Annotated in this window: 56 protein-coding genes and 1 riboswitch (2 of these 57 running past the window's edge); of the genes, 22 read left to right on the top strand and 34 right to left on the bottom strand. The window is 68.6% G+C overall.

From position 1 onward, the window contains the following. Both AB4879_RS24735 and AB4879_RS24730 read right to left on the bottom strand, forming a co-directional pair. On the bottom strand, positions 1–578 hold the 5' portion of the coding sequence (locus AB4879_RS24735) for a sulfate/molybdate ABC transporter ATP-binding protein (protein WP_370509685.1). Its footprint begins 502 nt before the window's first position; 578 of the gene's 1080 nt are visible here — the first part of the coding sequence; it begins with the start codon at positions 576–578; the stop codon falls past the left edge of the window. After that, positions 571–1350, bottom strand: a complete 780-nt coding sequence (locus AB4879_RS24730) for an ABC transporter permease (RefSeq protein ID WP_370509899.1) — start codon at positions 1348–1350, stop codon at positions 571–573. The genes AB4879_RS24735 and AB4879_RS24730 overlap by 8 nt, the downstream gene beginning before the upstream one ends. Positions 1351–1502: 152 nt before the next feature. Between AB4879_RS24730 and AB4879_RS24725 the strand changes: the two genes are divergently transcribed. The 5 genes from AB4879_RS24725 (at position 1503) to AB4879_RS24705 (ending at position 6551) form a co-directional block, all read left to right on the top strand. Then, the gene (locus AB4879_RS24725; protein WP_370509684.1) at positions 1503–2174 is read left to right on the top strand and encodes an SDR family oxidoreductase; all 672 of its coding nucleotides are present in this window, start codon (positions 1503–1505) and stop codon (positions 2172–2174) included. Between the two features lie 42 nt (positions 2175–2216). Continuing rightward, the gene (locus AB4879_RS24720; RefSeq protein WP_102806321.1) at positions 2217–3146 is read left to right on the top strand and encodes an LLM class F420-dependent oxidoreductase; all 930 of its coding nucleotides are present in this window, start codon (positions 2217–2219) and stop codon (positions 3144–3146) included. 109 nt (positions 3147–3255) lie between these two features. Beyond that, on the top strand, positions 3256–4626 hold the full coding sequence (locus tag AB4879_RS24715) for an NAD(P)/FAD-dependent oxidoreductase (RefSeq protein ID WP_083119089.1): 1371 nt from the start codon (positions 3256–3258) through the stop codon (positions 4624–4626). 109 nt (positions 4627–4735) lie between these two features. Next, positions 4736–5125: a heme-binding protein gene (locus AB4879_RS24710; protein ID WP_102806322.1), complete on the top strand. Its 390-nt coding sequence runs from the start codon at positions 4736–4738 to the stop codon at positions 5123–5125. 112 nt (positions 5126–5237) lie between these two features. Next, positions 5238–6551, top strand: a complete 1314-nt coding sequence (locus tag AB4879_RS24705; protein WP_102806492.1) for a sensor histidine kinase KdpD — start codon at positions 5238–5240, stop codon at positions 6549–6551. Here AB4879_RS24705 and AB4879_RS24700 read toward each other — a convergent pair. The 8 genes from AB4879_RS24700 to AB4879_RS24665 all read right to left on the bottom strand — a co-directional run bounded on the left by AB4879_RS24700 (position 6542) and on the right by AB4879_RS24665 (position 12251). Continuing rightward, entirely contained in the window at positions 6542–7174 is a 633-nt protein-coding gene (locus AB4879_RS24700) for an urease accessory protein UreD (RefSeq protein WP_370509683.1), read from the bottom strand. The genes AB4879_RS24705 and AB4879_RS24700 overlap by 10 nt on opposite strands. 6 nt (positions 7175–7180) lie before the next feature. Next, a complete protein-coding gene (gene ureG / locus AB4879_RS24695) occupies positions 7181–7861 on the bottom strand; it encodes an urease accessory protein UreG (RefSeq protein WP_370509682.1) in 681 nt (226 codons plus the stop codon). Positions 7862–7871: 10 nt separating this feature from the next. After that, the gene (locus AB4879_RS24690) at positions 7872–8507 is read right to left on the bottom strand and encodes an urease accessory protein UreF (RefSeq protein WP_370509681.1); all 636 of its coding nucleotides are present in this window, start codon (positions 8505–8507) and stop codon (positions 7872–7874) included. Between the two features lie 27 nt (positions 8508–8534). Then, the gene (locus AB4879_RS24685; RefSeq protein WP_370509680.1) at positions 8535–10268 is read right to left on the bottom strand and encodes an urease subunit alpha; all 1734 of its coding nucleotides are present in this window, start codon (positions 10266–10268) and stop codon (positions 8535–8537) included. Further along, complete coding sequence (locus AB4879_RS24680; RefSeq protein ID WP_102806327.1) at positions 10265–10576, bottom strand: urease subunit beta; 312 nt, start codon at positions 10574–10576, stop codon at positions 10265–10267. Before AB4879_RS24680 ends, AB4879_RS24685 begins: the two co-directional genes overlap by 4 nt. 17 nt (positions 10577–10593) lie before the next feature. After that, positions 10594–10896, bottom strand: coding sequence for an urease subunit gamma (locus AB4879_RS24675; protein WP_370509679.1), 303 nt, complete (start codon positions 10894–10896; stop codon positions 10594–10596). 51 nt (positions 10897–10947) lie between these two features. Then, the gene (locus tag AB4879_RS24670) at positions 10948–11367 is read right to left on the bottom strand and encodes a PaaI family thioesterase (protein WP_102806329.1); all 420 of its coding nucleotides are present in this window, start codon (positions 11365–11367) and stop codon (positions 10948–10950) included. A 167-nt stretch (positions 11368–11534) separates the two neighbouring features. Then, positions 11535–12251: an iron reductase gene (locus AB4879_RS24665; protein ID WP_370509678.1), complete on the bottom strand. Its 717-nt coding sequence runs from the start codon at positions 12249–12251 to the stop codon at positions 11535–11537. Between the two features lie 239 nt (positions 12252–12490). Here AB4879_RS24665 and AB4879_RS24660 point away from each other — a divergent pair, with 239 nt between their 5' ends. The 6 genes from AB4879_RS24660 (at position 12491) to AB4879_RS24635 (ending at position 19427) form a co-directional block, all read left to right on the top strand. Beyond that, positions 12491–12907 carry a BlaI/MecI/CopY family transcriptional regulator gene (locus AB4879_RS24660; protein ID WP_370509677.1) on the top strand — a complete coding sequence of 139 codons (417 nt, stop codon included), beginning with the start codon at positions 12491–12493 and terminating at the stop codon, positions 12905–12907. A gap of 14 nt (positions 12908–12921) precedes the next feature. Then, the gene (locus AB4879_RS24655; RefSeq protein ID WP_102806332.1) at positions 12922–13848 is read left to right on the top strand and encodes a M56 family metallopeptidase; all 927 of its coding nucleotides are present in this window, start codon (positions 12922–12924) and stop codon (positions 13846–13848) included. A 44-nt stretch (positions 13849–13892) separates the two neighbouring features. Beyond that, positions 13893–15347, top strand: coding sequence for an NADP-dependent phosphogluconate dehydrogenase (gene gndA / locus AB4879_RS24650; protein WP_370509676.1), 1455 nt, complete (start codon positions 13893–13895; stop codon positions 15345–15347). A 39-nt stretch (positions 15348–15386) separates the two neighbouring features. Next, positions 15387–16823, top strand: coding sequence for a GuaB1 family IMP dehydrogenase-related protein (locus AB4879_RS24645; protein WP_102806334.1), 1437 nt, complete (start codon positions 15387–15389; stop codon positions 16821–16823). A gap of 190 nt (positions 16824–17013) precedes the next feature. Beyond that, positions 17014–18375: a hemolysin family protein gene (locus AB4879_RS24640; RefSeq protein WP_102806493.1), complete on the top strand. Its 1362-nt coding sequence runs from the start codon at positions 17014–17016 to the stop codon at positions 18373–18375. Continuing rightward, positions 18375–19427, top strand: a complete 1053-nt coding sequence (locus AB4879_RS24635) for a hemolysin family protein (protein WP_102806335.1) — start codon at positions 18375–18377, stop codon at positions 19425–19427. The genes AB4879_RS24640 and AB4879_RS24635 overlap by 1 nt, the downstream gene beginning before the upstream one ends. Positions 19428–19457: 30 nt before the next feature. Here the strand turns inward: AB4879_RS24635 and AB4879_RS24630 are convergent, their stop codons facing one another. Then, a complete protein-coding gene (locus tag AB4879_RS24630) occupies positions 19458–20249 on the bottom strand; it encodes a potassium channel family protein (RefSeq protein ID WP_370509675.1) in 792 nt (263 codons plus the stop codon). Positions 20250–20398: 149 nt separating this feature from the next. Here AB4879_RS24630 and AB4879_RS24625 point away from each other — a divergent pair, with 149 nt between their 5' ends. Genes AB4879_RS24625 through AB4879_RS24615 form a run of 3 tightly spaced genes read left to right on the top strand, consistent with a single transcriptional unit; the run spans position 20399 to position 25471 of the window. Next, positions 20399–21313: a 3-methyladenine DNA glycosylase gene (locus tag AB4879_RS24625; RefSeq protein WP_370509674.1), complete on the top strand. Its 915-nt coding sequence runs from the start codon at positions 20399–20401 to the stop codon at positions 21311–21313. Positions 21314–21332: 19 nt separating this feature from the next. Continuing rightward, a complete protein-coding gene (locus tag AB4879_RS24620; RefSeq protein ID WP_370509673.1) occupies positions 21333–23516 on the top strand; it encodes a malate synthase G in 2184 nt (727 codons plus the stop codon). A 53-nt stretch (positions 23517–23569) separates the two neighbouring features. Next, positions 23570–25471, top strand: a complete 1902-nt coding sequence (locus AB4879_RS24615; RefSeq protein WP_370509672.1) for a substrate-binding domain-containing protein — start codon at positions 23570–23572, stop codon at positions 25469–25471. A gap of 4 nt (positions 25472–25475) precedes the next feature. Here AB4879_RS24615 and AB4879_RS24610 read toward each other — a convergent pair whose 3' ends face one another. From AB4879_RS24610 to secA2, 12 genes are all read right to left on the bottom strand, one after another. Continuing rightward, the gene (locus tag AB4879_RS24610; RefSeq protein WP_370509671.1) at positions 25476–26339 is read right to left on the bottom strand and encodes an alpha/beta fold hydrolase; all 864 of its coding nucleotides are present in this window, start codon (positions 26337–26339) and stop codon (positions 25476–25478) included. 128 nt (positions 26340–26467) lie between these two features. Continuing rightward, positions 26468–29323 carry an aminomethyl-transferring glycine dehydrogenase gene (gene gcvP / locus AB4879_RS24605; protein WP_370509670.1) on the bottom strand — a complete coding sequence of 952 codons (2856 nt, stop codon included), beginning with the start codon at positions 29321–29323 and terminating at the stop codon, positions 26468–26470. Positions 29324–29492: 169 nt separating this feature from the next. Continuing rightward, positions 29493–29590: riboswitch (glycine riboswitch) on the bottom strand. A 21-nt stretch (positions 29591–29611) separates the two neighbouring features. Further along, entirely contained in the window at positions 29612–30256 is a 645-nt protein-coding gene (locus AB4879_RS24600; protein WP_102806342.1) for a MerR family transcriptional regulator, read from the bottom strand. Between the two features lie 235 nt (positions 30257–30491). Beyond that, a complete protein-coding gene (locus AB4879_RS24595; RefSeq protein WP_036344970.1) occupies positions 30492–30986 on the bottom strand; it encodes a bifunctional nuclease family protein in 495 nt (164 codons plus the stop codon). A gap of 46 nt (positions 30987–31032) precedes the next feature. Beyond that, on the bottom strand, positions 31033–31776 hold the full coding sequence (locus AB4879_RS24590) for a MerR family transcriptional regulator (protein ID WP_370509669.1): 744 nt from the start codon (positions 31774–31776) through the stop codon (positions 31033–31035). Further along, complete coding sequence (gene garA, locus AB4879_RS24585; RefSeq protein ID WP_233209206.1) at positions 31776–32243, bottom strand: glycogen accumulation regulator GarA; 468 nt, start codon at positions 32241–32243, stop codon at positions 31776–31778. The genes AB4879_RS24590 and garA overlap by 1 nt, the downstream gene beginning before the upstream one ends. A 156-nt stretch (positions 32244–32399) precedes the next feature. Further along, positions 32400–32795, bottom strand: a complete 396-nt coding sequence (gene gcvH, locus AB4879_RS24580) for a glycine cleavage system protein GcvH (RefSeq protein ID WP_102806344.1) — start codon at positions 32793–32795, stop codon at positions 32400–32402. A 35-nt stretch (positions 32796–32830) separates the two neighbouring features. Beyond that, positions 32831–33592: a DUF881 domain-containing protein gene (locus AB4879_RS24575; protein WP_370509668.1), complete on the bottom strand. Its 762-nt coding sequence runs from the start codon at positions 33590–33592 to the stop codon at positions 32831–32833. Between the two features lies 1 nt (position 33593). Continuing rightward, positions 33594–33926 carry a small basic family protein gene (locus AB4879_RS24570; RefSeq protein ID WP_083119044.1) on the bottom strand — a complete coding sequence of 111 codons (333 nt, stop codon included), beginning with the start codon at positions 33924–33926 and terminating at the stop codon, positions 33594–33596. 15 nt (positions 33927–33941) lie between these two features. Next, the gene (locus tag AB4879_RS24565) at positions 33942–34856 is read right to left on the bottom strand and encodes a DUF881 domain-containing protein (RefSeq protein WP_102806346.1); all 915 of its coding nucleotides are present in this window, start codon (positions 34854–34856) and stop codon (positions 33942–33944) included. After that, complete coding sequence (locus tag AB4879_RS24560) at positions 34843–35439, bottom strand: CDP-alcohol phosphatidyltransferase family protein (RefSeq protein ID WP_102806347.1); 597 nt, start codon at positions 35437–35439, stop codon at positions 34843–34845. The genes AB4879_RS24565 and AB4879_RS24560 overlap by 14 nt, the downstream gene beginning before the upstream one ends. A gap of 16 nt (positions 35440–35455) precedes the next feature. Further along, a complete protein-coding gene (gene secA2, locus AB4879_RS24555; protein ID WP_370509898.1) occupies positions 35456–37738 on the bottom strand; it encodes an accessory Sec system translocase SecA2 in 2283 nt (760 codons plus the stop codon). Between the two features lie 359 nt (positions 37739–38097). Between secA2 and AB4879_RS24550 the strand changes: the two genes are divergently transcribed. Then, on the top strand, positions 38098–40005 hold the full coding sequence (locus tag AB4879_RS24550) for an ABC transporter ATP-binding protein/permease (protein WP_370509667.1): 1908 nt from the start codon (positions 38098–38100) through the stop codon (positions 40003–40005). On the opposite strand, the gene AB4879_RS24545 is transcribed toward AB4879_RS24550, so the two are convergent. Genes AB4879_RS24545 through AB4879_RS24535 form a run of 3 tightly spaced genes read right to left on the bottom strand, consistent with a single transcriptional unit; the run spans position 40002 to position 42706 of the window. Beyond that, a complete protein-coding gene (locus AB4879_RS24545; RefSeq protein WP_102806350.1) occupies positions 40002–41480 on the bottom strand; it encodes an FAD-binding protein in 1479 nt (492 codons plus the stop codon). The two genes, AB4879_RS24550 and AB4879_RS24545, sit on opposite strands and share 4 nt — an antisense overlap. After that, positions 41477–41968, bottom strand: a complete 492-nt coding sequence (locus tag AB4879_RS24540; protein ID WP_370509666.1) for a VOC family protein — start codon at positions 41966–41968, stop codon at positions 41477–41479. Before AB4879_RS24540 ends, AB4879_RS24545 begins: the two co-directional genes overlap by 4 nt. Before the next feature lie 45 nt (positions 41969–42013). After that, positions 42014–42706 carry a TetR/AcrR family transcriptional regulator gene (locus AB4879_RS24535; RefSeq protein ID WP_370509665.1) on the bottom strand — a complete coding sequence of 231 codons (693 nt, stop codon included), beginning with the start codon at positions 42704–42706 and terminating at the stop codon, positions 42014–42016. Positions 42707–42816: 110 nt separating this feature from the next. Here AB4879_RS24535 and AB4879_RS24530 point away from each other — a divergent pair, with 110 nt between their 5' ends. Beyond that, positions 42817–43257, top strand: coding sequence for a nitroreductase/quinone reductase family protein (locus AB4879_RS24530; protein ID WP_370509664.1), 441 nt, complete (start codon positions 42817–42819; stop codon positions 43255–43257). Here AB4879_RS24530 and AB4879_RS24525 read toward each other — a convergent pair. From AB4879_RS24525 to AB4879_RS24500, 6 genes are all read right to left on the bottom strand, one after another. Then, positions 43254–43946, bottom strand: a complete 693-nt coding sequence (locus tag AB4879_RS24525) for a hypothetical protein (protein WP_102806354.1) — start codon at positions 43944–43946, stop codon at positions 43254–43256. The genes AB4879_RS24530 and AB4879_RS24525 overlap by 4 nt on opposite strands. A gap of 152 nt (positions 43947–44098) precedes the next feature. After that, positions 44099–45514, bottom strand: a complete 1416-nt coding sequence (locus AB4879_RS24520; protein ID WP_370509663.1) for an NAD(P)/FAD-dependent oxidoreductase — start codon at positions 45512–45514, stop codon at positions 44099–44101. 28 nt (positions 45515–45542) lie between these two features. Then, entirely contained in the window at positions 45543–46667 is a 1125-nt protein-coding gene (locus tag AB4879_RS24515) for a cation:proton antiporter (RefSeq protein ID WP_370509662.1), read from the bottom strand. 5 nt (positions 46668–46672) lie between these two features. Then, complete coding sequence (locus AB4879_RS24510) at positions 46673–47155, bottom strand: cation:proton antiporter regulatory subunit (protein ID WP_370509661.1); 483 nt, start codon at positions 47153–47155, stop codon at positions 46673–46675. 34 nt (positions 47156–47189) lie between these two features. Beyond that, positions 47190–48071, bottom strand: a complete 882-nt coding sequence (locus AB4879_RS24505) for a sterol desaturase family protein (RefSeq protein WP_370509897.1) — start codon at positions 48069–48071, stop codon at positions 47190–47192. Positions 48072–48178: 107 nt separating this feature from the next. Beyond that, complete coding sequence (locus AB4879_RS24500) at positions 48179–49732, bottom strand: carboxylesterase/lipase family protein (protein WP_370509660.1); 1554 nt, start codon at positions 49730–49732, stop codon at positions 48179–48181. Between the two features lie 161 nt (positions 49733–49893). Between AB4879_RS24500 and AB4879_RS24495 the strand changes: the two genes are divergently transcribed. Together AB4879_RS24495 and AB4879_RS24490 are read left to right on the top strand one after the other, a co-directional pair. After that, the gene (locus AB4879_RS24495; protein WP_102806359.1) at positions 49894–50238 is read left to right on the top strand and encodes a multidrug efflux SMR transporter; all 345 of its coding nucleotides are present in this window, start codon (positions 49894–49896) and stop codon (positions 50236–50238) included. Then, on the top strand, positions 50238–50561 hold the full coding sequence (locus tag AB4879_RS24490) for a multidrug efflux SMR transporter (protein ID WP_102806495.1): 324 nt from the start codon (positions 50238–50240) through the stop codon (positions 50559–50561). The genes AB4879_RS24495 and AB4879_RS24490 overlap by 1 nt, the downstream gene beginning before the upstream one ends. Here the strand turns inward: AB4879_RS24490 and AB4879_RS24485 are convergent. Further along, a complete protein-coding gene (locus tag AB4879_RS24485; RefSeq protein ID WP_370509659.1) occupies positions 50530–51723 on the bottom strand; it encodes an MFS transporter in 1194 nt (397 codons plus the stop codon). The two genes, AB4879_RS24490 and AB4879_RS24485, sit on opposite strands and share 32 nt — an antisense overlap. A gap of 30 nt (positions 51724–51753) precedes the next feature. Between AB4879_RS24485 and malQ the strand changes: the two genes are divergently transcribed. Genes malQ through AB4879_RS24465 form a run of 4 tightly spaced genes read left to right on the top strand, consistent with a single transcriptional unit; the run spans position 51754 to position 55738 of the window. After that, positions 51754–53895: a 4-alpha-glucanotransferase gene (gene malQ / locus AB4879_RS24480; protein ID WP_370509658.1), complete on the top strand. Its 2142-nt coding sequence runs from the start codon at positions 51754–51756 to the stop codon at positions 53893–53895. A gap of 2 nt (positions 53896–53897) precedes the next feature. Further along, entirely contained in the window at positions 53898–54395 is a 498-nt protein-coding gene (locus tag AB4879_RS24475; protein WP_370509657.1) for an NUDIX domain-containing protein, read from the top strand. A gap of 9 nt (positions 54396–54404) precedes the next feature. Then, positions 54405–55286: an LLM class F420-dependent oxidoreductase gene (locus tag AB4879_RS24470; protein WP_370509656.1), complete on the top strand. Its 882-nt coding sequence runs from the start codon at positions 54405–54407 to the stop codon at positions 55284–55286. Beyond that, complete coding sequence (locus tag AB4879_RS24465) at positions 55283–55738, top strand: nuclear transport factor 2 family protein (RefSeq protein WP_370509655.1); 456 nt, start codon at positions 55283–55285, stop codon at positions 55736–55738. Before AB4879_RS24470 ends, AB4879_RS24465 begins: the two co-directional genes overlap by 4 nt. Before the next feature lie 75 nt (positions 55739–55813). Here AB4879_RS24465 and AB4879_RS24460 read toward each other — a convergent pair whose 3' ends face one another. After that, positions 55814–56482, bottom strand: partial view of an isopenicillin N synthase family dioxygenase gene (locus AB4879_RS24460; RefSeq protein ID WP_370509654.1) — the 3' portion only. Its footprint extends 369 nt past the window's final position; only the last 669 of its 1038 coding nucleotides appear in the window; its start codon lies off the right edge, out of view; the stop codon is at positions 55814–55816.

Below are 56482 nucleotides of genomic sequence, written 5' to 3'. Positions count from 1 at the left end.
TCGTGGGTGATCAGCACCGTCGCCCGGCCGGCCGAGGACACCCGCCGCAACACCGCCCGCACCGACGCGGCCACCGCGACATCGAGTCCGGCCAGCGGCTCGTCGAGCAGCAGCACCTCCGGTTCGGCGGCCAGCGCCCGGGCGATCGCCACCCGCTGCGCCTGGCCGCCGGAGAGCTGATCCGGCTTGCGGTCGGCGAGGTCGGTCAGTCCCACCTCGGCCAGCCACTGCGCGGCGGCCTGCCACGCCACCGCCCGGCCCGCCCCGCGACTGCGCGGGGCGAACGCCACGTTGGCCTGCACATTCAGATGCGGAAACAACAGCGGATCCTGCAGCAGCAGGCCCACACGACGGTCATGGGTGGGCACCGATATCCCCGCAGCGGTGTCGGTCAGGGTGCGGCCGCCGACGCGGACCAGGCCCGAATCCGGCTGCAACAGGCCGGCGATCACGTGCAGCGTGGTGGACTTACCGGCACCGTTGGGCCCCAGGATGGCCAGCACATCCCCGGCGGCGACCTCGAATGCCACCTCATACGAGCGGTCGGCCACCGCGGCCGCGAACTGCAACTCAGCCATTGCCGGTCCAGCCGGACAGCCGTCGCGCCCCGAGACCCAGCACCACGACTGCCGCGACGACGACCAGCAGCAGCGACAACGCGACCGCGGCGTCGGCGTCGCTCTCGCGCTGCAGATAGATCTCCAGCGGCAGTGTCCTGGTGACCCCCTGCCGGGACCCCGCGAAGGTCAGGGTGGCCCCGAACTCGCCGAGCGAACGGGCGAAGGCCAGCACGGCACCGGAGACCAGGCCGGGCGTCAGCAGCGGAAGCGTCACCCGCCACCACACAGTCGCCGGCCTCGCCCCAAGCGTCGCCGCCACGATGTCGTAGTCGGAGCCCGCGGTGCGAGCCGCACCCTCCAGCGCGATCACCAGGAAAGGCAGCGAGACGAAGGTCTGCGCCAGCACCACCGCGGTGGTGGTGAACGCGATCCGGATGCCCGCCGCCTCCAGGTAGCTGCCCAGCAGACCGAGCCTGCCGAAGGCGTACAGCAACGCGATACCGCCGACCACCGGCGGCAACACCAGTGGCAGCAGGATCAGCGGTCGCAGCGTCCGGACGATTCGGCCATCGTTGCGGGCCAGCACCAGCGCCATCGGCACACCCACGATCAGGCACATCGCCGTGCTGGCCGCCGCGGTGCGCAGGCTCAGCAGCAGCGCGGCCCGTGACGGCGCACTGCTGATCAGGGACCAGAAGTTCGTCCAGTCGACCTTGACCGCCATCGCCACCAGGGGCAGCACCACGAAGGCTGCACCGAGTGCTGCCGGCACATAGACCCACCGCGGCAGCGCCGGCTGCGTCCGGTGTGCCCGGCTGCGCTTCACCCGACACACCCTAGGGCGAAACGCGATGTCGTGTCCGGATCGTGTCGGCGCGGCATTGGCCTCTTTAGCTACCGTCCAGTAACATTTCGCTGTAATCCAACAAGGAGGTTGACGGGATGGACGTGCTGGTCACCGGAGGTGACACCGAACTGGGTCGGACGATTGCGGAGGGTTTTCGCGACGCCGGCCACAAGGTCGTCATCAGCGGGGCACGCCGCGATGATCTCGAGGTGGCCGCCAAGGAACTCGACGTCGACGCGATCGTGTGCGACGCCACCGACGCGCAGACCCTCGGTGGACTGCGCAGCGAGTTCCCGCACCATCTGGACACCATCGTTCACGTGCCCGCGCCCGCCTGGGTCGGCGCCGACCCCCGCACCTTCAGCCTGAGCGACACCGCGAAGGCCTGGCGCACCGCGCTGGACGCCACCGTCCTGTCCGCCGTGCTGCTGGTGCAGAACATCGGTGACCATCTGCGCTCGGGCGGATCCATCGTCACGGTGGTGCCGGACAATCCTCGCGACGGCGGCGCCGACGCCGCGGTCAAGGCCGCACTGTCGAATTGGACTGCAGGACAAGCGGATTACTTCGGCACCCGCGGGATCACCGTCAACACGGTGGCGTGCGGGCGCAGCGCCGAGCCGTCCTACGACGGGCTGTCGAGCACCCCGCCGTCGGTGGCGGCCGAGATCGCCCGCCTCGCACTGTTCCTGACCACGCCCGCGGCCCGGCACATCACCGGCCAGACCGTGCACGTGGGCCGGGGCGCGCTCGCCAACTTCGGCTGACGGTTCCCCTGTAGTTCGCCGTCGCGGGCTAACGTCGAATCCGTGACGATTCGACTCGGGATTCAGATCCCCAATTTCTCCTACGGCACCGGTGTCGCCGAGTTGTTCCCGACCGTGATCGCGCAGGCGCAGGAAGCCGAAGCGGCCGGCGCCGACGCCGTCTTCGTGATGGATCACCTCTATCAGCTGCCCAGCCTCGGTGCGCCCGAGGAGCCGATGCTGGAGGCCTACACCACGCTCGGCGCGCTGGCCAACGCCACGCAGCGGGTGCAGCTCGGCACATTGGTCACCGGCAACACCTACCGCAACCCGACGCTGCTGGCCAAGGCCATCACCACCCTGGACGTGATCAGCCAGGGCCGGGCCATCCTGGGCATCGGCACCGGCTGGTTCGAACTCGAACACGACTCACTGGGGTACGAGTTCGGCACCTTCACCGACCGGTTCAACAAGCTGCACGAGGCATTGGACATCATCCTGCCGATGCTCAAGGGCGAGCGGGTGACCGTGGACGGCACGTACTACCGAACCCAGGAGGCGTTCGCCAACCCGCGGTTCCGCGACCACATCCCGCTGATGATCGGCGGCACCGGCGAAAAGAAGACAATTCCGTTGGCCGCCAAGCACTTCGACCACCTCAACCTGGTCTGCGGCTTCGACGAGCTCGCCCGCAAGATCCAGGTGAAGAACGAGCAATGCGAGCAGATCGGCCGCGACCCGAGCGAGCTCGAGACCAGCATGCTCGTCTTCGGTCTGATCGACGAGAACATCACCGAAGACTTCATCCCCGCCGACGTCAAGCAGCGCGCGGTCTGGGGACCCCCCGAGCAGATCGCCGACCAGATCAAGACCAAGGTGCTCGACGCCGGCGTCGACGGCGTCATCCTCAGTCCGGTCACCCACCTGGACGGTTATCACCCCGGCCGGATCACCGCCGTCGCGGAGGCGGTGCGCCCGCTGCTCGGCGGGTAGCCCCCGGCAGGTGGTCCACATCACCCGATTGGCCCGGGTATGGGTGAGAAACCCGTTGCCCGGGCGACTACCGTAGTAGGTGTCCTGTGCAAGTCGTTGAGGAGCAGAAATGACCCACCCCGGTGCCACCCCATCGGATAAGCACAAGGTCGTCATCATCGGTTCTGGGTTCGGCGGCCTGAACGCCGCCAAGCAGCTCAAACGAGCCGACGTCGACATCAAGCTGATCGCCAAGACCACCCACCACCTGTTCCAGCCGCTGCTGTACCAGGTGGCGACGGGCATCATCTCGGAAGGCGAGATCGCCCCGCCGACCCGCGTGGTGCTGCGCGACCAGCAGAACTGTCAGGTCCTGCTCGGCGAGGTCACCAACGTCGACCTGGCCAACAAGACCGTCGACTCGATCCTGCTGGGTCACACCTACCGCACCCCGTACGACACGTTGATCGTCGCCGCCGGCGCGGGTCAGTCCTACTTCGGCAATGACCACTTCGCCGAGTGGGCCCCCGGCATGAAGACCATCGACGACGCGCTGGAACTGCGCGGCCGCATCCTGGGTGCCTTCGAACAGGCCGAACGCTCGAGCGACCCGGTGCGCCGGGAGAAGCTGCTGACCTTCGTCGTCGTCGGCGCCGGCCCCACCGGTGTGGAGATGGCCGGGCAGATCGCCGAGCTCGCCGACCACACCCTCAAGGGTGCGTTCCGCCACATCGACTCCACCCGGGCCCGGGTGATCCTGCTCGACGCCGCCCCGGCCGTGCTGCCGCCGATGGGCGAAAAGCTCGGCAAGAAGGCCGCTGACCGGCTGGAGAAGCTGGGCGTGGAGATACAGCTCGGCGCGATGGTCACCGACGTCGACCGCAACGGCATCACCGTCAAGCGCGGCGACGGCAGCCTCGACCGCATCGAATGCGCCACCAAGGTGTGGTCGGCCGGCGTGTCGGCCAGCCCGCTGGGCAAGATCATCGCCGACCAGTCCGGCGCCGAGATCGACCGGGCCGGCCGCGTCAAGGTGCTGCCCGACCTCACCGTTCCGGGCAACCCGAATGTGTTCGTGGTCGGCGACATGGCCTTCGTCGAGGGCGTTCCCGGTATGGCGCAGGGCGCCATCCAGGGCGCCAAGTACGCCGCCAAGCTGATCAAGGCCGAACTGAAGGGCGCCGACCCGGCGGCCCGCGAGCCGTTCCAGTACTTCGACAAGGGCTCGATGGCCACGGTCTCGCGGTACTCGGCCGTGGCCAAGGTGGGCAAGATCGAGTTCGGCGGCTTCATCGCCTGGCTGGCCTGGTTGTTCCTGCACCTGATCTATCTCGTCGGGTTCAAGGCACGGCTCACCACGTCGTTGTCGTGGATCAGCACGTTCATCGGCAGCCACCGCGGACAGCTGACGATCACCGAGCAGCAGGCCTACGCCCGGACCAGGATCGAGCAACTCGAAGAGATCGCGGCCACCGTCGAGGACGAGAAAGCCGCCAGCTGACCGCGCCTGCGCTACTGGGAGTTGCCCGTGAGCGCAGGCGAAATGAACGTGTTCAGCCACCGGCTGCCTTAGCATGATCGGCGAGACAGTCTGACTACAAGGGGGCTCGATGACATCCAATCGTTCCGTGCGTCGCGCGGCTGCGGCAGCGATCGGCGCCGGCGCGGTGTTGCTCAGCGTGGCCGGCCCGGCTTCGGTGATCTTGGCAGGCCCGGCCGCGGCGGACCCGCCGCCCAACTGCACCACCGCGGACATGACCGGAATCATGGCGGGCGTGTCGGCGGCGATGTCGAACTATCTGTTCACGCACCCGGACGTCAACGGGTTCTTCACCGGCCTGCAGGGGCTGCCGAAGGATCAGGTCAAGGTTCAGACGCAGCAGTATCTCGACGCCAACCCGCAGATCCGCGCCGAGCTGGATGGCATCCGCCAGCCGTCGACCGATTTCCGCAACCGCTGCGGACTCATTCAGCGCCCGCTGGCACCCGGCGTGATCTAGCCGCGCCCCGGCGCGGTCCCACGTTCGTCGCACGCTGCGCCCTAAGGTGGTCGGCGTGGTCGTGAAGCCCGACGAGATCGTCTACCGCGTGCTGCAGCGGCTACCCACCCGGATGCTGTCGCTGCGCACGATCGTGATCGTCGCGGCGCTGTCCGTCGTGATCCTGGTGCTGACGCTGGGCACGTGGGTGTGGCTGGGGGTCACCAACGACCAGTACAGCCAGCTGGACCGCCGGCTCGACTCGGTCAGCAGCCTCGGCGACGTCAGCTCGCTGCTGACGACGTCGAAGCCCGACGCCAGCGGCACTCCCACTCCGGACGGAAACCTGGTGCGCACCATCCGGGTCGGTGCCATGGCGATGTCGGTACCGCCCGACGTGGTGCTTCCGGAGCTGGGCAACGGTTACGCCAACACCACGATCGACGGCGTCGAGTACCGGGTGCGGACGTTCGCCGTCGGCGGCGCCACGATCGCGCTGGGCGCTCCGGTGGCCGAAACCCAGCGGCGGATCGCCGAACTGCATCTGCGGGTGCTGTTGATCTGTGCGGGCGTCATCGCAGGCACCGTGGTGGTGGGCTGGCTGATCTCGCTCATCATGATCAACCCGTTCCGGGTGCTCGCCCAGCAGGCCCGCGCGATCAACTCGCAGTCCAACCCCGACGAGGTCCAGGTGCGCGGCGTCAAGGAAGCCGTGGAGATCGCCGAGGCGGTCGAAGGCATGCTGGCCCGCATCGGCAACGAGCAGGATCGCACCAGGGCCGCACTGGAATCGGCCAGGGACTTCGCGGCCGTCGCCTCCCACGAGCTCCGCACCCCGCTGACCGCGATGCGCACCAACCTCGAAGTGCTGTCCACCCTGGACCTCGCACCCGAGCAGCGCAACGAGGTGATCGGTGACGTCATCCGCACGCAGAGCCGCATCGAGGCCACACTGACCGCGCTGGAGCGGCTCGCCCAGGGCGAGCTGACCACGGCCGCGGACTTCGTGCCGTTCGACGTCACCGAGCTGCTCGACCGCGCTGCGCACGACGCCGAACGCATCTACCGCGATCTGGCGGTGTCATTGGTGCCCTCCCCCGCGGTGCTGATGGTCGGACTGCCGGTGGGGCTGCGCCTGGTGATCGACAACGCCATCGCGAACGCGGTCAAGCACGGCGGGGCCACCGAGGTTCAGCTGTCGGTGTCCAGCTCGGCCGACGGCGTCCAGATCACCGTCGACGACGACGGCAGCGGGGTGCCCGAAGACGAACGGGCCGCGGTGTTCGAGCGGTTCTCCCGCGGCTCGACAGCCTCCCGTTCCGGATCGGGACTCGGGTTGGCGCTGGTGGCCCAGCAGGCGGAATTGCACGGCGGCACAGCATCATTGACCACCAGTCCGCTGGGCGGCGCCCGCCTGGTCCTGACCCTGGCCGGCCGTCACGAGTAGAGCCGCTGCCCCTGCCAGGTCGACAAGCTGCCGCCGGCCGCCAGCGCAAGGGTGATCCCTGCGGCGTCGGCGGCGGGCTCGGGGTAACGCAACTCGCTCACACACGCCAGCGGAGTGCCCAGCGCATCGTCGGCCACCGACGACGGCCCGAGTTCGACCCGATGTCTCAGCAGCGGCACGCCCGCCACGTCTGCGCGCATGGCGCCGCTCCAGAATCCCTCGCGCTCACCGGTTCTGCCGATCTGTACGCGTTCCCGGATCCGCAGGCGGCCCGCGTCACCCACACCGACCGTGAGCTCGCTGACGTGCCGCGCGTTGGCGGCCACGATCGTCGGCTCGGGGTCGAGGTCGAGCTCACCGCAGACCTCGATCTGCCAGCACGCGTATGAGTCGGTGGTGTCGGCACCGGGCAGCGCCACGGTCGCGGCGGCACTGCGCAGCCGCAGCCGGGCACCGGGTTCGACGACGATCCTGATCGCGATGACGTCCCCGCCCAGCGGCGTCGCCGCCGCGGACACCAGGTGCACGGTGTCGGGTTCGGTGTGCCGGGCGGCCAGGGCCCCACGGCATTCGATGCGGGGTAGCCGGCCCGGCTGCGCCACCACCACGACGTCAGAACGCATTTCGGCTCACGTGAGTTGGTTGACCCGCAGCTGCTCGCGCACCCACGCCAGCACCGGGGTTGCCGCCGGATCTGCGGTCAGCGAGATCAACTCCGTCGGGCGGCCCTCGCGGACCTTGGCGGCGTCGCGGCGCATCACCTCCAGGTCGGCGCCCACCAGTGGAGCCAGGTCGGTCTTGTTGACCACCAACAGATCCGAGAACGTCACCCCCGGGCCGCCCTTGCGCGGCACCTTGTCTCCGCCGGCCACGTCGACGACGAAGATCTGGACGTCCACCAGTCCGGAGGAGAACGTCGCGGTCAGGTTGTCGCCGCCGGATTCCACCAGGATCAGATCCAGGTCGTCGTGTCCGGCGATCAGGTCGTCGATGGCGTCGAGGTTGGCGGTGATGTCGTCGCGGATCGCGGTGTGCGGGCAGCCACCGGTCTGCACGGCGGCGATCCGGTCGTCGGGCAGCACCGCGTGGCGCCGCAGGAAGTCGGCGTCCTCGGTGGTGTAGATGTCGTTGGTCAGCACCGCGAGCGACAGGTCGTCGCGCAGCTGGCGGCACAGCGCGGCCACCAGCGCGGTCTTGCCCGACCCGACCGGGCCGCCGATGCCGATCCGCAGCGGCTCCCCCGGTTGCCGGGTCCGCTTGGGCCGATCCGGGTGGGTGTGCGGCTGACCGTCGATGAAATGTGGAGGCATACAGCTTCTTTCAGGAGACGAACAGCGGTCGTTCGCGTTGGGCGTGCCGCTGCGCGAGCTCGTCGAGCAGCGGATCGGACAGGTCGGCCAGGCCTGCGGCGGCCAGCGCGGCGGTGTCTTCGCACAGCGGCGCGAGGCCGAACGTCAGCGCGGCGACATCGGCGGGGTCGAGCGCCAGCAGCCGCTGCGCGGCGGTGGCCGTGCCGGTCATCGTGGTGTACACCAGCGACAGTGCGCTCTGGTGCGGGTCGAGCCCGCTGACCGCCCCGACCCGGCCTGCGGTCACCGCCAGATGCGGGCGGGTGCCCAGCTCTTCCCAGTCGGGGGCGGGCCAGACCCGGCGCGCCAACCGCAGCAGTCCGCGGCCCTGCGCGCGGGAGGCCTGCCGGGCCGCGGGTGACGGTGTGCGCGCATCGGTTTCGGCGTCGGCATCGGCCACGGTGAGATCTTCGCGGTGCACGGCGGCCGCGACCGACGCCGTCACCAGTCCGCTGGTGCGGATCCGGCGGCGCAGATAGGCGTCCAGCGTCTCGAGGTCCACGACCACCCGGCTGGTGACCGCTTCTTCCACTCCGCCGGAGTGCACGTGGCCGCCGGTCGGCAGCCGCGAGTCGGCGAGTATGAGCAGGGTGGACAGTGTTGCCATCAGACCAGTGCCATCAGACCAGTGCCATCAGAACAGGAAGTAGCGCTGCGCCATCGGCAGTTCGGTGGCGGGCTGTTCGGCCCACACCTCGCCGTCGATGCGGACGGTGAACGTGTCGGGATCGACCTCGATGCGGGGCTGCGCATCGTTGAGCAGCATCTGCGCCTTGCCGATGGCACGCACATTGCCGACCGGCACCAGCTTTCGGTTGACCGCGATCCGGTCGGCCAGCCCGTCCTCGATGGCTTGGGGGGCGACGAAATGCACCGAGGTCGCGGCCGCGGCGGCCGGGGCGGCGCCGAACATCGGGCGCGGCAGCACCGGTTGCGGAGTCGGGATGGAGGCGTTGGCGTCGCCCATCGCCGCCCAGGCGATCATGCCGCCCTTGAGCACCGCGTGTGGGCGCACCCCGAAGAACGCGGGCTCCCACAGCACCAGGTCAGCGAGCTTGCCGACCTCCACCGAACCGACCTCGTGATCGATGCCGGTGGCCAGCGCCGGGCAGATCGTGTACTTCGCGACATAGCGGCGCACCCGATTGTTGTCGGCGCCATGTTGTCCCGCCGCATCGCCTTCCAAGGCTCCGCGGCGGCGTTTCATCACATGGGCGGTCTGCCAGGTGCGCAGCACCACCTCGCCGACGCGGCCCATCGCCTGGGAATCGCTGCCGATCATCGAAATCGCCCCGAGGTCGTGCAGCAGGTCCTCGGCGGCGATCGTCGACGGCCGGATGCGGCTCTCGGCGAACGCGAGATCCTCGGGGACACTGGGGTTCAGGTGGTGACACACCATCAGCATGTCGAGGTGTTCGTCGAGGGTGTTGACGGTGTGCGGCCGGGTCGGGTTCGTCGAACTCGGCAGCACGTTCGGATAGGCCGCGACGGTGATGATGTCCGGCGCGTGGCCGCCGCCGGCGCCCTCGGTGTGATACGCGTGGATGTTGCGGCCCTTGATCGCGGCCAGGGTGTCCTCGACGAAGCCCGCCTCGTTGAGGGTGTCGGTGTGGATGTTCACCTGCACCCCGGCGGCGTCGGCCACCGTCAGGCAGGCATCGATAGCGGCGGGCGTGGTGCCCCAGTCTTCGTGCAGCTTGAAACCCGCTGCACCCGAACGCAACTGCTCCCACATCGCCTCGTGGCTGACGGTATTGCCCTTGCCCAACAGTGCGATGTTGAGCGGCCAGTGGTCCAGCGATTCCAGCATGCGGGCCAGATGCCAGGCGCCCGGCGTGACGGTGGTGGCTTTCGAGCCCTCCGCGGGGCCGGTGCCACCGGCCACGATCGTGGTGATGCCGCTGCCGATGGCCTCGTCCATGATCTGCGGGCAGATCAGGTGGACGTGACAGTCGATCGCCCCGGCGGTGACGATGCGCCCGTTGCCCGCGATGATCTCCGTCGACGGGCCTACCACCAGGTCTGGGTGCACGCCGGACATGATGTCGGGGTTGCCGGCCTTGCCGATGCCCACGATACGGCCGTCACGAATCCCGATGTCGGCCTTGATGATTCCCCAGTAGTCGATGATCACCGCACCCGTGATAACGGTATCCGGCGCGCCGTCGGCGCGGGTGGCGCGGCCCTGGCCCATCGACTCACGCAGCACCTTGCCCCCGCCGAACACCGCCTCGTCGCCGGCCAGGCCGGGACCGCCACTGCGATCCTCGGTGATCTCGATGAGAAGGTCGGTGTCGGCCAGGCGGATCCGGTCACCGGTGGTGGGCCCGAACAGGGCGGCGTAGCGGGCCCGGGACAGCTCGGTCATGCATCCAACCTTCCGGGTGGGGTGAGACTCAGTCCGTGTACCTCGCGCATGCCTTGCAGCGGGACCAGCCGGACCCGTTGCGGCACACCGGGTTCGAAGCGGACTGCGGTGCCTGCGGGAATGTCGAAGCGGTGCCCGTGTGCCGCGGCACGATCGAAGGAGAGCGCCTTGTTCGCCTGGGGCAGGTGGACGTGGCTGCCGACCTGCACCGGCCGGTCGCCGGTGTTGACGATCTCCAGCTCGATCCGCACGGCGCCCGCGTTGATCTCAATGTCACCGTCGCCGAGGAAAACCTCACCGGGAATCATGGCGCCCTCCGTCGGACTCACGGGATCGGGTGGTGGACGGTGACCAGCTTGGTGCCGTCCGGGAAGGTGGCTTCGACCTGCACGTCGGGCAGCATCTCGGGCACACCCGCCATCACGTCGTCGCGGCCCAGCACCTCACGCCCGGTGACCATCAGCTCGGCGACGGTGCGACCGTCGCGAGCGCCTTCCAGCACGTGATCGGTGATCAGCGCGACCGCTTCGGGGTAGTTGAGTTTCAACCCGCGCGCCTGCCTGCGCCGGGCGAGCTCGGCGGCATAGGACAACAGCAACCGGTCGGTCTCGTGCGGTGTCAGTTGCATAGTGCGCGATCCTGCCACGCCCACCCGGGATCAGCAGGGCGGCGAGGTCGCTCAGGCCTCGGGCTCGAGGTTCTGCAGGCGCACTTGTCCGCGGGCGACGAGGCGATCCTTGTCGTCGCGGATGGTCACCAACCAGAGCTGCTGGCGACGGCCGCGGTGCACGGGCTCGGTCACCCCGTACACGGTGCCGCCGGAGATCGCCCGCAGGAAGTCGGTGTTGTTGTTGACACCGACGACGTTGCCGCCGCCATTGGCGGACAGCCACACGAACGCCGACGTGCTGGCCATCGACTCGATCATCGAGCAGTACACCCCACCGTGGACGATGCCCATCGGTTGCAGGAGTTTGGGCTGCACGTCCAGCTGCGCCTTGGCGCCATCGACGGTCAATTCGGTGAACACCAGCCCGAGTTCGTTGTCGAACGGGGCGGAGAAAGCGATCTGCTCGCTCGGCGACTGCTCTGATTGCACGCACTTGTGTCTACACCAGCCGGGCCGAGACGAGGGACGGGCCCCGCGCGTGAACGCGGGGCCCGTCCTCGGCATGGACCGGGGGTTTCTGCAGCCCTCAGAAACTCCGGCTCGGTCCGTTGGTCTGGTCTCAACAGACTAGGCAAGGCTTGCCTAAGTTACAAGAGCTATCCCGCCCGGCGCAGCGACCGGACCGGCAACCCGAATCCACTCAGGGCGTCGAGCACCGCCTGGCCGCGCCGCATGCAGGTGATTTCGCCGGTTCCGGTGAGCATCGGCACCTGGGTGGCGGTGATGACCACTGCCGACCCGACCATCTGCCACATGGCTGCCGGCGTCAGCGAACCCCGGCTCAGGTGGTGGAGGCCGTCGAAGATGGGCTCCAGCGAGCGATGGCACCGGTGCGCGGTCCAGGTGGCCAGCGCGAGCTCGTTGGGCAGTCGGACCACGCCGGTGGTCGCGGGATCGTCGGGCAGCACCCGAAGCGTCGGGTCGACGACGGCGGCCCAGTCGATCGAGCCCTCGGAATCGATGTGCATCCACAGGTTTCCCGGCCCGGCATCCCAGGCCCGCCCCTCGAGCACGAACAAGGTCACCACCCGTCCCAGAACCGCGTGGGTGAACGTGGCCGCGATCTGGTGGGCGGCGGCCCGTCGGTCCCCCAGCTCGTCGGCCGCCGATTCGAACATGGCGGCGAGCCGTCCGGAGGTCACCGAATCCAGCGGCCACCAGCGACGGCGGGACACATCGGCCATCACCGCCACCCCGTGCACCCGGGGTGAATCCGGGGTCAGGGCGCGCAATCGGCGGCTGGATTCGTGCAACGGCAGGACCCGGCGAATGGTCATCCCGTCGATCAACGGGTCAAGCACGGCTGCGGTCACGACACCTCCTCATCTATGGTTAGGTAAGCCTAACCATAAGGAGGGATGGCAAGCCTGCGTGACTACTGTGAGTGCTGTCACAACTCTGCCCCGTTTTGCCCGGTGGCCTGGGCTGACCTTCCCGCGGGACGTCCCGCGGGAACACCACCGTCGTGAGCGGAGTTGATCGACTTGTTGGATACGACGCGCGGTAGTAATCGGGAGTACTCTGATTTGACTGCCTACGGAGATGAACGGAAATGGCCAAGTTGACTCGTCTCGGCGAACTTGAACGCGCGGTGATGGACCACTTGTGGGCCGCTGGCGAGCCGTTGACGGTTCGTCAGGTCCACGAGGCGCTCTGTACCGAACGGGACCTGGCCTACACCACGGTGATGACCGTCCTGCAGCGCCTCGCCCGCAAGAACCTGGTCTCCCAGATCCGGGATGACCGCGCCCACCAGTACGCACCGGTGCACGGCCGCGACGAACTGGTCGCCGGCCTGATGGTCGACGCGCTGGATCAGGCCTCCGACTCCGGCGGCCGGCAGGCCGCCCTAATGCACTTCGTCGAGCGGGTGGGCGTCGACGAGGCGGACGCATTGCGCCGCGCCTTGGCGGAATTGGAGTCCAAGCACCGTTCCACCTGGCCCGCTGGCGGCATGCCCAGCGCCTGAGGGACAATTTCAGCGTGTCCGCGCTGGCCTTCACCTTCCTCGCCTTGATGCTGGTCGGTCCTGTGCCCGCGCTGCTGGCCCGGGCCTCCTGGCCGATGCGTGCGCCGCGGGCCGCGATCGTCCTCTGGCAGTCCATTGCCGTGGCCGCGGTGCTCTCCGCGTTCAGCGCCGGCCTGGCCATCGCCAGTCGGCTGTTCGCCCCCGGCCCGGACGGCCGTCCCACCGCGACGATCACCAGCGAGATCGAAGTGCTGGGCTGGCCGCTGTGGTCGGCATACGTCGTGGTCTTCGCGATCACGCTGCTCATCGGCGCCCGGCTGGTGGTCGCGGCGGTACAGGTCGCCGTCGCCACCCGGCGCCGCCGGGCCCACCACCGGATGGTCGTCGATCTGCTGGGCGGCTGCCGGCACGGCATGCACGGGCTGCGGGTGCTCGACGTGTCCGAACCGTTGGCCTACTGCCTACCCGGAGTGCGCAGCCGGGTCGTACTCAGCCAGGGCACCCTGTCGGCGTTGAGCGACACCGAACTCACCGCGATCCTCAGTCACGAGCGGGCGCATCTGCGAGCCCGGCACGATCTGGTGCTCGAGGCGTTCATCGCCGTGCACACCGCGTTCCCCCGCTTCGTCCGCAGCGGCAGCGCGCTCAACGCGGTGCGGCTGCTGGTCGAGATGCTCGCCGATGATGCCGCGGTGCGCACCGCCGGGCCCGCTCCCCTGGCCCGCGCGCTGGTGACCTGCGCGGCGGCCCGAACCCCGAAGGGCGCGCTCGCCGGTGGCGGCCCGACCACGCTGATCCGGGTACGCCGGCTGGCCGGCGAGGGAAACAGCCTGGCCCTCTCGCTGGCCGCCTACGCCACCGCCGCCGCGGTGCTGGTGGTGCCGACGGTCGCGGTGGCGATGCCCTGGCTGACCGAGCTGCATCGACTCTTTCTTTCCTGAAGCTGTTCTGCCACAACAAAATCCACACAACTGAAAGGCGCGAGATGACCTCACCGCAGACGGACGGTACTGCACAGATCGGTGTTACCGGAATGGCGGTGATGGGATCGAACATCGCGCGGAACTTCGCCCACCACGGCTACACCGTCGCCTTGCACAACCGGTCGGTCGCCAAGACCGATGCCGTGCTCGCCGAGCACGGCTCCGAGGGCAACTTCGTGCGCACCGAGACGATGGCCGAATTCGCCGCCGCGCTGGAGAAGCCGCGCCGCGCGCTGATCATGGTCAAGGCCGGCGACCCGACCGACGCCGTCATCAACGAGCTCTGCGAGGTCTTCGAGCCGGGCGACATCATCATCGACGGCGGCAACGCGCTCTACACCGACACCATCCGCCGCGAGAAGGCGGTGCGCGAGCGCGGCCTGCACTTCGTCGGTGCCGGAATCTCCGGCGGTGAGGAAGGCGCGCTGAAGGGGCCGTCGATCATGCCGGGCGGACCCGCCGAGTCCTACAAGTCGCTGGGCCCGCTGCTCGAGGAGATCTCCGCGCACGTCGACGGCGTTCCGTGCTGCACCCACATCGGCCCCGACGGCGCGGGCCACTTCGTCAAGATGGTGCACAACGGCATCGAGTACTCCGACATGCAGCTCATCGGCGAGGCCTACCAGCTGCTGCGCGACGGGCTCGGCAAGACCGCACCCGAGATCGCCGAGATCTTCGCCGAATGGAACAACGGCGATCTGGACAGCTACCTGATCGAGATCACCGCCGAGGTGCTGCGCCAGACCGACGCCAAGACCGGCAAGCCGCTGGTCGACGTGATCGTCGACGAGGCCGAGCAGAAGGGCACCGGCCGCTGGACGGTCAAGTCGGCGCTGGACCTCGGGGTGCCGGTGACCGGCATCGCCGAGGCGGTCTTCGCCCGCGCCCTGTCCGGCTCGGTCCCGCAGCGCAAGGCCACCACCGGCCTGGCCTCCGGCGAGCTGGGTGAACAGCCCACGGACGCAGCGCAATTCATCGATGACGTCAGCAAGGCGCTGTATGCCTCGAAGATCATCGCCTACGCCCAGGGCTTCAATCAGATCCAGGCCGGCAGCGCCGAATACAACTGGGGCATCACCCTCGGTGACATGGCCACCATCTGGCGTGGCGGCTGCATCATCCGGGCCAAGTTCCTCAACCGGATCAAGGAGGCCTACGACGAGAACGCCGAGCTGGCGACGCTCATCGCCGCGCCGTACTTCCGTGACGCGGTCGAAGCGGGTATCGACAGCTGGCGTCGCGTGGTGGTGAAGGCCACCGAGCTCGGCATCCCGGTCCCCGGCTTCGCCTCGGCGCTGTCCTACTACGACGCGCTGCGCACCGAGCGGCTGCCCGCGGCGCTGACCCAGGGCCTGCGCGACTTCTTCGGCGCGCACACCTACGGCCGGACCGACGCCGACCCGGCCGCCCGCTTCCACACCCTGTGGAGCGGTGACCGCAGCGAAGTCGAGGCGTAGGCCCTCTTCCCTGTCCGGGGCGCGCATTAGGCTGACCGGGTGCGCTTTCTCGACGGCCAGCTACCCCAGTACGACCTGACCTACGACGACGTCTTCGTCGTACCCAGCCGATCCGACGTCGCGTCCCGGTTCGATGTCGACCTGTCGACCTGCGACGGAACCGGCACGACGATCCCCGTCGTGGTGGCGAACATGACCGCGGTGGCGGGCCGCCGGATGGCCGAGACGGTGGCTCGCCGCGGCGGCATCGTGGTGCTGCCGCAAGACCTGCCGATCGACGCGGTCAAGCAGACCGTGGACTTCATCAAGAGCCGTGACCTGGTGGCCGATACCCCGGTGGTGCTGGCGCCCGACGACTCGGTGTCCGACGCCGTCGCGCTGATCCACAAGCGGGCCCACGGGGTGGCGGTGGTGGTGTTCGAGGGCAGGCCCATCGGCCTGGTCACCGAGGCGGCGACCGTCGGCGTCGACCGGTTTGCGCGGGTGCGCGACATCGCCGTCACCGATTTCGTCACCGCGCCGGTGCACACCGAACCACGACAGGTGTTCGAGCTGCTCGAGCACGCCCCGGTCGACGTCGCCGTCCTCACCGACGCCGACGGCGCCCTGGCCGGCGTTCTGACCCGCATCGGCGCCATCCGTGCGGGCATCTACACCCCGGCCGTAGACGCGAAGGGCCGGCTGCGGATCGCCGCCGCGGTGGGCATCAACGGCGACGTGGCCGCCAAGGCGCAGGCGCTGGCCGAGGCCGGCGTCGACGTCCTGGTGGTCGACACCGCACACGGTCACCAGCTCAAGATGCTCGACGCGATCAAGGCGGTGTCGTCGCTGGACCTCGGCGTCCCGCTGGCAGCCGGCAACGTCGTCTCCGCCGAGGGGACCCGCGACCTGATCGAGGCCGGCGCCTCCATCGTCAAGGTGGGGGTCGGCCCCGGCGCCATGTGCACCACCCGGATGATGACCGGCGTCGGACGCCCGCAGTTCTCTGCCGTGCTCGAATGCTCCTCTGCTGCACGGGAACTCGGTGCTCACGTATGGGCCGACGGCGGCGTGCGGCATCCGCGCGACGTGGCGCTGGCGCTGGCGGCGGGCGCCTCGAATGTGATGATCGGCTCCTGGTTCGCCGGCACCTACGAATCCCCCGGCGACCTGATGCGCGACCGCGACGGCCGGCCCTACAAGGAGAGCTACGGCATGGCCTCCAAGCGGGCTGTGGCCGCCCGTACCAGCGCCGACAGCGCCTTCGACCGGGCCCGCAAGGCGCTCTTCGAGGAAGGCATCTCGACCTCGCGGATGGCGCTGGACCCCGAACGCGGCGGGGTCGAGGACCTGCTCGACCACATCACCTCCGGCGTCCGCAGCACCTGCACCTACGTCGGCGCCACCACCATCGCCGAGCTGCACGAACGGGTGGTGCTGGGCGTCCAGTCGGCGGCCGGGTTCGCCGAGGGACATCCCCTGCCGACCGGCTGGTGAGCAGGTCACCGTCGGCGAAGCCGCTAACATAGGGATTTGTTCTGCTCGCCGAGGAAAGGGAACCTGTGCCGCAGGCACCCATTGAGGTCCCCGCGGATCGGGCTGCCCGGGGCGAGCGCCCCGCAGACGAGGCCGAGGCCGAACCTTCTTCTAGCCGGCCGGGCATGTGGCCCGGCTGCCCCACCCGCTCATGACCGCTCTGTATACCGCGCTCAGCCTGTTGGCGATCGTCGTGCTGACGCTCGGGACGGCGTTGTTCGTCGCCGCCGAGTTCTCGCTGACCGCGCTGGAACGCAGCACCGTCGACGCGAACGCCCGCACCGGTGACCGCAGTGACCAGAACGTCGCGAAAGCGCATCGGACACTGTCCTTCCAGCTGTCCGGCGCACAACTGGGTATCTCGATCACCACGCTGGCCACCGGCTACCTGGCCGAGCCCGTCCTGGCCCGGTTGCTCGACCCGGTCCTCGGCCTGCTGCATGTGCCGGCACCTGCTGCCGGCGGCATCTCGCTGGCCCTGGCGATCCTGATCGCCACGTCCTTGTCGATGGTGTTCGGCGAACTGGTACCCAAGAACCTCGCGGTCGCGCGGCCGGTGCCGACCGCGCGCGCAACAGCCGGATTCCAGCTGATGTTCTCGAAAGTGATGACCCCCGTCATCAAGCTCACCAACGGCACCGCGAACTGGATCCTGCGCCGGATGGGCATCGAACCGGCCGAGGAACTGCGCTCGGCGCGCTCACCCGAAGAACTCGGGTCGCTGGTCCGCAGCTCGGCCGAGCACGGCTCGCTCGACGAGGACACCGCGGCGCTGGTGAACCGCTCGCTGCAATTCGGCTCGCGGATCGCCGAGGAGTTCATGACACCGCGCACCGAAATCGAGGCGCTGGACGCCGACAGCACCGTCGCCGACCTGGTCACCGCCTCGGCCAGCACCGGTTTCTCCCGCTTCCCCATCATCCGCGGCGACCTGGACGAGACCATCGGCCTGGTGCACGTCAAGCAGGTGTTCGGGGTGCCTGCGGCGGAGCGCTCGACCACCCGGCTGGTGTCGCTGGCGATCCCGGTGCCCACGGTGCCCTCGTCGCTGGACGGCGACGCGCTGATGGCCCAGCTGCGGGCCCACGGCCTGCAGACCGCGATGGTGGTCGACGAATACGGCGGCACCGCGGGCATGGTCACCGTCGAGGACCTGATCGAAGAGATCGTCGGCGACGTCCGCGACGAGCACGACGACTCCACGCCCGACTTCCAGAAAGCCGGACAGGGCTGGCGGGTGTCGGGGCTGCTCCGCATCGACGAGGTCGCCGAAGCCACGGGATTCCGCGCCCCCGAAGGTGAATACGAAACGATCGGCGGGCTGGTGCTGGAGACGCTGGGCCACATTCCGGAGCCCGGCGAATCCGTCGAACTGTCCGCGTTCGACCCGGACGGCCTGTTCGACGATCCGGTCCACTGGCGGGCCACCGTCGTCGAGATGGACGGCCGCCGAATCGATCAGCTCGTGTTGACCGAACTGGGACGCCGCGGCGACGCCGGGCGGGAGGGCTGATGGGCGACGTCCTGGGTGTTCTGCTGACGATCGCGCTGCTCGGCGCCAACGCCTTCTTCGTCGGCTCCGAATTCGCGTTGATCTCGGCCCGCCGCGACCGACTGGAAGCCCTTGCCGAACAAGGCAAACGGAGCGCGGTGACCGTGCTGCGCGCCGGTGAGCAACTGTCCCTGATGCTGGCCGGCGCCCAGCTGGGCATCACCGTGTGTTCGATCCTGCTCGGCCGGGTCGGTGAGCCCGCGGTGGCCCACCTGTTGGAGAAGCCGTTCGATCTGGTCGGGGTTCCCGACGCCGTTCTGCACACCGTGTCGTTCGTGGTGGCGCTGGGCTTCGTGGTGACGTTGCACGTCCTGCTCGGCGAGATGGTGCCCAAGAACATCGCGATCGCCGGTCCGGAGAAGACGGCGATGCTCGTGGTGCCGGTGTATCTGGTCTACGTGCGGTTCGCCCGGCCGTTCATCGGGTTCTACAACTGGGCGGCCAACACCACGCTGCGCGCATTCGGCGTCGAAGCCAAGGACGAACTCGATGTCACCGTGTCCACCGTGGAACTCGCCGAGATGATCGCAGAATCGCGATCCGAGGGGCTGCTGGACCCCGAGGAGCACATGCGGCTGACCCGGGCGCTGCAGATCCGCAACCGAGTGGTCAACGATGTGGCCGTCCCGGTGCAAGATATCCGCGCCGTCCCGGTCGCACGGCCCGGCGGCGGCCCGACGGTCAGCGCCATCGAGCAGGCGCTCAACGAGACGGGCTACTCCCGGTTCCCGGTCACCGATCCGAGCGGCGAGTTCGTCGGCTTCGTCCACATCAAGGACATCCTCGACCAGATCGACGAGCGCGACGCCGTGGTCGACGGCGCCGTGGTGCGTCCGCTGCCGCGGGTGCCTGCCGACATGCCGCTGCCGGACGCGCTGTCCCAGCTGCGCCGCGACAACAGCCACCTGGCGCTGGTCACCGACGGTGACCAGTCGGTGTGCGCCATGGTCGCGCTCGAGGACCTGGTCGAGGATCTGATCGGTACCGTGCGCGACGGCATGCACCGGGCATGACGGCACCGGCATGACAGCACCGGGCCGCGGCTAGCGACTACGTCGTGACGGCTCGGGCCGGTAGGGCCTGGTCCCGTGGGACGGTGTGCGCCGATCGCCGGACACCGCCAGCGCCTCGCTCAACTGCCGGACTTCGTCGCGCAACGCCTCGATCTGGTCTGCCGTGGCGGTGTTGGACGCGGTGTTGTCCTCCGAAACGCGCTGCACGATCCACGACGCGACGGTGGCGGTGATGACACCGATCAGGCTGATTCCGCCGACCATCAACAGCGCGGCGATGAACCGGCCGACGACAGTCACCGGATACTGATCGCCGTATCCCACGGTCGTGATCGTGGCCAGCGACCACCACACGGCATCGCCGAAGCTGACGATATTGGCACCGGGAGCACCCCGTTCGACGTCGAGAACCGCCAGCGACGAGGCGTAGACCAACAGCGTCGCGACGGCAGTCGCATAGACCACCACCCGGCCGCGCAGCGCGTTGCCGAACGCGCGTTGCAGGGTGAACACCAGCACCACCAGCCGTAGTACCCGAAGCGGGCGCAGGAACGGCAGTGCGACAGTCGCCAGGTCGAACAAGTGCCGGAAGAACCACCGCGCCCGCGCCTGCGCGAGGGCGAAGCGGACCACATAGTCCACGACGAACGTCACCCACAGCACGGTCATCACGGTGTTCAGCACTGCCCCCGCCACACCGCGCGGCTCGACGAGCACCTGCAGCGAATAGGTCACCAGGAACACCACCGCCACCGCGGCCAGCGGCCACTCGCTGTGGTGTTCCCATCGGCTCAGCCGCGGGTTCGGCTGGGAGGTCGTCATCAACTCATCCTTCGGCGTTGGCTACATGGGGATGGATAGTGCTTTCCCGTTCTGCGGCCCGGTCATGTGTCGTATGTGACCTCGGTAAACTGACCGGGGCACGGCGGCGTGGACCGCGGGCCAGGAGGAGACACCCCGGAGGAGAGACGATGCCGCACCGGCTCCGCGAAGCGGAGTGGACCGCGCGCGCCGCCTCTCATCGGCGACGCATCGACTCGTTCACGGCCCCGCACCGGCACCGCTCCCGACGTGGCGAAGCCCACCCGGTCTGGGATTTCCTGTTCACCTACTACAGCCTGCGACCGCGCCAGCTGCGGGTGTGGCATCCCGGGTACGGCGTCACGCTGGCCGGCCCGGCGGGGGCGGAATACCTCGACCGCGCCGGCTATCAGGCCACGCCCGACGGCGTGACCGTCGGCGTGAACTTCCTGCACTCCAGGCTGTCCACGGTCGGTTTCGTGGCCGACTTGCTGCGCAGCACCGCGGCCCGCGCGCCGCAGTTCGGCTGCTTCGGTCTGCATGAGTGGGCGATGGTCTACCGCACCGACGCGGTTCGTCACGGCGCGGTGCCGCTGCGACTCGGCGGGCCGGGTACCGATGCGGTGGTCGAGTCGATGCCGTTGCGCTGCACACATTTCGACGCCTATCGGTTCTTCACCGCCGCGGCGGCACCACGCAACCGCGGGGTACCGACCCGCGCCGCGCAGCGCGAATGGGAACAGCCGGGGTGCCTGCACGCGAACATGGACCTGTACAAGTGGTGCTTCAAGCTCGGACCGCTGGTGAATTCGGAGTTGCTGGCGGACTGCCTGGAGTTGGCCGCCGACGCCCGCGAACTCGACATGCGGGCCAGTCCCTACGACCTGTCGGACTTCGGGTTTGAGCCCATCGCCGTCGAGGAACCCGCCGGGCGGGCGGAATACGTGCGGTGCCAGGGAGTTATAGCCGAGCGCGCAGCGCCGTTGCGTGCGGCGCTGCTGGCGTGGTGTGAGCGCCTGCTGGGTGCGGGGGTGGCCTACGACACTCTGTCGGAGGGGTTCCTACCTGCGGGTAAGATGAATTGATTCTCGTGAGGGAGGACAGATGAGCGATCGCGTGCCCGTGGGCAATCTGCGTGTGGCGCAGGTGTTGTACGACTTCATCACCAACGAAGCGCTGCCCGGCACCGGGATTGATGCCGACAGTTTCTGGGCCGGGGTGGACAAGGTCGTCACCGACCTGACGCCGCAGAATCAGGACCTGCTCGCCCGCCGCGACGATCTGCAGGCGCAGATCGACAGGTGGCATCGGCAGCGGATCATCGGCGGCATCGACGCCGGTGAATATCAGCAGTTCCTCACCGACATCGGCTACCTGCAGCCTGATCCGGGCGACTTCAGCATCACCACCTCCGGCGTGGACGACGAGATCACCACCACCGCAGGCCCGCAGCTGGTGGTTCCGATCCTCAACGCCCGCTTCGCGCTGAACGCGGCGAACGCCCGCTGGGGTTCGCTGTACGACGCCCTCTACGGCACCGACGTCATCAGCACCGACGGCGGCGCCGAGCCGGGCACCAGCTACAACCGGGTTCGCGGCGACAAGGTGATCGCCTACGCCCGGGACTTCCTCGACAAGGCCGTGCCGTTGGCGTCGGGATCGTGGGCCGACGCGACCGGCATCAGCGTCGCCGACGGCGCCCTGGAGATCGCGCTGGGTGACGAGTCCACCGGTCTGGCCAGCCCGGAGAAGTTCGTCGGCTACACCGGCGACCTCGGCGAACCCGCCTGGTCGGTGCTGTTGGTCAACAACGGCCTGCACATCGAGATCCTCATCGACCCCGAATCGCCCGTCGGCACGACCGACAAAGCCGGCGTCAAGGACGTCGTGCTGGAGTCCGCGATCACCACGATCATGGACTTCGAGGACTCGGTGGCCGCTGTCGACGCCGACGACAAGGTTCTCGGCTATCGCAACTGGCTGGGCCTGAACCGGGGCGACCTGGCCGAAGAGGTCAGCAAGGGCGGCAAGAGCTTCACCCGTGTGCTCAACGACGACCGCACCTACAAGACGCCGGGCGACGGAGAGTTGACGCTGCCCGGACGCAGCCTGCTGTTCGTCCGCAACGTCGGTCACCTGATGACCAACGACGCGATTGTCGATGTCGACGGCAACGAGGTGCCCGAAGGCATCCAGGATGCGTTGTTCACCAGCTTGATCGCGGTGCACGGCCTCAAGGCCGAGGACGGCAGCCCGCGGCAGAACAGCCGCACCGGGTCGATCTACATCGTGAAGCCCAAGATGCACGGGCCGGACGAGGTCGCGTTCACCTGCGAACTGTTCAGCCGCGTCGAGGACGTGCTGGGCCTGCCGCAGAACACCATCAAGGTCGGCATCATGGACGAGGAACGCCGCACCTCGGCCAACCTCAAGGCCTGCATCAAGGCCGCCGCCGACCGGGTGGCGTTCATCAACACTGGCTTCCTGGACCGCACCGGCGACGAGATCCACACGTCGATGGAAGCCGGCCCGATGATCCGCAAAGGCGCCATGAAGTCCCAGCCGTGGATCAAGGCCTACGAGGACCAGAACGTCGATATCGGCCTGGCGACCGGATTCTCCGGCAAGGCGCAGATCGGTAAAGGCATGTGGGCGATGACCGACCTGATGGCCGACATGGTCGAGCAGAAGATCGGCCAGCCCCGCTCCGGCGCCACCACCGCGTGGGTGCCGTCGCCGACGGCGGCCACTCTGCACGCCATGCACTACCACTACGTGGACGTCTACGAGGTGCACAAGGAGCTGGCCGGCAAGACCCGCACCAGCATCGACGAGTTGCTGACGATCCCGCTCGCCAAGGAGCTGGCGTGGTCGCCGGAGGAGATCCACGAAGAGGTGGACAACAACTGCCAGTCGATCCTCGGCTACGTGGTGCGCTGGATCGACGCCGGTGTCGGCTGCTCGAAGGTGCCCGACATCCATGACGTCGCGCTGATGGAAGACCGTGCGACGCTGCGTATTTCGAGCCAGCTGTTGGCCAACTGGCTGCGGCACGGTGTGATCACCGAGGACGCCGTCCGGGAAAGCCTGCGCCGGATGGCGGCGGTGGTCGACGAGCAGAACGCGTCCGATCCCGACTTCAAGCCGATGGCCACCGATCCGGACAACAGCATCGCCTTCCAGGCCGCCCAGGAGCTGATCCTGGCCGGCGCCGCGCAGCCCAACGGCTACACCGAGCCGATCCTGCATCGGCGTCGCCGGGAGTACAAGGCCAGCACCGGCGCCTGACGGGCGCGTCCGCACCGCATCACCGTTGACAGGGAAGAGGATCAAGCACCGCCATGGGCAGGCACAGTAGACCGGGTCCCGGGGGTTCATTCGGTGACGAGCCTGCCGACGACAATCCGACCGGTCGCTTCGCCCGTCGCGGTGACTCCGACGCTCCCGACGCCCAGGACGCACCCGACGACACCGGCTCGTCGCCGCTGACCGACACCGCGCGGCGCAGAATCGCTTTCGAGGGCGGGCATCGCAGTGAGAGCGGGCGCCGCGGCGTGAGTCTCGGGGTGATCGCCGCGCTGATCACGGTCGTGGTGGTCGTCGGTGCGGTGATCCTGTGGCGGTTCTTCGGCGATGCGCTGTCCCATCGCTCGACCGACGCCGCCCAGAAGTGTCTGGGCGGCACCCTCAACGTCGGTGTGGTCGCCGACCCGTCGATCGTCGACGATGTCAGCAAGTTCGCCCAGGGCTTCAACGCCACGGTCACCCCGGTCGGGGATCGCTGCGTGAAAATGGTTGTCACCGCGGCCGACTCGGATCGGGTGATCGACGGATTCGTGTCCAACTGGCCCGGCGATCTCGGCGAGCGTCCGGCGCTGTGGATCCCGGCCAGTTCCATCGGTGCGGCGCGTCTGCAGTCCACCGCGGGGAAGGAAGTCGTCAGCGACGCCCGCTCACTGGTCAGCTCGCCGGTGGTTCTCGCGGTGCGGCCGCAGCTCAAAGATGCCCTGGGACAGCAGGGTTGGGCAGCGCTGCCGGGCTTGCAGTCCAATCCGACGGCGCTCGACGGCCTGAACCTGCCCGGCTGGGGATCGCTGCGACTGGCGTTGCCGACCGTCGGCGATGCCGACGCCACCTATCTGGCCGCCGAAGCGGTGGCCTCGGCGGCGGCGCCGCCGAACTCGCCGGCCACGGCCGGCATCGGCGCGGTCAACGGTCTGGTCGCCGGGCAGCCCAAGCTCGCCGACGACACCGCCGACACAGCCTGGAAGTCCCTGATCGGTTCCGGGGACCCCGGTGCGCCGGTGCACGCCGTGGCGATCACCGAGCAGCAGTTGTTCGCCCGCACGTCGTCGACGCCGGACGCCAAGAACACTGTCGCCGAATGGCTGCCGTCGGGTCCGGTGGCCGTGGCCGACTACCCCACCGTCCTGCTGTCCGGGACCTGGTTGTCCGAGGAGCAGGTCAGTGCGGCCAGCCAGTTCGCGAGGTTCATGCACAAGCCCGAACAGCTCAGCGCCCTGGCGAAGGCCGGCTTCCGGGCCGAGGGAACCAGCCCGCCGGGCAACGATGTGGTGAGCTTCCCGCAGCTGGGATCACCGCTGACCATCGACGACGAGTCGGTGCGGGCCACGCTGGCCGCGGCGGTGTCCACCCCGGCCACCGGGTCGGCCACCACGATCATGCTCAACCAGGCGATGGGTACCGACGAGGGCGGCAAGTCGCGGCTGGCCAATGTGGTGACCGCACTGACCAACCGGATCGGCGCGCTGCCGTCGAACGCGGCGGTCGGGTTGTGGACGTTCAATGGTGTCGAGGGCAAGTCGGCGGTGCCGATGGGGCCGTTGACCGATGATGTCAACGGGCAGCCACGCTCGGCCGCATTGACCGGCACGCTGAGCGGGTTGTCGCCGTCGGGCAGCGGTGCCGTGTCGTTCACGACGTTGCGGCTGGCCTACGGTGAGGCGCTGGCGAACTTCCGTCAGGGCCAGACCAATTCGATGCTGGTGATCACCCAGGGTCCGCACACCGATCAGACGTTGGACGGCCCCGGGCTGGTTCAGTACGTGAAGTCGGCAGCCGATCCGGCCAAGCCGGTGGCGATCAACGTCATCGACTTCGGTGACGACTCCGACCGGGCGACGTGGGAAGCGGTGGCCCAAGCCTCGGGCGGGACGTATCAGAATGTCGCGACGTCCGATTCGCCGGATCTGGCGACGGCCGTCTCGACGCTGTTGTCCTAGTCGTTCAGGCGAGCCGCAGTAACTGTCGGACGCCCGCGGTGAACTCGTCGGGCACCTCGATCTGCGGGTAGTGGCCGATCCCGGCCAGCTCGATCACCTCAGCCGTGGGCCGCAACTCCCGCAGGCCGGCCAGCACGTTGGTGGTGGCCACCGGATCGCCGGTGGCCCAGAGGAATCCGAGCGGCTTGTCCCAGTCGCGAACCGCCCCGTGCCACCGATCGGCGAAGCGCACCCGTTCGTTGAGGTAGGCGCACAGCAGGTTCAGGATGCGGTGGCCGTCGTCGCGTGCCAGCAGCGCCCACTGGGCCTGCGCCTCCTCGTCGGCCAGCGGGTGCGCGGCGCTGAACAGCTTGCCGAAGCCGCGCAGGAAGCCCCGTTCGTTGGTCAGCCGGGCGAACAGCGGGCCGAACGGGCCGCGCAGGATCTTCTGGCTGGGCCGCAGGCTGGCGCGCTCGATGATCACGCTGCCGTTGGTGAGGACGGCGCGCTGGATCTCGAAGGGCAGCGTGCCAGCGACGTCGCGGGCCAGCAGTTCGGTGGCCACCGAGGTGCCCATGTCGTGGGCGAGCAGCACCACCGGACCCGGTGCGGCATCGGCGACGACCTGCTGCACGATGTCGGCCTGCTCGAGCAGGCTGTAGCGGTGCGGGCGGGGTTTGTCCGACAGCCCGAAGCCGAGGAAGTCCAGCGTCAGCCAGGGCTGGTCCCCGAGGCGCTCGACGACGCCGCGGAAATCGTACGAGCTCGACGGGAAGCCGTGCAGCAGAAGCAGGGTCGGGGCTGCGGAGGGCAGGAGCGAAGCGACCCGGGAATCGGCAGAGCCGGGCGCTGATCGGACGAAAACGTTGCCGGCGCTGGTGGACAGCATCCGGCCACCCTCTTGCCACTGGCGAACGCTGGCAGGCAGCACAGGGTGACGCTATCAGGCATCGAGGCAGAACCGAGGGCGATGTTTCGGCCGAATGTTCGCCCTCAGTTCTGAATCGACGAGAATCGCTAGGCGAATGCCTCCACCGGCGGGCAGGAGCACACCAGGTTGCGGTCGCCGTACGCCCCGTCGATGCGGCGCACCGGCGGCCACACCTTCGCCCGGTTTCCCTTGCCCAGCGGGTAGGCCGCCTGCTCGCGGGTGTACGGGTGGGTCCACTCGTCGACCAACAGGCATTCGGCGGTGTGCGGCGAATTGCGCAGCGGATTGTCCTCGGCAGGCCACTCCCCCGAGCCGACCTTGTCGATCTCGGCGCGGATCGCGATCATCGCCTCGCAGAACGCGTCCACCTCGGCCAGGCTTTCACTCTCGGTCGGCTCCACCATCAGCGTGCCGGCCACCGGGAAGCTCATGGTCGGCGCGTGGAAACCGAAGTCCGCCAACCGCTTCGCCACATCGTCGACGGTGACGCCGGTGGACTTGGTGATGCCCCGCAGATCGAGGATGCACTCATGGGCCACCATTCCGTTCTCGCCGGTGTAGAGCACCGGGTAGTACTCGTCGAGGCGGCGCGCGATGTAGTTCGCTGAGGCGATCGCGGTCAGCGTGGCATCGCGCAGGCCGCCGGCGCCCATCATCCGGATGTAGGCCCAGGTGATCGGCAGGATCGACGCCGACCCGTACGGGGCCCCAGACACCGGGTGTCCCTTCGGCAGTTCCTCGGCCATCGGGTGGCCGGGCAGGAACACCGCCAGATGCGAGCGCACCGCCACCGGCCCGACGCCCGGGCCGCCGCCGCCGTGCGGGATGCAGAACGTCTTGTGCAGGTTCAGGTGACTGACGTCGCCGCCGAACTTGCCCGGCCGGGCCAGCCCGACAAGGGCATTGAGGTTGGCGCCGTCGACGTAGACCTGCCCGCCGGCGTCGTGCACCGCGGCGCAGATGTTGGCGATGTCGTGCTCGTAGACCCCGTGGGTGGACGGGTAGGTGATCATCAGCGCGGCCAGCCGCTCGGCATGCTCGCTGACCTTGGCGCGCAGATCGTCGAGGTCGACGTCGCCGTTCTCCCGGCAGGCCACCACGACCACCCGCATGCCGACCATCGCCGCGGACGCGGCGTTGGTGCCGTGCGCGCTGGATGGGATCAGGCAGACGTTTCGTTCGGTATCGCCGTTGGCCAGGTGATAGTCGCGGATGGCCAGCAGTCCGGCGTATTCACCCTGCGATCCGGCGTTGGGCTGCAACGAGATTGCGTCGTACCCGGTCAGCCCCGTCAGCCAGCCCTCCAGGTCGGCGATCAACTTACGCATGCCCGGGGTGTCACCGGCCGGCGCGAACGGGTGCTGCCTGCCGAACTCCGGCCAGGTGATCGACTCCATCTCGGCGGCGGCGTTGAGCTTCATCGTGCACGAGCCCAGCGGGATCATGCTGCGGTCCAGCGCGATGTCCTTGTCGGCCAGCGTGCGCAGGTAGCGCATCATCTCGGTTTCCGTGCGGTAGCGGTGGAACGCCGGATGGGTCAGGAATTCGCTTGTCCGCGAATCAATGTCGGGGCCGGCATACTCGCCCGCCAAGCCGGCGCCGAACGACTCCAGCACCAGGGCAACGTGCGCTGCAGTCGTGGCCTCGTCGCACGTGACCGACACGTGGTCGGCATCCACCCGCCAGATGTTGATGCCACGGCCCTTGGCCTCGGCCTGCACAGCGGCCGCGCGGTTCGGGACGTGCACCAGCACGGTGTCGAAGAAGGTGTCGTGCACCACCTCGACGCCGGCGGCGCCCAGGCCGGCGGCCAGTGAGCGGGCGTGCCCGTGCACGCGCCGCGCGATTCCGGTCAGACCTTGTGGACCGTGGTAGCTGGCGTAGGAGGCGGCCATCACCGCCAGCAACACCTGGGCGGTACAGATGTTGGAGGTCGCCTTGTCTCGGCGGATGTGCTGTTCGCGGGTCTGCAGCGACAACCGGTATGCCGCAGACCCATCTGCGTCCACCGACACCCCCACCAGGCGGCCGGGCAGCTGGCGGGCGTGCTTGTTGTGCACGGCAAGGAAACCGGCGTGCGGTCCGCCGAATCCCATTGGCACACCGAATCTTTGCGCGCTTCCGAACGCGACGTCGGCGCCCAACTCACCCGGCGGGGCGATCAGCGTCATCGCCAGCAGGTCGGCGCCCAGTGCCACCAGCGCGCCGCGCTCGTGGGCCTGCTCGACGAGCTTGGACCAGTCGGTCACCCGGCCGCTGGCACCGGGCAGCTGCGCGATGACGCCGAAGAACTCACCCTCGGGAAGCCCGCCCCGCAGGTCGGCGGTGACGATCTCGATGCCCAGCGGCTCCGCGCGGGTCGCGAGGATGGCCGCGGTCTGGGCGAACATGTCCTCGTCGACGGCCAGCCGGTTGGCCGATCCGCGCGACGCGCGGTGCATCAGCGTCATCGCCTCGGCGGCCGCGGTGGACTCGTCGAGCATCGACGCGTTGGCCAGATCCAGCCCGGTCAGGTCGGCGATCATGGTCTGGAAGTTCAGCAGCACCTCGAGCCGGCCCTGGCTGATCTCCGGCTGATACGGCGTGTATGCGGTGTACCAGGCCGGGTTCTCCAGGATGTTGCGCAGCAGCACCGGCGGGGTGAGCGTGTCGTAGTAGCCCTGCCCGATCATCGACACCGCGATGGTGTTGGTGTCGGCCAGTGCCCGCAGCTCGGCCAGCGCCTCATGCTCGCCCACCGCTGCGGGCAGCTGGTCGAGGCCGGGTGCGATGCCGTCGGCGGAGAGCGCGTCCAGAATGCCCGCAGGCAGCGCCTTGGCCGCCAGTTCCTCGAGCGAGGCCACCCCGATCACGTCGAGCATGGTGGCCAGCGCATCGGAATCGGGTCCGATGTGACGATCGGCGAAGGTGGGGGTGTGATTGGACCTTGCTTGTTTCGACATGGGGACTCCTGACGTACGGCGCAGCCGTCAGCGGCGTCCTCTCCCTCTGTCGTCCACCCGGACCGGGCGCCTGAGAGATTCGGTCAGCCCGCTGTTGAGCAGTGCTGCCTTTCCCCATGGGCGGGCGACCTCGGCGAAAAAACCGTGCCACCGCTTTCCAGAGGCATCGTGGCCATGCGCGGTCCGGGTGCCTGAGAGGTTGACGGAGAGGTGTTGCTCCTTCGGCGTCCGTGACTGGCTGCCACGAAACTCTCCCGCGCGAGGGCGATACAGAGGAGATTCTAGCTGCTAACCGATCTTGCGGTCGCGGCTCTTGCGCCGGGATGCCAGCTCGTCCTCCGGCGAGGCGATCGACTCGCCGCCGTCGGCCCGCTCGCCGGGGAAGTCGGCGATCGCGCCGGACAGTTCCCGCATGGCTCCGCTGACTGCGATACCGAACACACCCTGACCGCCCTGCAGCAGGTCGACGACCTCTTCGGCCGACGTGCACTCGTACACCGTTGTGCCGTCAGAGAACAGGGTGATGTTGGCCAGATCCTGCACGCCGCGCTGACGCAGATGGTCGACGGCGACGCGGATGTTGTGCAGTGAGATGCCCGTATCGAGCAGACGCTTCACGATCTTGAGGACCAGAATGTCCTTGAACGAATACAGCCGCTGGCTGCCGGAGCCGGCCGCGCCGCGGATGGACGGCACCACCAGAGAGGTGCGCGCCCAGTAGTCCAACTGGCGGTAGGTGATTCCGGCGATCTGGCAGGCGCTCGGCCCGCGATAGCCGACCAATTCGTCGGGAACCGAGTCGTCGGGGAACAGGCCCTGCTGCACCGGCTCACTCACCGGCGCGCCGGCGGGTGTGTCCGCCTCAAAGCGGCCATCGGAATCAGAGCCCGTGCCAGCAAGGTCCAACTGTCCCTGACGTGGCTGCTCGCCCACGATGCTTCCTCTCGCCGTTCGAACCTATGGCCCGCTGACCGCTCCACCAACCACGTTTGCCCAGTCCGAGTCCACCGAGCATACGCTTTTCGACGGGCAGTCGCGCTCGTCGTTCGCAATCAAAGTATGGCCGCCCTTGCCCGTGCGGACCGTCATCCGCCGCGCGTGTCGAACCGCTGCAGGCCAAGTGAGACGCATCCGTGATCTTGCCGGCCGGCACCGCGGTGATACCCGGTCAGGTCGCCTTGAAATCGTCCGGGGACACGCTGTCGAGGAATTCCTTGAACTTCTCGACCTCGTCTTCGCGGACCGCGCCGGTGGATTCCTCGTCGTTCTCGTCGGGGATGAGCAGCCCGGCCTCGGCCAGCACCGCCTCCTCCACGTAGATCGGCACTCCCATGCGCAGGGCGATCGCCACCGAGTCCGACGGGCGCGCCGACACCTTGATGTCGCGGTCGAAAATCAGGTCGGCGTAGAAGGTGCCCTCCTGCAAATCCACGATGCGCACCTCCTTGAGCGAATGCCCCAGTGCGCCAATGACATCTCGGAACAGGTCGTGGGTCAGCGGGCGGGTCGGCTCGACACCCTGCTGTTCATAGGCGATCGCCGTGGCCTCGGACTGGCCGATCCAGATCGGCAGATACCGGTCGCCGTTGGACTCCCGCAGCAGCAGGACCGGCTGGTTCTGGGGCTGTTCGACGCGAATGCCCACCACACGAACCTCGCCCATCTGTGTCTGACCTCCGCGCTCGTTGCAGTCCTTTGGAGTCTAGTCCTCAGCGGTCGAGAACGTCTCGTACAGCGGACTTGATCAGCGACGTGTGCAACGTGATTGCCAGAGCGGCAACCTCGCGCGCCAAGTCGTCCGCGCGATCGCGCGCCCCGGTCTTCGACGCCTTGCCCACCGGGCCGGCGATCTGCGCGATCAGATCGGACTGCCGATCGGCCGCCGACCGGAACGCCCGCAGATGCCGCGGTTCCACGCCGTAGTCCCCCAGCGCCCGCGCACACTGCGCGATCACCACCGAATACTCGTCGAACAACCCACCCGGGCCGGTGGTGATCACACCCGCTTTGCAGAGCGCGGTCAGCATCTCCTCGCCCACCCCGGAGCGCTCCAGCAGATCCTCCCGGCTCAACCGGACCTGGGTGCGCGCCACGTCGGTCTCGGCGTCGGCGGCAGGAGCATCCTGGTCGTCCGCCACCGTCACCAAACGCGGTACGGCGTAAGGCGATCCGACGTGCGGCAACTCGCCGTCCGGCTGGGCGTCGAGCTGAGCCTTGATGACCTTCAGCGGTAGATAGTGGTCGCGCTGAGCGGTCAGGATGAACCGCAACCGTGCGCAGTCGTACGCGGTGAACCGCCGATACCCCGATGCGCTGCGCTCCGGCGTGACGAGACCCTCGGCTTCCAAGAATCGGATCTTGGAGATCGTCACGTCCGGGAAGTCCGGTCGCAGCAGGTCCAGGACCGCTCCGATAGACATCCCGGCAAGCGCGGGACTATCGGGTGCGGTCACTAGCTTCCTGGACCGCCTTCATCCTCGGACGACTTCGGTCCGGTCAGGAACACCAGGCGGAACTTGCCGATCTGGACCTCGTCGCCGTTGGCGAGGGTGGCCGAATCGACGGGCTCGCGGTTCACGTAGGTCCCGTTGAGGCTGCCGACGTCGACGACCTGGAATTCGTTGCCGTCCAAGCGGAACTCGGCATGCCGACGGCTCACGGTCACGTCATCGAGGAAGATGTCGGAGTCCGGATGGCGGCCTGCCGACGTCGTCGCCTGGTCCAGCAGGAACCGCGAACCCGCATTCGGGCCACGCTTCACGACCAGCAGCGCCGAGCCGACCGGGAGACCTTCGACCCCGGACACCCCGCTCTCGCCGCTGGTTGCCGCCGGGGCGTCCAGCTCGTTGAGGAAGTCGGCCCGGAAGACGGACGTCGTCTCCACGGTGACTTCGTCAGAGTTCTGGTCCTTGTCGGTCACCCGCTGCTCCTTCACTGGCTGCCGTGGCTGTACTTGGCGGGAATCCGCACAAGGCGCCCGTCCGCCTCACCAATCACTTACGACGACCGTACCGCGCGGTGGTCGTCGTTGTGCCCACCACCGCCGGATCGGTGGCTGGCAGGCACCCTAACAATGTCATTCAGTCACTGTGTTCCGATAGGCGTCCGCGTCGAGCAACGCCGCCAACCCCTGTTCGAGGGTATCGCCGTCGACCTGCAACTCCAACAACCACCCCTGACCGTAGGGATCGGAGTTGACCAGCCCGGGGCTGCCTTCCAATTCGCCGTTGACGGCAATCACTTTGGCCGAGACCGGCGCGTAGAGATCGGACACCGACTTGGTGGACTCCACCTCGCCGAACGACTCACCGGAGGTGACGTCGCTGCCCACCTCGGGGAGCTGCACGTACACCACGTCACCCAGCGAGGACTGGGCGAAGTCGGTGATGCCGACGCGCACGGTGTCGTCACCGGTACGCAGCACCCACTCGTGCTCGGCGGTGTAGCGCAGGTCGGCTGGGATTTCGCTCACAGTGCTCCTCGGTGTCGGTCATTTTGACGGGCTGCTCATTTGACGGGCTGAGCGTATTGTCGCGCTTTCGGTTGCCGCAAGGTGGTGATGTCCACACGGTCGGACTGCGCGACGGTCATTCGGCCGCCCACCCGTTCGACGCTGTCGACGGCGCCGCCCGGGATGTTCATCGCGGCAGCCAGGGTGGGCGGATCGCCAATGGCCAGAACAGAATACGGCGGGCCCAGAGTTTGGGTGTCAATCACCAGCGCGCCGGGGCTGCCGACCACCCAGGTGTCGACCCCGACGCGGACGGCCTGCTGCCCGGAGCGGATCTCCATCGCCTCGGCGCCGGCGGCCCGCAGTTCGTTGATGACGTCGAGCATGGTTTCCGGCGCGACGCCGGGCCCGGGATCGCCGATCGTGATCGTCACGCCGGGCCCGGTCGCCCCGACCGTGCCGATCAGGATCGACAGCGCGGCCAGCCTGGCCTGCGCGTTCTGGATCGCGGCCTGGTCGCTGCTGCCCGCGGTCTGCATGGCCGCCAGGTTGCGCTGCAGGTCGGCCACCTCGGTGTTGAGCGTTGCTTCGCGCTGCTGCAGCGAGCCGAGCAGGACCAGCAGGTCGGCTGGGCGCGCGGTGTCCAGTGCGTCGCCGGTCTCGGTCTGGCGGGCCTGGGTGGCGATCGCCACACCGAGCATCAGGCACAGCACCACCCCGAGCGCGCCGAACATGATCTGAGTGCGACTGCGGGGCCGGCGCAGCGGGGCCGGGGCCGGGCCCGGCAGTTCGTGGCGGCCGTGTTCGTCGTCGGTCACCTCAGGCCCCGAACAGCCGGCGCCGCAGTGCGGCGGCGTTGCCGAAGATGCGGATGCCCAGCACGACGATGATCGCCGTGGACAGCTGCGTGCCCACCCCGAGCTGGTCGCCGACATAGACGATCAGCGCTGCCACCAGCACGTTGAACACGAACGAGACCACGAACACCTTCGGGTCGAAGATCTTCTCCAGGTAGGCCCGCAGACCGCCGAACACCGCATCGAGTGCGGCGACGACCGCGATCGGCAGGTACGGCTGGATGACCTCGGGGACGCTGGGATGCAACACCAGGCCCAGCACGATGCCGACGACGAGTGCGGCGATTCCGATCATCTGCTGAGACGCCCCCTACCGACCGATCTGCTTGGCAAATTTAATCTCCCGTACCGCGCTCGCCGGCAGCGACAGGCCGTCGCCGCTGCTCACACTGACCCCCACCCCGTAGGACACCTCGAGCAGCCGTAGGCGCTGCAGCCCGCTGCTCCGATCGAAGGTATCGCGCATCTCGCCCGGCGGCCCCACCGCCAGGATCGTGTAGGGGCTGCTGATCGGATGATTGTCGACGAGAATGGCACCGCCCGCCTGACGGATCGTCACGTTGGGCCCCATCCGCACTCCCCCGACCGAGATCGCTTCGGCCCCACTGGCCCACAGCGAGTTCACGGTCAGCTGCAGATCCCGGTCCAGGATGATCTGCCTGCTGCCGGCCACCCGCTGTTTGGACACGTCGGACAGATCGCGGCCGACGCCGGGGTCGGTGACTGTCACGGATAGGCCGGGTCCGATGACGGCGGTGGTGGCTGCGGCCAGGCTGAGCGCGTCGAGTTTGCTGAGCAGATCCCGGCCTGCCGCGTCGTCGCGCAGCTGGCGGCGCTGGATGCTGTCGGCTTGGCTGGCCAGCTCGTCGCGCCGCTGGGTGAGCCGGTCGGTGGTGCCTTCGGCGGATCGCACGCTGGCGGCCAGCACCTGCTGCGCGGCGTTGACGCCGGGCGCGGTGGTCCGGGCTTGCGCGACCGCGGCGGCGAACACCACCGCGATCAGTACCGCCGCCACCGCCTGCCAGGCCCGGTCGGCGATCGTTCGGCGGGACTGTCCGCTCGTCTCGCGGGCAGCGGCAGCGGCGGCGTAGCCGGGGTCGAGGTGTTCGGTGAGCAGCGAGCGCAGCAGACCCGGCAGCGGGATGAGGGCCGGCCGGCGCTCGTGGCGTTCACTGCGGCCGGCCCGCGGGTCGTAGCCGCCGAGCGCGCTGTCAGGTGCGGGCATCGCTGACGCCGGCTTTGGGCAGCGTGGTCACCACCAGACGGACTTGCAGCAGGTAGAGGACCGCCGACCACAGGTACATGCCGACACCCCACAGCAGGAAGCCCCAGCCGCAGGCACCGATCACCCGGCTCCACGTCGCGTCCCACTGGCCGAGCAGCACCAGCGGGAACCCGGACATCAGCGCGAACGTCGCCGCCTTGCCGATATAGGTGACCGGCAGCGCGGTGAGCCCGCGGCTGCGCACCACCGGCAAGGTGGCGGCCAGCACCAGATCGCGACCGACCAGCGTCGCCACCAGCCACCACGGCACGACACCGGCGAAGCCCATCCCGACGGGCACGGCCACCATGTAGACGCGGTCGACCAGCGGGTCCAGCAGTGCGCCGAGACGTGACGACTGATTGGGCACCAGGCGGGCGATCTTGCCGTCGGCCCAGTCGGAGAAGCCGCTGAACATCAGGATCGCCACCGCCCACCCATAGGCATCGGTGGCCAGCAGCAGGTACAGGAACACCGGCACCAGCACGAGCCGGATCACCGACAGGACGTTCGGGATCGTCAGCACGCGGTCGCGGCGGTCCATGGTGATGAACTTAGCCCTAGCGGAAGACCCCGGGCAGGCTGAGCGCCGACAACGTGTCGTCGTTGAGCGGGTTGTCGTGGACCATGTACGTCCAGGTCGACGTCGGGCGGGCCAGCTTCGACAGATCGAGGCCCTGCTCCTCTTCGAGGATGTTGGCGGTCTCGAAGGTCTGCTGGGCGGCCTCGATGGCGTCGGCGGCCAGATGCGCGAACGCGTCGACGGCCATCCGGTGGAACTCGTCGAGTGGGTTCTGCCTGCCCAGTGCGCGCAGGTGGATGCTCTCCCGGATGTCTGCCAGGTAGGCCAGGTGGTCGGCCCAGCCGCGGTCCAGGTGGAACAGCATGATCTGGCGGCAGATCGTCTCGAGCTGGTCGTCGTCGGACGTCTCGGCCAGCTCCTCGTACCGGTCGGGCGAGAGTTCCTTGAGTTCGTTGCGCGCGGCCGGCGTGCTCAGCAGGGTGTTGCGGCGCTCGACGATGATCGCGCGCTGCTGGGCGATGAGCTGGTTGTAGCGCCAGGTGTTGGCGTGGACGTCGAGCAGCCGACCTTCGGCCACCCGCTGGGCGTGGTCCAGCAGGGCACCGGCCTTGGGGCTGGTGATCCGGCCAGTCTCGTCGGCGTCGGTGGGCAGCTTGCCCTCGTCGAGGTGCGCGACGACGACGTCGTCCTCCCAGCTGGCGAAGAACACCGACGAACCGGGGTCGCCCTGCCGGCCTGCGCGGCCGCGCAGCTGGTTGTCGAGGCGCTCGGTGCGGTGCCGGCCGGTGCCGATGACGTGCAGGCCGCCGAGTTCGGCGACCTCCTTTTTATCGGCGGAGTGGTCGTCCGATTCGGAGCCGCCCAGCCGGATGTCCGTGCCGCGACCGGCCATCTGAGTGGACACCGTGACCGTGCCGAGCTTGCCGGCTTCGGCGATGACGGCGGCCTCTTCCTCGTCGTTCTTCGCGTTCAGCACCACCGCCGGAACGCCGCGGCGGACCAGCCGCTCGTGCAGCTCTTCGGACTCGGCGACGTCGTGGGTGCCGACCAGGATCGGCTGACCGGTGGCATGCACCTCGACGATGTGCTCCATGATCGCCTCGATCTTGGCCGCGGCGGTGATGTAGACGCGGTCGTCGGCGTCCTCGCGGATGTTCGGCGTGTTCGGCGGGATCGGCGAGACACCGAGCTTGTAGAACTGGCGCAGCTGCTCGCCGGCGGCCAGCGCGGTACCGGTCATGCCGCACACCGTCGGGTACCGGTTGATCAGGGCCTGCACGGTGATGGTGTCCAGCACCTCGCCGGTCTCGGTGGTCTCGATGCCTTCCTTGGCCTCGACCGCCGCCTGCAGCCCGTCCGGCCAGCGCTGCAGCGAGGCGATCCGCCCGCGCGAGGAGTTGATCAGCTGCACGGCGCCGTCGCGGACGATGTAGTGCACGTCGCGCTGCAACAGCACATGCGCGTGCAGGGCGACGTTCACCTCGGTCAGCGTGGTGGTGACGTGCTCCTCGGAGTAGAGGTCGATACCGCCGAGCGCGGCCTCGAGCTTCTTGGCCCCGTCGTCGGTGAGGTGCACGTTGCGGCTGTCGGCGTCGGTGTCGTAATCGATGCCGGCGGTCAGATCGCCGACCAGCCGGACGATTTCGACCTTCGGGGTCTCACGGTGGGTGGTGCCGGCCAGCACCAGCGGCACCAGGGCCTCGTCGACCAGCACCGAGTCGGCCTCGTCGATCAGCGCGACGTCGGGGTTGGGTGACACCAGATCGGCGACATCGGTGACCAGCTGGTCGCGCAGCACGTCGAAGCCGATCTCGTTGACCGAGGCGTAGGTGACATCGCACTGGTAGGCGGCGCGGCGTTCCTGCGCGGTCGACTCGGCGGTGATCCAGCCGACCGTGAGACCCATCGACTCGATCAGCGGCGCCATCCACTCGGCGTCGCGGCGGGCCAGGTAGTCGTTGATGGTCACGACGTGGACGTTGCGCCCGGCCAGTGCGTAGCCGGCGGCAGCGATGGCACCCGAGAGGGTCTTGCCCTCACCGGTGGCCATCTCGATGACGTCCCCGGCCAGCATGCGCAGCGCACCGGACAGCTGGACATCAAACGGTCGAAGGCCGGTGGCGCGCTCGGCGGCCTCGCGGGCGATCGCCAGAAACTGCGGGATGTCGGACGACGAGGCGAGGTCTCCGAGCTCGAGCAGCTTCGCGGCCTTGGCCAGTTGCTCGTCGTCGAGGCCCTTGGCCTTCTCGTCGAACTCGGCCGAGGCGTCCACCTCGGCCATCGATTGAGCCTTGGTCTTCTCGGTGGTGGCACCGAGCATGCGCCAGAAGCCCCGGCTGATCCGGCCGGGTCCGGCAACGCTGTCCTTGCGAGTTTTCGCCACGGGTCAACGGTACCGTCGGCGCCTTGGCCGACGGCGGAGCACTCGGCGCTGGTGCGTTCGCCGCGCCGTCCCACCCCGCGCGCCGCGCGACCGTCGTTCTCGGACCTGGCGGTTATCTTTGCGTCACTGCCCGCGGTTCAACCCGGGGACGGGTCTGACGACGCACCGGAACTCACATTTCGCCAGTCATCTGACACACACGCGCGCCTTCGCCGGGATGCCGGGGTAGGTTCGCCGGGAAGCCGGCTGATCGGGCGTCGCGTGGTCGGCGCCGCAGGAGGAGAAGCACGTTGGAGATGTTCCACCCGTCCATGGACTGGGGACACGAGCTGGTCCCGTCCCTGATCTGGATTGCCAAGGCATGGGGCATCAGCGCCGTACTGAGCCTGATCGTGCTGGTCTTGCTGGCCCGGTACACGGTGTGGGGCCGGCAGTACTGGCGGATCACCGGGGATTACTTCACCGGCCGGCAGAGCATCAGGGTGTGGATCTGGATCGCCGTGCTGTTGCTCTCGACGATCATCTCGGTGCGCCTCGACGTCCTGCTCAGCTACTACAGCAATGACCTGTTCACGTCGCTGCAGGTCGCGTTCCAGGGCGCGGGCGGCGGCAACGAGGAAGTTCGCCAGTCCGGTATTGACGGATTCTGGGCGGCGCTGATCCTGTTCGGCATCCTGGCGACCATCTACATCAGCCGAGTGATGCTGGACATCTACCTGATGCAGCGGTTCATCATTCGCTGGCGGGTATGGCTCACCGACCGGCTCACCTGCGACTGGCTCGACGACCACGCCTACTACCGCACCCGGTTCACCGACAGCGACATCGACAACCCCGACCAGCGCATCCAGTACGACATCGACATCTTCACCGCCGGGGTGGGGTCCTCGCCGAACACTCCGATGATCGGCAGCTCCAGCACGCTGCTGTTCGGCGCGATCAACTCGTTGGTGACGGTGGTGTCGTTCACCGTGATCTTGTGGAACCTGTCGGGTCCGCTGACGTTCCTCGGCGTCACCCTGGGGCACGCGCTGTTCTGGGTGGTGCTGGTCTACGTGTTCGTCGCGACGGTCATCGCGTTCTGGATCGGCCATCCGCTGATCCGGCTCAGTTTCCGCAACGAGCTCACCAACGCCGTCTTCCGTTACGCGCTGGTCCGGCTGCGTGATTCGGCCGAGGCTGTCGGCTTCTACCGCGGCGAGAACGCCGAGCGGGGACTGCTGCGCACCAAGTTCGCCCAGATCATCGCCAACTACAAGCGCTATGTGAATCGCACGATCGCGCTGACCGGGTGGAACCTGTCGATGAGCCAGATCATCAACCCGCTACCGCTGGTGATCCAGGCGCCTCGGCTGTTCGCCGGGCAGATCGACCTCGGTGACGTCACCCAGTCCTCGAGCGCATTCGGGTCGATCCACGACTCGCTGTCGTTCTTCCGCAACGCCTACGACTCGTTCGCCTCCTACCGGGCGGCCATCATCCGTCTGCACGGCCTGGTGGAAACCAACGCCGAGGCGCGCGAGCTGCCCAAGCTGACGACGGTCACCAGCACTGACGGTTCGGTGGAACTTCGCCGGGTCGAGGTCCGCACGCCCAGTGGCAGCCAGCTCGTCGACCCGATCGACCTGCGGCTGGAGCCGGGCGAGACGCTGGTCATCACCGGGCCGTCGGGTGCCGGCAAGACCACGCTGCTGCGCAGCCTGGCCCAGCTGTGGCCGTTCACCTCCGGCACCCTCTGCCGTCCCGAGGACGACCACACCATGTTCCTGTCGCAGATGCCCTACGTGCCGCTGGGCGATCTGCGGACCGTGGTGTCCTACCCGGCCACCTCCGGGAAGATCAGCGACGACGACCTGCAACATGCGCTGACCAAGGTCGCCCTGTCGCACTTGACGATTCGCCTCAACGAGTCGCAGGACTGGGCCAAGGTGCTGTCGCCGGGCGAGCAACAGCGCATCGCGTTCGCCCGCGTGCTGCTGACCAAACCGAAGGCGGTCTTCCTCGACGAGGCCACCTCGGCGCTGGACGAGGGTCTGGAGTTCGCGCTCTACGACATGGTGCGCACCGAACTACCGGACACCATCCTGGTCAGCGTCAGCCACCGCAGCACCGTCGAGCAACACCACGTCAGGCACCTGGAACTGCTCGGCGAGGGCCAGTGGCGCCTCGGCCACGTCGAGGGTAACGAGCCCGCTACCGTTTAGCCTGCGGCGCTGGCACTTTCGGCAGCCACCGTGGCGGCGTGCGTTCCGGCGCGTCGCCCGAAGAACGAGCCCTCCCCCAGCTGGGTGCCGCTGGCGTAGCCCTTGCCGTCCTGGGCGATGTTGGACGCGCACGCGCCCGCCGCGTACAGGCCCGGAATCACGCTGCCGTCGGCGCGCAACACCTCGCCGTCGACGTCGGTGGCCAGACCGCCGACGGTGAAGCCGGAGTACATCGCCTTGCCCAGCGTCAGGTCGAAGGCGCCCCACGGCCCCTTGTCTTGCGGCGCAAGGAATTCCGGCTGCTTGTGGAACTCCGGATCCTCACCCTTGGCGGCGTGCTCGTTGTAGTTGTTGAGCGTCTCGACGAGGTTGCCCGTCGGGATGCCCAGCGCCGCCTCCATCTCCTCGACCGTCTCCCAGCCGTCGATGAAGGTGATCAGCGGGATCTCCGGGCGCTGCATGTGCGCCTCGTCGACGATCAGGTACGCCGCGCTGTCCGGCTGGTCCATCACGAAACCCGACGTGCGCGAATGGTAGGAGTCTTCGGTGACGAACCGCTTGCCCTCCTTGTTGACGATGATTCCGGTCAGCAGGATCGACGGGGGGTAGACGGGCGCGGTGATGAAGATCTGGTCCATGTGCTTGGTGGCCCCGCCCGCCGATTCGCCGAGGCGGATGCCCAGGCCGTCGTCGTAGGTGTTGCCGAGCACGAACGGCTTCTCGGCGAGTTTCGGCGTGAGCGCGGCGACCATCTCGGGATTCATCACGAAACCGCCCGCGGCGATCACCACCGCCTTGGCCCGGATCACTCCGGTCTCGGTGAACTTCTTCCACGAGACGCCGACGACGGACTCGTCTTCGACGACGAGATTCGTTGCGCCCGTTTCATAACGGATCTGCACACCCAGTTCGGCGGCCCGCTTGAGCAGCAGATCGATGACCATCGCCGCGCCCTGGGTGTCACCGGGCACCGGGACCTTGTGGCCGCGCGGGGCGGGCACCGCCATGTTCTTGTACGGCCACACCTTCTCGTTGCCGGTGAACATCAGCCCCTCGGTGTTGGGCTGGATCACCGCCTTCTCCGGGTAGTAGCTGCGCTCGAACGCGATCCCCAACTCCTCGAGCCAGTTGAAATGCTCGACGCTGCCTTCGCAGTAGGCGCGGATCTTGTCGAGTTCGGGCTCGCGCGACACCGCGACGAGGTACTTGTACATCTCTTCGACGCTGTCGGCATGCCCGGTGGCCTGCTGAACGGCGGTTCCGCCACCGAGGTAGAAGTGGCCGCCGGCCATCGAGGTGGTGCCGCCGGCGACCGCGGCACGCTCGAGCACCAACACTCGCGCGCCGGCGGCCGCGGCGCTGACCGCCGCACATCCGCCACCGATGCCGAAACCGATCACCACGACGTCGACCTCGTCGGACCAGTCGGTCACATCCGAGGCGGCGACGGTCGCGGGAATGTCCAGGCCACTCATTGCTGCTCCTGTTTCACATAGTCGAAGAACGTGCGGATCTCGTCGGGGATGTAGGCGATTTCGAGGTAGGGCACGCCGGCCGCGGCGGCCGACAGGTACGCGAACCGCATGCCGCCGGGCATCACCCCGCGGGCGACGATCTCCGCCGTCGGACCGCTGCCGGTCAGCGCGGCGTCGAACGCGTCGGTGTCGGGGACCTCCACGCAGATGTGGTGCAGCCCGGGTCCGTTGTGGTCCAGGAACTCGGTGTAGATGCTCTCGCCGCGCGTCGGTGCGATGAGTTCGAGCTGGGTGTCGCCGGCGTAGCTCAACGAGATGTCGGCGTGGTAGTCGGCGGGGCGGCCGCGGTGTTCGCAGGTGTCCGGCCCGAAGTGCACATCGGGCATGCGAATCCATTTCCTGGCCCCGAGCAGCGTGGTCAGGGCCGCCTCGGTGGCGTCCAGGTCGCGGGTCACCCACGCGATCTGGACAGGTGTCTGGTCGGTCATCGGTTCGAGGATATCCCCGGCCCGCCGGTGTGGCTAGAACGTGTTCTAGTTTTGCCCGCCCGCGGTCAGCAGGTCGACGGCCAGGTGCAGCTGCTCGTCGAACAATGCCCGAGGATCGGTGAAGGTGTCGCTGCCGTACTGACCGAACACCTCGAGGCTGATGGCCCCGATGATCATGGCCCAGATCGCGGTGCACCGGATCACCAGCGCATCGTCACCGGGAAAGCCGAACTCGTCCCGCACATGACCCAGGTCGGTCGACATCGGTTGGGCGGCATGGTGTTCCGTCAGGGCGATGTCGCCGGTGGCCACACCGGTGGCGACCGCGTCGAACAGCATGCCGATCACCCGGGTGCCAGGTCCGGTGGTCAGCTCGGCCGGGGCGTGATAGCCCGGCACGGGGCTGCCGTACAGCAGGGCCCACTCGGCGGGCTGATCCAGCGCCCAGCCGCGGATCGCGTGGGCGATGGTCGCGACGTCGGCCCGCCAGCCGCCGTCGGCGGCCACCCGCGCCTGGCCGACCGCGTCGGCGAGGTCGGAGTAGGCATCGATCAGCAGGAGGGTCAGCAGCGCATCGCGGCTGGCGACATAGCGGTACACCGCCGAGGACACCATGCCCAGCTCGCGGGCGATAGCCCGCACCGACAGTCCGGCCGCCCCCACGGTCGCCAGCTGCCGGCGTCCCAGCTCGACGATCTGGGCTTCGATGCGCTGCCGCGTGTCCTCGCGTTTCCCCACGCGCCGAGTCTGACACATCCGAGATCACTGCTCTTGTTTTTCGCGCACCCCGGTGGCATCCTCGTAATGAGAGCACCGCTCTCAAATCTTCGAGTCGATGGGACACCGCCATGAATGCGCACTACGACCGTCCGAACGCCGCCGCCCGGGCGGCCAACGCCGTCATCCGCCGGCTCGCCGAGGCGGGGATCAGCATCGCCGGCACGCGCGCGCTACGCGTGCGGGGCCGTAAATCCGGCGCACTGCACAGTGTGGTCGTCAACGTGCTGCGGGTCGGCGACACCGAGTACCTGGTCTCCCCGCGCGGCAACACCCAGTGGGCACGCAATGCGCGGGCAGCAGGCGAAGTGGAACTGGGCCCGCGCTGGCGTCGCACCGCGGTCACCCTCACCGAGGTCGACGACGACGCCAAGCCGGCCCTGCTCAAGAGCTACCTCGACCGGTGGTACTGGGAGGTCAAGGGCCACATCGCCGGCCTCACACCGGACTCGACGGCCGCCGAATTGCGTTCGGCCGCACCGAAAGTCCCGGTGTTCGCGCTCGCACGCTAGTTGGCGTTGGCTTCCTCGGCGGCAGCCACGTTGACGACGTCGGCGCCGGCGCGCACCTGCTGGCTGGTGGCGACCCATGACACCGCCGCGGGCAGGTTGCCCCAGGTGCTGTTGAACAGTCCGATGATGACGGCCTTGTTGTTGTCGACCGGCATGTACACCGGGCCGCCGGAGTCGCCCTTCTGGCTGACCACGCCGTTCTCCATGGTGAACCAGCCGTTGTTGACCCGCTCGATCGACCCGCAGCTCTCACCGGTGATCACGCCGAAGTGGCAGACCGGCTGGCCGTTGGCCATCGGCGGGGCGGCGTCGGCGACCAGCTGGCGGCCGCCGGGAAGAATGTTGTTGACCGCGACGTCGGCGGCCAACGTGATGGTCTCGTAGTCGGAGATCACCTGGTCGGTACGCACCACCGCGCCGTCAGGGGTGTTGTCCTGGAATGCCGACACCATGCCGATGAAGTGGCCGTCGCGATCCGTGACCGGTCCGTCGGCCCGGCAGTGACCGGCCGAGTAGGCGATGCGCGCCACCGGATCCACGTAGCCGAGGGTGCAGACGTTGCTGGCCTGGCGGATCTCCATCCCGGGCGAGACGACCACACCGGGTGTCGCGTGGGCCAGCGGGGCGATGATCGCGGACGCGGCCAGAGCCGCGGCGGTGGAGACGAATCCCAGCGAAAAACGAGTCACCCTACACCCCGATCGGTCGGCGGTACGTCAAGGACGCGCCGCGGAAGTATCTCGACTGTGTATCGGCGCCGATTTCAAATCGTTACCAACGAACTATGGCGTACCCGGCGTGTCGCCGCAGGAATCGCCGCAGATGGGGTTAAAAGCCGGAGTTAGGAGTCGAACCCCAGGCCCAGCCGGTCGAGGGTGCGCAGGATGAGGTTGCGTTTGCCCTCGTTGTGATCGGCCCGGTCCAACGACCACCGGGTGGCCTGAATCCCCACGCTGGCCACCGGTTCGGGCGGGAACGGCAGCGGCTTGCGGTTGACCATCTCCAGCTCGGTCCGCTCGGTGGGGTGACCGTCGAGCAGGTCCAGACAGACGTCGGCGGCGAACCGGGCGGCGCCGACACCCAGACCGGTGAATCCGTTGACGTAGGCGATCCGGCCTCGCCCGGCCAGCCCCCAGTGCGCACAGAACCGGGTGTTGGTGTCGATCGCACCGGCCCAGCGGTGGCTGAACCGGACATCCTCGAGTTGCGGGAACGTGATGAAGAAGTGCGCGGCCAGCTTGCGGTAGCTCTCGGGCCGGTCTTCGTACATCGAGTCGACACGGCGACCGTAGTGATAAACGGCGTCATAGCCGCCCCAGACGATCCGGTTGTCCGCCGAAAGGCGGTAGTAGTGGAACTGGTTGGCACTGTCGCCGATGCCCTGCCGGTGGCGCCACCCGATGCGCTCCAACTGGTCGCTCGTGAGCGGTTCGGTGGACAGCACATAGTCGTACACCGGAATCGTGTGGAACCGGTTTCGCTTCAGCAGGCTCGGAAACACGTTGGTGGCCAACACAACCTGGTCGGCCTGGAGCACCCCGGCGGACGTCTCGACCCGGATCCCCCGCTGTTCGCGTTGCACCGACGTCGCCGCGGTGTGTTCGAAGACCTCGACCCCGGCCTCCGAGCAGGCCCGGGCGAGTTCGAAGACCAGCCGGGCCGGATGGACGATCGCGCAGGTGTCGGTCGCCCACAGGCCGGCCTGATAGGTCGGTGAGGCGACCTCGGCGCGCACGGCCGCCTGATCCAGGAACCGGCCCTCGCCGTCGTCGGCGCCCTCGGCCAGCCACTCGACCTGATGCGGTTCGGTGGCGACGGTGAGCATGCCGGTGCGCTCCCAGTCCACGTTCATGCCATAGGACGCGATATCGGCCTGCATGCCGTCGAGGTTGGCCAGGCCGAGCTTCTCCAGGCGGTCGAACTCGGTGGGCCAGCGCGACTTTCCGTTCTCGGCACCGTGGGTGATGCTGGCCTCGACGAAGCCGCCGTTACGTCCCGATGCCGCCCAACCGACCCGTTCGGCTTCGATCAGCACCACCCGCGCCCCGGGGTTGCGCGCCTTCGCGTGCAGAGCCGACCACAGTCCGGCATAGCCGCCGCCGACCACCAACAGGTCACACGTCAGGTCGCCGGACAGCCGGGGGTAGTCGGGACGGGCGACCAGCGACGAGTCCAGCCACATCGATCCGAACGCGGCGGAGCCCAGCGCCCGGGCGATCAGGGCGGGATCGACGTCGCGGTCAAATACGGTCTGCACTCCAGCATGGTGCCATGACGGCGGCGTCCTACCGGGCGAACCGCGCGAGTAGGGGCCCGACGATGGCCAGGACGAAAACATAGGGCGTGGCCAGCGTTCCCACCGCGGTGACGGTGGTCCCCGCCAAGCCGATAATCACCAGGGAGAACTCCCCGCGGGCGACCAGCGCGGTGCCCGCGCGCAGCTGGCCCGGTCGGCCGACGCCGTCGCGACGGGCCGCGTACACACCGGTGGCCACCTTGGTGATCGCGGTGACGGCGGCCAGCAGTACGGCCGCCGGCAGCATCGGCACCAGGTCCGCCGGTGCCACCGACAACCCGATCGCCACGAAGAACACCGCCGCGAACAAATCCCGCAACGGGCTCAGCACGGTGCGGGCCCGCTCGGCGGTCTCCCCCGTCAGTGTCAGCCCCACCAGGAACGCGCCCACCGCGGCCGAGGCGTGCAGATGTTCGGCCGCCGCGGCCACCAGCAGGGTCAGCCCCAGGATGCGCAACAGCAGTTGCTCGTCGTCGGGATGACTGATCAGCCGGCCCAGGTGATGACCCCATCGGTAGGACGCCGCGAACACCAGCACCAATGCGACCATCGCGGCAGCCATCCACAGCAGCGCCTCCCACCACGTGCCGCCGGCCGCCAGCACAGCCAACAGCGGCAGATAGGCGGCCATCGCGAAGTCCTCGAGCACCAGGATCGACAGCACGGCAGGCGTTTCCCGGTTGCCCAGCCGGCGCAGGTCGTTGAGCAGGCGCGCGATCACGCCCGAGGAGGAGATGAACGTGATGCCTGCCATCGCCAGGATGCCGACGAAGTTCAGGCCGAGCAGCCAGCCGGCGATCGCACCCGGGGTGGCGTTGAGGACCAGGTCGACGCCGGCCGACGGCAGATGTCGCCGCATGCTGGCGGCGAACTCACCGATGGAGAACTCCAGGCCCAGGGTCAGCAGGAGCAGCACCACGCCGATCGTGGCGCCGGTGGACACGAACTCCCCCGCCGCGGGGACCGGCGCGATTCCGCCGTTGCCCAGGGCCAGTCCGGCGAGCAGGTAGAGCGGGATCGGTGACAGCGCGAAGCGGCGCGCCAGGGTTCCGAGGATGGTCAGGACCGTGAAGATGACGCCGAGCTCGAGGAGTAGCGACGCCGACACAGCCACTCAGATCATCCTTGGTCGACGATTCGACGGACGCCCGAAATGCCGTGCTCGGTGCCGATCACGATCAGGACATCGTGGACGTGCAGCACCTCGTCGGGTTTCGGCGAGGCCAGCACCGCTTCGTCGCGCACGATCGCCACGATCGACGCGCCGGTGCGGGTCCGGGCCTTGGTATCGCCGAGCGGCCGGTCGACGAACGGCGACCCCGCCGCGATCTCGACCTGGCCGGCGTCGAGGCCGGGCACTTCCTTGGTCAAGTCGGCGAAGCTCTCCACCATCCGTGGGGCACCGAGGATCTGGGCCAGCGCGTCGGCTTCCTCGACGGTGAGCCGGAACACCGGGCGCGCTTGGTCGGGGTCGGGGGCGCCGTAGACGACGACTTCGAAATCACCGCCGCGCCGGGCGATCACACCGATGCGGTTGCCATCGGCGTTGTCGAACTCGTACCGCAGCCCGACTCCGGGCAGCAGGACTTCTTTGACCTCCATGGGCTCCATCCTCGGGTGGCGGCACCGATGTTGACTAGCTTGCGGCCACCGTAGTCGCCGGTTGCCGGGTGGTGCTGGGCGCCCAGCCGGGCGGACCGAAGACGTAGCCCAGCCGGTCACGCCAGCGGCGCGCCGAGCGGACGTCACGGGCGATCGCCGCGTACTCGTGGGTCTGCAACGTCCAGATGTTGAATGTGGTGACCGGCTTGGTGAGGCCGTAGCGCGGGCGGAACAGTTCGGGCTGAAATGTTCCGAACAGGCGATCCCAGATGATGAGGATGCCGCCGTAGTTCTTGTCCAGGTACTCCGGGTCCATCCCGTGATGCACACGGTGGTGCGACGGGGTGTTGAACACGAACTCGAAGGCCCGCGGCAGCCTGTCGATGCGTTCGGTGTGGATCCAGAACTGGTAGATCAGGCTGATCGAGAAGCTGGTGAACACCATCCACGGCGGAACGCCCAACAGCGGCAACGGAATCCACATGATGATCTCGCCGCTGTTGTTCCACTTCTGCCGCAGCGCGGTCGCGAAGTTAAAATAGCGGCTGGAGTGGTGCGCCTGGTGGGTGGCCCAGATCAGCCGGACCCGGTGGGCGGTGCGGTGGTAGGCGTAGAACAGCACGTCCACTCCGACGATCGCGATGACCCACGTGTACCACTTCGTCGGCGAGAGGTGCCACGGCGCGACGTAGGCGTATAGCGCGGCGTAGCCGAGCAGAGCCAGGAACTTCCAGACGCCCATCGTCGCCACCGACATGAGCCCCATCGAGATCGAGGCCCAGGCATCGCGGGTGTGGTAGGCGCCGGACGCCGGTTGTTCGGCTTCGGTCAGCCGTTCGAGCTTGCGGGCCGCGGTCCATTCGAGGATGAGCAGCACAAGGAAGAACGGGATCGCGAACAGCACCGGCTCACGCATCTGCGGCGGGAGAACGGACAACAGTTCACCGATTCGTTCCACGCGACACCTCCCGGCGGGAGTCTAACGCGATCCGGGCCCGTTGTTAGACACGGCGTCAAGAAGCCTCAGCGGAAGCTGAGCACCTCGTCGCCCCAGGCGTGGCGGATCGGCCGGTCCAGGTCGTCGACGACGCGATCCCGGCGATCGATCACCAGCGTCGCGCGATCGCCGTCCCGATACGGCGCCCAGTGCGGCTGACCCAGGGGCACGTTCGGGTCACCGGTGGCCGCGAACGCCGTCCACCGGGCACGCATCCGCTCGGACAGTTCCTCGCCGGTCTTGAGTCCGCCGAGCTTGAACGTGACGTCGCGCGGACCCGAGATCAGGTTGCCCCACACGTAGATCAGTTCGGTGGCATGCGCGGCACCCAGTCGGATCGTCTTGAAAAGTGGTGTGGCCCAATCGAATCGGTAGAGGTAGACCGGCGCCACCGCAGTGTGCCCCTCGGCGAACCACACCGTCGGCATCCGGAAGCCGACGTCGCTGGCCACCCACAGGCTGCGGGTGCGGGCCATCTTCGCCGGGTACACCGAACTGACCTGCTCGGCGGTCGGCAGTTGCAGGCCCGGCTGGTCGTTGGCCATCTCGCTGAACATCGTGCGGACCGCCTTGGGCGCGATGGGCATCAGCGGTGAGCGCATCAGCCGGAACAGCGCGGCCTCGTTCTTGTTGGTGCCGATCAGCAGCGGCACCGGGTGCGTCTTGCCGGCCCTGGCCAGCGTGACCGGGTAGTCCGGCACGAGGTCCCCGTCGACGGTGGGCGCGAAGGCCAGCAACCCGGGCGTGGTGGCCGGGACGTGATCGAAGACGTGCTGTGACGCGTCGACCAGGGTCTCGACGGGAGCCCGGTGCGCCTCGGCCGCTGTCATGCCGAGCCGATCGAGGAACAGCTCGGCCATGGTGCCCGCGCGCTCCATGCCGTAGATCGAGGTGGCCGGCGCGCTTTGGGCGATGGCCCGGGAGAACAGGCCGGCGGCCTCCGGCACCGCCAGCAGCGTGGTGGTGATCGCGGCCCCGGCCGACTCACCGAACAACGTCACCCGGTCCGGGTCGCCGCCGAATTCGGCGATGTTGTCCTGGACCCAGCGCAGCGCGGCCAGCACGTCGCGCAGCGCGACGTTGCTGTCGAACCCGGCCGAGGAGAGGTCGAGGAAGCCCAGCGCACCGAGCCGGTAGTTGATCGTGACGACGACGACGTCGGAACCGGTGGCCAGCACGGTGCCGTCGTACATCGGCTGGCTACCCGACCCGAAGATGTAGGCGCCGCCGTGCACCCACACCAGCACGGGCTTGGGGTCGCCGGTGGCCGATGCCCCGGTCCCGGACGGCGCCCAGATATTGAGGAACAGGCAGTCCTCGTCGGCGTGGGTGCCCAACCCCATCGGGATGGGGCTACGCGGCTGCGGGCTGACCGGACCGAACGTCGTCGCGTCGGCAACCTCGGTCCACGGCTGCGGAGCGACCGGCGCCCGCCAGCGCAGGTCTCCGACCGGCGGGGCGGCATAGCGAATGCCCTTCCACGTCGTGACCCGGCCGTCGTCGGCCCCGCGCACCGGCCCGTAGCGGGTCTGGACGACCGGGCTGTCCACGATCGGCCGCACGCTCGCATCCGCTGTCATCGCTGTCCTCCTGCCCAAAAGTGCGATGTCGATGAACGACATCACCCATTCACGCTACCGACGGGTAATGCGTCTGGGCGCGCGGCAGCCGGTCTATCCGGTCACCGCGGCGGCCACCTATGACGGCGGCCACACGTCTCGGCCCAGCTATCCTGACCCGCGTGCGGAAATGGGCGCTCCTGTTGGCCGCTATCACTGTGGAGGTCACCGGCACCCTGTCGCTGCGCGCGTCGCAAGACCATTCGGCGTGGCTGATTCTGGTGGTGTGTGGTTACCTCGCCTCGTTCTACTTCCTGGCGTTGGTGCTGCGGGCCGGCATGCCGGTCGGGGTGGCCTACGGCGTCTGGGGTGCGGTCGGAACCGCCGCGACGGCCATTCTGGCGGCGGTGATCTTCGGTGACCCGTTCACCGTCCCGATCGTCGCCGGGATCGGGTTGATCATCGCCGGCGTCCTGCTGGTCGAGCTCGGCTCGCGGAATCACGCCGGCCAGGAGGGCACGCCATGATGTGGCTGACGCTGGCCGGGGCCATCCTCATCGAGGTGTGCGCGACCCTGTGTCTGCGCGCCTCGGACGGCTTCCGCAAGAAGGCGTGGGTTGCACCGATGCTGCTCGGCTATCTGGTGTCGTTCACGTTGCTGTCGGTGACGCTGTCGCTGGGCATGCCGGTCGGGGTGGCCTACGGCGTGTGGTCGGCGGCCGGTGTCGCGTTGATCGCGGTGATCGCCCGGGTGGTGTTCGCCGAGCCGCTGACGCCACTGATGATGGGCGGCATCGCACTGATCATCGCGGGTGTGCTCACGATCGAACTGACCGGCGCCGTGGGCTGAGAGCCCGGGCCAGCAGGACCGCCACCAGCCCGGCCACCGGAACGGTGAGCAGACCGGCTCGCAGCGATACGGCGTCGGCGATCGCGCCCACGAGGATCGGTGAGCCGAGGAAGCCCGTCCGCATCAGCCAGGTCAGCACTGTCAGCCCGGTGCCCGGCCGCAGTCCGGGCAGCTCGTCGGCGGCGTGCATGGCACCGGGTACCAGGGTGGCCGAGCCGAATCCGGCGGCGGCGAATCCCGCGATGGTGCCGGGGATGCTGGGGAACGCCAGCGCGCCCGCCATGCCGGCGGCGACGATCACACCGCCGGCCCGGGCGACCGTGCACGGCCCCCATCGGTCGGTCAGCCGGTCGCCGACGAGGCGGCCGATGAACTGGAAGCCGACCAGTGCGACGTAGCCGAACGCGGCGAGCGCCGCGGGCGCCGACAGCGACTCTCGCAGATACAACGTGGCCCACGAGCTGCCCGCGTCCTCGACGGCGGCACCGGCGATCGCAATGGCCACCAGCGCGGCCAGCGCGAGGGAGACACTGCGGCCCGCCCCGGCCGTGGCCCGCTCACCCGCCGGGGTTTCGGTGTGGTCGTGGTCGGGACCGGGCAGCAGGTACCGGTAGGCGACCAGGCACACCGCGCTGAACAACACAGCGGATCCCGAGAGCTGCGCGACGCGGGGAATGCCGAGATAGATTGCGCCCGCCCCGATCAGGCCACCCAGCACCGCCCCGGACGACCACACCGCATGCAGCGAGTTGATGATGAAGCGGCCGTACGCGCGTTGCACGCGCAGCCCGTGCACGTTTTGGGCGACGTCGGTCACCGAGTCGGCCGCACCGGCGCAGAACAGCGCGACCGCCAGCGTCGGGCCGGTGGGTGCCAGGCCGGCGGCGATTGTGAAGACGGCGATCAGCACGCTGCCCGCGACCGCCACCACCGAGGAGCGGTACCGACGGACCAGGGCCGCGGCGGTCACCCCGGTCAGGAGCGCACCCGCCGAGAACGCGGCCACCGCCAGACCGAACGCCGAGTTGGACAGCCCGAGATCAGCCTTGATCTCGGGGAGGCGCGGCAGCAGGTTGGCGAACAGCGCGCCGTTCGTCAGGAACAGCGCGGCGCTGGCGATGCGGGCTCGCCGATTTCGCGCAGCGAGTCCGGGGCCGCCCATGTGAGGCGAGGTTACGGGCAACCAAGCAAGATGGCACACATGACTGCTTCGTCGCTGGCTGAACTCGCCCATCGGTTCGGTGTGGCCACCGAGTACTACGACTGGACCGGGCGGTCCGTGCCGGTCGAGGAGGACACCCTGGTGGCGGTGCTGGCCGCGCTCGGTGTCGAGGCCCGCACCGAAGAGGGCCGCGCCGCAGCGCTTTCGGCCGACGACACCCGGTATTGGTCCCGGTCGCTGCCACCGACGGTCGTCGGGCGCGCCGACAGTGAGACCTCGTTCTGGGCGCACGTCACCCACGGCGACCCGGCGCACGTCTGGGTTCGGCTGGAGGACGGCACGGTGCGCACCGGGGTGCGCCAAGCCGACAACTTCACCCCGCCGCACGACCTGGACGGCAGGCTGGTCGGTGAGGCGACGTTCGTGCTGCCCGCCGATCTGCCGCTGGGCTACCACAGCGTCCATCTGAGCTCGGGGGGTCAGGAGTTCAGTACGCCGCTGATCATCACCCCGGCCTGGCTGGGGCTGCCGGCCCGGCTCGGCGCGCGGCGAACCTGGGGCCTGGCCACCCAGATCTACAGTGTGCGGTCCCAAAACTCCTGGGGGGTAGGCGATCTTGGTGACCTCACCGATCTCGCCGTGTGGGCCGGAGCGCGGCACGGGGCCGGTTACATCCTGGTCAATCCGCTGCAGGCGGCCGCACCGACCCGGCCGATGGAGCCCTCCCCCTACCTGCCGACGTCACGGCGGTTCACCAATCCGATCTACCTGCGCGTCGAGTCCGTTCCCGAGTTCGCTCAGCTGCCCAAGCGCGGGCGGGTGTGGAAGCTGCGGGCCGCGGTTGCGGCCCGGTCACGCAAGATCGACGCCATCGACCGCGACTCGGCGTGGGCCGCGAAACGTACTGCGCTGAAAGCGATTTACCGGGTGCCCCGGTCGGCGGGCCGGGAGCTCGCCTTCGAGGCGTTCAAGCAACGGGAAGGCCGGGCCCTCGACGACTTCGCCACCTGGTCGGCGCTGGCCGAGAAGTACGGCGGCAACTGGCGGAAGTGGCCGAAAGGCCTGCGCCATCCGGCCGGCCCCGACGTGGCCGAGTTCGTGGACCGGCACGCCTCGGCGGTGGACTTCCACCGCTGGCTGCAGTGGCAGCTCGACGATCAGCTCGCCGCCGCGCAGTCCCAGGCCGTCCGCACCGGGATGGCGCTGGGCATCATGCACGACCTCGCCGTCGGCGTGCATCCCGACGGCGCGGACGCCTGGGCCCTGCAGAACGTGTTGGCCACCGGGGTCGCCGCCGGCGCTCCGCCTGACGAGTTCAACCAGCTCGGCCAGAATTGGTCACAACCACCGTGGCGGCCCGACCAGCTCGAAGAGCTTGGCTACCAACCTTTTCGGGATCTGATCGCGGCGATCCTGCGGCACGCCGGCGGGGTGCGCATCGATCACATCATCGGACTGTTCCGGCTGTGGTGGATCCCCTCCGGCGCCGCGCCCACGAAGGGCACCTATGTGCGCTACAACCACGACGCGATGATCGGCATCGTCGCGCTCGAAGCACACCGGGCCGGCGCCGTCGTCGTCGGCGAGGATCTGGGCACGGTGGAACCCTGGGTGCGTGACTATCTGCGGGCTCGCGGCGTGCTGGGCACCTCCATCCTGTGGTTCGAACTGGACCGCGACGGCGGCGGCGGACCGCTGCCCGCCGAGCGCTGGCGGGAGTTGTGCCTGTCCTCGGTGACCACCCACGACCTGCCGCCGACGGCGGGTTACCTCGCCGGTGAGCACGTACGGTTGCGTGACGAGCTCGGCCTGCTCACCCGCCCGGCGGAGGAGGAACTGGCCGACGATCGCGCCGAGCAGGCGGCCTGGCTGGCCGAGCTTCGCCGGGTCGGTCTTCTCGGTGACGACGCCGACGAGGAGCAGGTGATCCTGGCGTTGTACCGGTATCTGGCCCGGACCCCGTCGCGGCTGCTGGCGCTGGCGCTGACCGACGCGGTGGGTGACCGGCGCACCCAGAATCAGCCAGGCACCACCGACGAGTACCCGAACTGGCGTGTCCCGCTGACCGGGCCCGACGGTAAGCCGCTGCTGCTCGAGGATGTGCTGACCGACCCGCGGGCGCAGGCGCTCGCGGCGGTGATGCGGTCCGCGACCGCGCCACATCCGGAATAGCGATGCCGAGATACAGCGCCGGTGTGCTGCTGCACCGACATGTCGACGGCGTCGCGGAGGTGCTCATCGGGCATCCCGGTGGGCCGTTCTGGGCACGCAAGGATGACGGAGCATGGTCGATTCCCAAGGGCGAGTACGACCCCGATACCGACGACGCGTGGGACGCCGCACGGCGTGAGTTCGCCGAGGAGTTGGGATCCGATGTGCCGCAGGGCGTCCGGATCGAGTTCGATGCGGTCAAGCAGCCGAGCGGCAAGGTGCTGACGGTGTTCGCCGTCGAGGCGGACCTGGATGTGACCGAGGCACAGAGCAATACCTTCACCCTGGAATGGCCGAAGGGTTCGGGGCGAATCCAGGAGTTCCCCGAACTGGACCGGGTGGGGTGGTTCCCGGTGGCGCGGGCACGCCGCAAGTTGCTCAAGGGCCATGTGGTGTTCCTGGACCGGCTGATGGCTCATCTGCCGGGACTGGGGGAAGGCGACCCGGAGCCTGCGGGTTAGCCTCACGACGTGAAGTTCGCCGTCGTCGCTCCCATTGCCGCGGGGGTCACCGCGGACCCCGTGTGGATGACGGAGTTCGCCCGCCATCTCGAGGCGTGTGGCTTCGAGTCGATCATCATGGCCGAGCACACGGTGCTGATGACGCAGTACACCAGCGTGTATCCGTACGACCCGTCGGGCCGGGTCGAGGTGGCCCCGGAGTGCCCGGTGCCCGACCCGCTGGAGATGCTGGCGTTCCTGGCCGGCCAGACCACCTCGTTGGGGTTGGCCACCGGAGTGCTGGTGGCGCCCAACCACCATCCGGTGATGCTGGCCAAGCGGGCCGCCACCGTCGACGTGCTGTCCGGCGGACGGCTGCGACTGTGCGTCGGGGTCGGTTGGTTGCGGGAGGAGATCGAAGCCTGCGGAGCGGGTTTCACCAGCCGGGGCCGTCGCGTGGACGAGCAGATCGAGGTGCTGCGGGCGTTGTGGGCCGACAATCCCGGCGGCGTGAGCCATCACGGCGAGTTCTATGACTTCGACAATGCGATGTCCTACCCGAAACCGGTTGCAGCCGAGGGTATTCCGATTCATATCGGTGGGCACAGCCGGATGGCGGCACGGCGGGCCGGGCGTCTCGGCGACGGTTTCCAGCCACTCGGGGTCGGCGGCGCCGAGCTTGCGACGCTCATCGAGGTGATGCGACTGGCCGCCGAGGACGCCGGACGTGACCCCGCCTTCCTCGAGCTGTCGCTGGGCCATCTGGTGACCAAGGTCGACGCCGACCGGGCCGGGCGGTTGGCTGAGGTCGGAGCCGGGCGGCTGGTGCTCGGGATGCCTGCTGTCACCGAGATCGACGAGGCCAAGGACCTCCTGTCGGCCTGCGCGCAGCGCCTGGGATTGCGGCCGTGAGTCTTTCGGTCGCCGACCGTTCCGACCTGTCGTGCGTTGTGCATCGCTACGCGGCTGCGGTCGACGACCGGGATGTCGAGACCGTGATCGGATTATTCGCTGCTGACGGCGAATTGGTGCTGCCGGATCCGCCGGAGGTGCTGACCCCGGCGCGGTCGCACCGTGGCCCGGACGCCCTTCGCGACGCACTCGCAGCGGCGACCAGCGTCGGGCGAACGCATCACAGCATCGACTCCGAGGTGTATGCCGTAGGCCCGAATCCCGCTGTCGCACACGGTCGCATCGCGGCGACGGCACACCACTTCAGCCGCCGCGCGGAAGGTTTCACCGATCTGGTGTGGTACCTGCACTACGACGACGAGTACCACCGCGCCGAGCCAGGTTGGGTGCTGACCCGCCGTGCCCTGACCATCGACGCGATCGAGACGCGGCCCGTCCGGCGAGTGCGCTGAGGGCAGCCCGTCGAGCGTGGGCGTTGTCGGTGGAGCGCCGCGGTTCGTCGACGACAGGCCGCACGCTCGGCGCACTCAGGTGCGGGACTGCAGTGCCTGCTGGCCGAAGGTACCGGTCGCCAGCGAACCGTCCGGCAGCACCAGATCGCCGCTGTCGAGCCGGGAGCGCAGGTAGGCGAACGTCTGCGCGGTCTGGGCGAACAGGTGCTCGCCGGCCACCAACGCCGGTCGCGACTCGTCGTCGGCGGTGACGAACTGCGGCAGCGGTTGCACCACGGTGTGGTAGTCGACGTTGAAGAACAGCGGGAACGAGTACCGCTCCTGCTTGACCTTGCGCACCCGATGCGACGTGGCCACGAAGGCGCCGTTGGTCCACAGTTCGAGCATGTCGCCGACGTTCACCACGAACGTCCCGGGAATCGGTGGCACATCGATCCATTCCCCGGCGCCGTTGAGGACTTCGAGGCCGGGGGCCGTTGGCTTGAGCAGCGTGAAGCACTCGTAGTCGGTGTGCGCCCCGATGCCCTGGGCGTCTTCGGCATCCGGATTGTGCGGATAGTAGATCAGCCGCAACTGGCTCGGCGTCTTGGTGGCGTGCCGGGTGAAGGTGTCCGGATCCTCCCCGAGCGCAATGGCGAAGGCGGCCAACAGATCCTGTCCGACGCTCAGCACCGCCTGGTAGTACTCGGTGACCGTTTCGGCGAAGCCGGGAAGATCGGGCCACACGTTGGGTCCGAGCATCGG

Origin of the sequence: Mycobacterium sp. SA01 (assembly GCF_041287105.1) — a bacterium.
In the GTDB taxonomy this organism is placed as follows: Bacteria; Actinomycetota; Actinomycetes; order Mycobacteriales; family Mycobacteriaceae; genus Mycobacterium.
Note: the sequence above shows the minus strand (reverse complement) of the source record. Positions and strands in the feature narration are given on the sequence as shown.

What these genes read in the sequence shown, in the direction of transcription:
- AB4879_RS24530 (WP_370509664.1), top strand. Translation starts at nt 42,817, where the DNA reads ATGAATGCGCACTACGACCGTCCGAACGCCGCCGCCCGGGCGGCCAAC.
- AB4879_RS24545 (WP_102806350.1), bottom strand. Translation starts at nt 41,480, where the DNA reads ATGAGTGGCCTGGACATTCCCGCGACCGTCGCCGCCTCGGATGTGACC.
- AB4879_RS24570 (WP_083119044.1), bottom strand. Translation starts at nt 33,926, where the DNA reads ATGATCGGAATCGCCGCACTCGTCGTCGGCATCGTGCTGGGCCTGGTG.
- AB4879_RS24625 (WP_370509674.1), top strand. Translation starts at nt 20,399, where the DNA reads ATGCCGCACCGGCTCCGCGAAGCGGAGTGGACCGCGCGCGCCGCCTCT.
- AB4879_RS24690 (WP_370509681.1), bottom strand. Translation starts at nt 8,507, where the DNA reads ATGGCAACACTGTCCACCCTGCTCATACTCGCCGACTCGCGGCTGCCG.
- ureG (WP_370509682.1), bottom strand. Translation starts at nt 7,861, where the DNA reads ATGCCTCCACATTTCATCGACGGTCAGCCGCACACCCACCCGGATCGG.
- AB4879_RS24660 (WP_370509677.1), top strand. Translation starts at nt 12,491, where the DNA reads ATGGCCAAGTTGACTCGTCTCGGCGAACTTGAACGCGCGGTGATGGAC.
- AB4879_RS24675 (WP_370509679.1), bottom strand. Translation starts at nt 10,896, where the DNA reads ATGCAACTGACACCGCACGAGACCGACCGGTTGCTGTTGTCCTATGCC.
- AB4879_RS24710 (WP_102806322.1), top strand. Translation starts at nt 4,736, where the DNA reads ATGACATCCAATCGTTCCGTGCGTCGCGCGGCTGCGGCAGCGATCGGC.
- AB4879_RS24615 (WP_370509672.1), top strand. Translation starts at nt 23,570, where the DNA reads ATGGGCAGGCACAGTAGACCGGGTCCCGGGGGTTCATTCGGTGACGAG.
- AB4879_RS24680 (WP_102806327.1), bottom strand. Translation starts at nt 10,576, where the DNA reads ATGATTCCCGGTGAGGTTTTCCTCGGCGACGGTGACATTGAGATCAAC.
- AB4879_RS24550 (WP_370509667.1), top strand. Translation starts at nt 38,098, where the DNA reads ATGTTCCACCCGTCCATGGACTGGGGACACGAGCTGGTCCCGTCCCTG.
- malQ (WP_370509658.1), top strand. Translation starts at nt 51,754, where the DNA reads ATGGCACACATGACTGCTTCGTCGCTGGCTGAACTCGCCCATCGGTTC.
- AB4879_RS24725 (WP_370509684.1), top strand. Translation starts at nt 1,503, where the DNA reads ATGGACGTGCTGGTCACCGGAGGTGACACCGAACTGGGTCGGACGATT.
- AB4879_RS24475 (WP_370509657.1), top strand. Translation starts at nt 53,898, where the DNA reads ATGCCGAGATACAGCGCCGGTGTGCTGCTGCACCGACATGTCGACGGC.
- AB4879_RS24635 (WP_102806335.1), top strand. Translation starts at nt 18,375, where the DNA reads ATGGGCGACGTCCTGGGTGTTCTGCTGACGATCGCGCTGCTCGGCGCC.
- AB4879_RS24630 (WP_370509675.1), bottom strand. Translation starts at nt 20,249, where the DNA reads ATGACGACCTCCCAGCCGAACCCGCGGCTGAGCCGATGGGAACACCAC.
- AB4879_RS24610 (WP_370509671.1), bottom strand. Translation starts at nt 26,339, where the DNA reads ATGCTGTCCACCAGCGCCGGCAACGTTTTCGTCCGATCAGCGCCCGGC.
- AB4879_RS24620 (WP_370509673.1), top strand. Translation starts at nt 21,333, where the DNA reads ATGAGCGATCGCGTGCCCGTGGGCAATCTGCGTGTGGCGCAGGTGTTG.
- AB4879_RS24485 (WP_370509659.1), bottom strand. Translation starts at nt 51,723, where the DNA reads ATGGGCGGCCCCGGACTCGCTGCGCGAAATCGGCGAGCCCGCATCGCC.
- AB4879_RS24715 (WP_083119089.1), top strand. Translation starts at nt 3,256, where the DNA reads ATGACCCACCCCGGTGCCACCCCATCGGATAAGCACAAGGTCGTCATC.
- AB4879_RS24705 (WP_102806492.1), top strand. Translation starts at nt 5,238, where the DNA reads ATGCTGTCGCTGCGCACGATCGTGATCGTCGCGGCGCTGTCCGTCGTG.
- gcvP (WP_370509670.1), bottom strand. Translation starts at nt 29,323, where the DNA reads ATGTCGAAACAAGCAAGGTCCAATCACACCCCCACCTTCGCCGATCGT.
- AB4879_RS24490 (WP_102806495.1), top strand. Translation starts at nt 50,238, where the DNA reads ATGTGGCTGACGCTGGCCGGGGCCATCCTCATCGAGGTGTGCGCGACC.
- AB4879_RS24560 (WP_102806347.1), bottom strand. Translation starts at nt 35,439, where the DNA reads ATGGACCGCCGCGACCGCGTGCTGACGATCCCGAACGTCCTGTCGGTG.
- AB4879_RS24700 (WP_370509683.1), bottom strand. Translation starts at nt 7,174, where the DNA reads ATGCGTTCTGACGTCGTGGTGGTGGCGCAGCCGGGCCGGCTACCCCGC.
- AB4879_RS24540 (WP_370509666.1), bottom strand. Translation starts at nt 41,968, where the DNA reads ATGACCGACCAGACACCTGTCCAGATCGCGTGGGTGACCCGCGACCTG.
- gndA (WP_370509676.1), top strand. Translation starts at nt 13,893, where the DNA reads ATGACCTCACCGCAGACGGACGGTACTGCACAGATCGGTGTTACCGGA.
- AB4879_RS24500 (WP_370509660.1), bottom strand. Translation starts at nt 49,732, where the DNA reads ATGACAGCGGATGCGAGCGTGCGGCCGATCGTGGACAGCCCGGTCGTC.
- AB4879_RS24505 (WP_370509897.1), bottom strand. Translation starts at nt 48,071, where the DNA reads ATGCGTGAGCCGGTGCTGTTCGCGATCCCGTTCTTCCTTGTGCTGCTC.
- AB4879_RS24510 (WP_370509661.1), bottom strand. Translation starts at nt 47,155, where the DNA reads ATGGAGGTCAAAGAAGTCCTGCTGCCCGGAGTCGGGCTGCGGTACGAG.
- AB4879_RS24565 (WP_102806346.1), bottom strand. Translation starts at nt 34,856, where the DNA reads ATGCCCGCACCTGACAGCGCGCTCGGCGGCTACGACCCGCGGGCCGGC.
- secA2 (WP_370509898.1), bottom strand. Translation starts at nt 37,738, where the DNA reads ATGCTCGGTGCCACCACCGAGAAGACCAAGGCTCAATCGATGGCCGAG.
- AB4879_RS24595 (WP_036344970.1), bottom strand. Translation starts at nt 30,986, where the DNA reads ATGGGCGAGGTTCGTGTGGTGGGCATTCGCGTCGAACAGCCCCAGAAC.
- AB4879_RS24685 (WP_370509680.1), bottom strand. Translation starts at nt 10,268, where the DNA reads ATGACCGAGCTGTCCCGGGCCCGCTACGCCGCCCTGTTCGGGCCCACC.
- AB4879_RS24640 (WP_102806493.1), top strand. Translation starts at nt 17,014, where the DNA reads ATGACCGCTCTGTATACCGCGCTCAGCCTGTTGGCGATCGTCGTGCTG.